Source organism: Allobosea sp. R86505, from assembly GCF_042466375.1.
Lineage (GTDB): Bacteria > Pseudomonadota > Alphaproteobacteria > Rhizobiales > Beijerinckiaceae > Allobosea.
In genome coordinates this window covers 2,235,261-2,289,450 of the sequence record NZ_JAXHPY010000001.1, presented here as the reverse complement: position 1 = coordinate 2,289,450, position 54,190 = coordinate 2,235,261, and the positions used below count along the sequence as shown (strand labels likewise).

General features: G+C 68.1%; 54 protein-coding genes and 1 other RNA gene (2 of these 55 only partly in view). 25 read left to right on the top strand and 30 right to left on the bottom strand.

Annotated features, from left to right (window positions below):
- A protein-coding gene (locus SJY11_RS11055; protein ID WP_376986648.1) for an aspartate/glutamate racemase family protein crosses the window boundary here: on the bottom strand, nucleotides 1–386 show its 5' portion. Its footprint begins 322 nt before the window's first position; the window shows 386 of its 708 coding nt (coding positions 1–386); the start codon lies at nucleotides 384–386; its stop codon lies off the left edge, out of view.
- Between the two features lie 148 nt (nucleotides 387–534).
- Complete coding sequence (locus tag SJY11_RS11050; protein WP_376986647.1) at nucleotides 535–2,298, bottom strand: acetolactate synthase 3 large subunit; 1,764 nt, start codon at nucleotides 2,296–2,298, stop codon at nucleotides 535–537.
- Nucleotides 2,299–2,629: 331 nt separating this feature from the next.
- Here SJY11_RS11050 and SJY11_RS11045 point away from each other — a divergent pair, with 331 nt between their 5' ends.
- Nucleotides 2,630–4,090, top strand: a complete 1,461-nt coding sequence (locus SJY11_RS11045) for a GGDEF domain-containing protein (RefSeq protein WP_376986646.1) — start codon at nucleotides 2,630–2,632, stop codon at nucleotides 4,088–4,090.
- 4 nt (nucleotides 4,091–4,094) lie between these two features.
- Here the strand turns inward: SJY11_RS11045 and miaA are convergent, their stop codons facing one another.
- Nucleotides 4,095–5,030, bottom strand: a complete 936-nt coding sequence (miaA, locus tag SJY11_RS11040) for a tRNA (adenosine(37)-N6)-dimethylallyltransferase MiaA (RefSeq protein ID WP_376986645.1) — start codon at nucleotides 5,028–5,030, stop codon at nucleotides 4,095–4,097.
- 17 nt (nucleotides 5,031–5,047) lie between these two features.
- On the opposite strand from miaA, the gene serB reads away from it, so the two are divergent.
- Entirely contained in the window at nucleotides 5,048–5,932 is an 885-nt protein-coding gene (gene serB, locus SJY11_RS11035) for a phosphoserine phosphatase SerB (RefSeq protein WP_376986644.1), read from the top strand.
- On the opposite strand, the gene SJY11_RS11030 is transcribed toward serB, so the two are convergent.
- The 8 genes from SJY11_RS11030 to SJY11_RS10995 all read right to left on the bottom strand — a co-directional run bounded on the left by SJY11_RS11030 (nucleotide 5,929) and on the right by SJY11_RS10995 (nucleotide 12,379).
- Nucleotides 5,929–6,270: a DHCW motif cupin fold protein gene (locus tag SJY11_RS11030; RefSeq protein WP_376986643.1), complete on the bottom strand. Its 342-nt coding sequence runs from the start codon at nucleotides 6,268–6,270 to the stop codon at nucleotides 5,929–5,931. The two genes, serB and SJY11_RS11030, sit on opposite strands and share 4 nt — an antisense overlap.
- 163 nt (nucleotides 6,271–6,433) lie before the next feature.
- Nucleotides 6,434–7,972, bottom strand: a complete 1,539-nt coding sequence (locus tag SJY11_RS11025; protein WP_376986642.1) for a Do family serine endopeptidase — start codon at nucleotides 7,970–7,972, stop codon at nucleotides 6,434–6,436.
- A 144-nt stretch (nucleotides 7,973–8,116) separates the two neighbouring features.
- Entirely contained in the window at nucleotides 8,117–8,302 is a 186-nt protein-coding gene (locus SJY11_RS11020) for a DUF2065 domain-containing protein (RefSeq protein WP_376986641.1), read from the bottom strand.
- Nucleotides 8,303–8,320: 18 nt separating this feature from the next.
- Entirely contained in the window at nucleotides 8,321–9,250 is a 930-nt protein-coding gene (hflC, locus tag SJY11_RS11015) for a protease modulator HflC (RefSeq protein ID WP_376986640.1), read from the bottom strand.
- Nucleotides 9,247–10,434, bottom strand: a complete 1,188-nt coding sequence (gene hflK / locus SJY11_RS11010; protein ID WP_376986639.1) for an FtsH protease activity modulator HflK — start codon at nucleotides 10,432–10,434, stop codon at nucleotides 9,247–9,249. Before hflK ends, hflC begins: the two co-directional genes overlap by 4 nt.
- A gap of 152 nt (nucleotides 10,435–10,586) precedes the next feature.
- On the bottom strand, nucleotides 10,587–11,102 hold the full coding sequence (locus SJY11_RS11005; protein WP_376986638.1) for a dihydrofolate reductase: 516 nt from the start codon (nucleotides 11,100–11,102) through the stop codon (nucleotides 10,587–10,589).
- Nucleotides 11,103–11,105: 3 nt separating this feature from the next.
- Nucleotides 11,106–11,588 carry a GNAT family N-acetyltransferase gene (locus SJY11_RS11000; RefSeq protein WP_376986637.1) on the bottom strand — a complete coding sequence of 161 codons (483 nt, stop codon included), beginning with the start codon at nucleotides 11,586–11,588 and terminating at the stop codon, nucleotides 11,106–11,108.
- Nucleotides 11,585–12,379 (bottom strand): thymidylate synthase, encoded by a 795-nt coding sequence (locus tag SJY11_RS10995; protein ID WP_376986636.1) that lies wholly within the window; start codon nucleotides 12,377–12,379, stop codon nucleotides 11,585–11,587. The genes SJY11_RS11000 and SJY11_RS10995 overlap by 4 nt, the downstream gene beginning before the upstream one ends.
- A 244-nt stretch (nucleotides 12,380–12,623) precedes the next feature.
- Between SJY11_RS10995 and SJY11_RS10990 the strand changes: the two genes are divergently transcribed.
- From SJY11_RS10990 to SJY11_RS10965, 6 genes are all read left to right on the top strand, one after another.
- On the top strand, nucleotides 12,624–12,962 hold the full coding sequence (locus tag SJY11_RS10990) for a hypothetical protein (RefSeq protein WP_376986635.1): 339 nt from the start codon (nucleotides 12,624–12,626) through the stop codon (nucleotides 12,960–12,962).
- Nucleotides 12,963–12,980: 18 nt separating this feature from the next.
- Nucleotides 12,981–13,392: a transfer-messenger RNA gene (gene ssrA / locus SJY11_RS10985) on the top strand.
- A 58-nt stretch (nucleotides 13,393–13,450) separates the two neighbouring features.
- On the top strand, nucleotides 13,451–14,089 hold the full coding sequence (locus SJY11_RS10980) for an SspB family protein (protein ID WP_376986633.1): 639 nt from the start codon (nucleotides 13,451–13,453) through the stop codon (nucleotides 14,087–14,089).
- 88 nt (nucleotides 14,090–14,177) lie between these two features.
- Nucleotides 14,178–15,572, top strand: coding sequence for a class II fumarate hydratase (fumC, locus tag SJY11_RS10975; protein ID WP_376986632.1), 1,395 nt, complete (start codon nucleotides 14,178–14,180; stop codon nucleotides 15,570–15,572).
- 13 nt (nucleotides 15,573–15,585) lie between these two features.
- A complete protein-coding gene (locus SJY11_RS10970; RefSeq protein ID WP_376986631.1) occupies nucleotides 15,586–15,783 on the top strand; it encodes a DUF4169 family protein in 198 nt (65 codons plus the stop codon).
- The gene (locus SJY11_RS10965) at nucleotides 15,780–16,010 is read left to right on the top strand and encodes a ribbon-helix-helix domain-containing protein (protein WP_376986630.1); all 231 of its coding nucleotides are present in this window, start codon (nucleotides 15,780–15,782) and stop codon (nucleotides 16,008–16,010) included. The genes SJY11_RS10970 and SJY11_RS10965 overlap by 4 nt, the downstream gene beginning before the upstream one ends.
- A 121-nt stretch (nucleotides 16,011–16,131) precedes the next feature.
- Here SJY11_RS10965 and SJY11_RS10960 read toward each other — a convergent pair whose 3' ends face one another.
- Together SJY11_RS10960 and SJY11_RS10955 are read right to left on the bottom strand one after the other, a co-directional pair.
- The gene (locus SJY11_RS10960; protein ID WP_376986629.1) at nucleotides 16,132–19,746 is read right to left on the bottom strand and encodes an AsmA family protein; all 3,615 of its coding nucleotides are present in this window, start codon (nucleotides 19,744–19,746) and stop codon (nucleotides 16,132–16,134) included.
- Nucleotides 19,747–19,881: 135 nt separating this feature from the next.
- Complete coding sequence (locus SJY11_RS10955; RefSeq protein ID WP_376986627.1) at nucleotides 19,882–21,327, bottom strand: FAD-binding oxidoreductase; 1,446 nt, start codon at nucleotides 21,325–21,327, stop codon at nucleotides 19,882–19,884.
- A 258-nt stretch (nucleotides 21,328–21,585) separates the two neighbouring features.
- Between SJY11_RS10955 and SJY11_RS10950 the strand changes: the two genes are divergently transcribed.
- Nucleotides 21,586–22,146: a thioesterase family protein gene (locus tag SJY11_RS10950; RefSeq protein WP_376986625.1), complete on the top strand. Its 561-nt coding sequence runs from the start codon at nucleotides 21,586–21,588 to the stop codon at nucleotides 22,144–22,146.
- A 37-nt stretch (nucleotides 22,147–22,183) separates the two neighbouring features.
- Here SJY11_RS10950 and SJY11_RS10945 read toward each other — a convergent pair whose 3' ends face one another.
- Entirely contained in the window at nucleotides 22,184–22,978 is a 795-nt protein-coding gene (locus SJY11_RS10945; protein WP_376986624.1) for an ion channel, read from the bottom strand.
- Between the two features lie 112 nt (nucleotides 22,979–23,090).
- Here SJY11_RS10945 and SJY11_RS10940 point away from each other — a divergent pair, with 112 nt between their 5' ends.
- The gene (locus SJY11_RS10940) at nucleotides 23,091–23,372 is read left to right on the top strand and encodes a DUF427 domain-containing protein (protein WP_376986622.1); all 282 of its coding nucleotides are present in this window, start codon (nucleotides 23,091–23,093) and stop codon (nucleotides 23,370–23,372) included.
- 7 nt (nucleotides 23,373–23,379) lie between these two features.
- Here SJY11_RS10940 and SJY11_RS10935 read toward each other — a convergent pair whose 3' ends face one another.
- From SJY11_RS10935 to SJY11_RS10920, 4 genes are all read right to left on the bottom strand, one after another.
- On the bottom strand, nucleotides 23,380–24,045 hold the full coding sequence (locus tag SJY11_RS10935; protein ID WP_376986621.1) for a class I SAM-dependent methyltransferase: 666 nt from the start codon (nucleotides 24,043–24,045) through the stop codon (nucleotides 23,380–23,382).
- Nucleotides 24,042–25,256 (bottom strand): BtaA family protein, encoded by a 1,215-nt coding sequence (locus SJY11_RS10930; RefSeq protein WP_376989302.1) that lies wholly within the window; start codon nucleotides 25,254–25,256, stop codon nucleotides 24,042–24,044. Before SJY11_RS10930 ends, SJY11_RS10935 begins: the two co-directional genes overlap by 4 nt.
- A gap of 132 nt (nucleotides 25,257–25,388) precedes the next feature.
- Complete coding sequence (locus SJY11_RS10925; RefSeq protein WP_376986620.1) at nucleotides 25,389–26,357, bottom strand: tripartite tricarboxylate transporter substrate-binding protein; 969 nt, start codon at nucleotides 26,355–26,357, stop codon at nucleotides 25,389–25,391.
- A 64-nt stretch (nucleotides 26,358–26,421) separates the two neighbouring features.
- Complete coding sequence (locus SJY11_RS10920; RefSeq protein ID WP_376986619.1) at nucleotides 26,422–27,126, bottom strand: GntR family transcriptional regulator; 705 nt, start codon at nucleotides 27,124–27,126, stop codon at nucleotides 26,422–26,424.
- Between the two features lie 116 nt (nucleotides 27,127–27,242).
- Between SJY11_RS10920 and SJY11_RS10915 the strand changes: the two genes are divergently transcribed.
- The 3 genes from SJY11_RS10915 to msrA all read left to right on the top strand — a co-directional run bounded on the left by SJY11_RS10915 (nucleotide 27,243) and on the right by msrA (nucleotide 29,521).
- Nucleotides 27,243–28,319 carry a tartrate dehydrogenase gene (locus tag SJY11_RS10915; RefSeq protein WP_376986617.1) on the top strand — a complete coding sequence of 359 codons (1,077 nt, stop codon included), beginning with the start codon at nucleotides 27,243–27,245 and terminating at the stop codon, nucleotides 28,317–28,319.
- 124 nt (nucleotides 28,320–28,443) lie between these two features.
- Nucleotides 28,444–28,884, top strand: coding sequence for a peptide-methionine (R)-S-oxide reductase MsrB (msrB, locus tag SJY11_RS10910; protein WP_376989301.1), 441 nt, complete (start codon nucleotides 28,444–28,446; stop codon nucleotides 28,882–28,884).
- Between the two features lies 1 nt (nucleotide 28,885).
- The gene (gene msrA / locus SJY11_RS10905) at nucleotides 28,886–29,521 is read left to right on the top strand and encodes a peptide-methionine (S)-S-oxide reductase MsrA (protein ID WP_376986616.1); all 636 of its coding nucleotides are present in this window, start codon (nucleotides 28,886–28,888) and stop codon (nucleotides 29,519–29,521) included.
- A gap of 21 nt (nucleotides 29,522–29,542) precedes the next feature.
- Here the strand turns inward: msrA and SJY11_RS10900 are convergent, their stop codons facing one another.
- On the bottom strand, nucleotides 29,543–29,893 hold the full coding sequence (locus SJY11_RS10900) for a hypothetical protein (protein ID WP_376986614.1): 351 nt from the start codon (nucleotides 29,891–29,893) through the stop codon (nucleotides 29,543–29,545).
- A gap of 165 nt (nucleotides 29,894–30,058) precedes the next feature.
- Here SJY11_RS10900 and SJY11_RS10895 point away from each other — a divergent pair, with 165 nt between their 5' ends.
- From SJY11_RS10895 to SJY11_RS10875, 5 genes are all read left to right on the top strand, one after another.
- Entirely contained in the window at nucleotides 30,059–32,428 is a 2,370-nt protein-coding gene (locus tag SJY11_RS10895) for an ATP-dependent helicase (RefSeq protein WP_376986613.1), read from the top strand.
- A 418-nt stretch (nucleotides 32,429–32,846) separates the two neighbouring features.
- Nucleotides 32,847–34,199, top strand: coding sequence for an IS1380 family transposase (locus SJY11_RS10890; protein ID WP_376986612.1), 1,353 nt, complete (start codon nucleotides 32,847–32,849; stop codon nucleotides 34,197–34,199).
- Nucleotides 34,193–34,810, top strand: coding sequence for a PQQ-binding-like beta-propeller repeat protein (locus SJY11_RS10885; RefSeq protein WP_376986611.1), 618 nt, complete (start codon nucleotides 34,193–34,195; stop codon nucleotides 34,808–34,810). Before SJY11_RS10890 ends, SJY11_RS10885 begins: the two co-directional genes overlap by 7 nt.
- Before the next feature lie 339 nt (nucleotides 34,811–35,149).
- Nucleotides 35,150–35,347, top strand: coding sequence for a type II toxin-antitoxin system HicA family toxin (locus SJY11_RS10880; RefSeq protein WP_376986610.1), 198 nt, complete (start codon nucleotides 35,150–35,152; stop codon nucleotides 35,345–35,347).
- 1 nt (nucleotide 35,348) lies between these two features.
- Nucleotides 35,349–35,645 carry a type II toxin-antitoxin system HicB family antitoxin gene (locus tag SJY11_RS10875; RefSeq protein ID WP_376986609.1) on the top strand — a complete coding sequence of 99 codons (297 nt, stop codon included), beginning with the start codon at nucleotides 35,349–35,351 and terminating at the stop codon, nucleotides 35,643–35,645.
- 160 nt (nucleotides 35,646–35,805) lie between these two features.
- Here the strand turns inward: SJY11_RS10875 and SJY11_RS10870 are convergent, their stop codons facing one another.
- Nucleotides 35,806–36,219 (bottom strand): winged helix-turn-helix transcriptional regulator, encoded by a 414-nt coding sequence (locus SJY11_RS10870; RefSeq protein ID WP_376989300.1) that lies wholly within the window; start codon nucleotides 36,217–36,219, stop codon nucleotides 35,806–35,808.
- A gap of 109 nt (nucleotides 36,220–36,328) precedes the next feature.
- On the opposite strand from SJY11_RS10870, the gene SJY11_RS10865 reads away from it, so the two are divergent.
- Together SJY11_RS10865 and SJY11_RS10860 are read left to right on the top strand one after the other, a co-directional pair.
- Nucleotides 36,329–37,075 (top strand): SDR family oxidoreductase, encoded by a 747-nt coding sequence (locus SJY11_RS10865; protein WP_376986608.1) that lies wholly within the window; start codon nucleotides 36,329–36,331, stop codon nucleotides 37,073–37,075.
- Between the two features lie 61 nt (nucleotides 37,076–37,136).
- Nucleotides 37,137–38,084 carry a 50S ribosomal protein L11 methyltransferase gene (locus SJY11_RS10860; protein ID WP_376989299.1) on the top strand — a complete coding sequence of 316 codons (948 nt, stop codon included), beginning with the start codon at nucleotides 37,137–37,139 and terminating at the stop codon, nucleotides 38,082–38,084.
- 165 nt (nucleotides 38,085–38,249) lie between these two features.
- Here the strand turns inward: SJY11_RS10860 and SJY11_RS10855 are convergent, their stop codons facing one another.
- Together SJY11_RS10855 and SJY11_RS10850 are read right to left on the bottom strand one after the other, a co-directional pair.
- Nucleotides 38,250–38,378: a hypothetical protein gene (locus tag SJY11_RS10855; protein ID WP_257785728.1), complete on the bottom strand. Its 129-nt coding sequence runs from the start codon at nucleotides 38,376–38,378 to the stop codon at nucleotides 38,250–38,252.
- 83 nt (nucleotides 38,379–38,461) lie between these two features.
- On the bottom strand, nucleotides 38,462–38,704 hold the full coding sequence (locus tag SJY11_RS10850) for a hypothetical protein (RefSeq protein WP_069055833.1): 243 nt from the start codon (nucleotides 38,702–38,704) through the stop codon (nucleotides 38,462–38,464).
- Nucleotides 38,705–39,005: 301 nt separating this feature from the next.
- On the opposite strand from SJY11_RS10850, the gene SJY11_RS10845 reads away from it, so the two are divergent.
- Both SJY11_RS10845 and SJY11_RS10840 read left to right on the top strand, forming a co-directional pair.
- Complete coding sequence (locus SJY11_RS10845; protein ID WP_376986607.1) at nucleotides 39,006–40,844, top strand: aminopeptidase P family protein; 1,839 nt, start codon at nucleotides 39,006–39,008, stop codon at nucleotides 40,842–40,844.
- A gap of 68 nt (nucleotides 40,845–40,912) precedes the next feature.
- Entirely contained in the window at nucleotides 40,913–41,590 is a 678-nt protein-coding gene (locus SJY11_RS10840; protein WP_376986606.1) for a hypothetical protein, read from the top strand.
- A 1-nt stretch (nucleotide 41,591) separates the two neighbouring features.
- Here SJY11_RS10840 and SJY11_RS10835 read toward each other — a convergent pair whose 3' ends face one another.
- The 4 genes from SJY11_RS10835 to ligA all read right to left on the bottom strand — a co-directional run bounded on the left by SJY11_RS10835 (nucleotide 41,592) and on the right by ligA (nucleotide 45,736).
- Nucleotides 41,592–41,891 carry an AzlD family protein gene (locus tag SJY11_RS10835; protein ID WP_376986605.1) on the bottom strand — a complete coding sequence of 100 codons (300 nt, stop codon included), beginning with the start codon at nucleotides 41,889–41,891 and terminating at the stop codon, nucleotides 41,592–41,594.
- Nucleotides 41,888–42,604 (bottom strand): AzlC family ABC transporter permease, encoded by a 717-nt coding sequence (locus SJY11_RS10830; protein WP_376986604.1) that lies wholly within the window; start codon nucleotides 42,602–42,604, stop codon nucleotides 41,888–41,890. The genes SJY11_RS10835 and SJY11_RS10830 overlap by 4 nt, the downstream gene beginning before the upstream one ends.
- Before the next feature lie 12 nt (nucleotides 42,605–42,616).
- Nucleotides 42,617–43,480, bottom strand: coding sequence for an AraC family transcriptional regulator (locus SJY11_RS10825; protein WP_376986603.1), 864 nt, complete (start codon nucleotides 43,478–43,480; stop codon nucleotides 42,617–42,619).
- A 99-nt stretch (nucleotides 43,481–43,579) separates the two neighbouring features.
- Complete coding sequence (ligA, locus tag SJY11_RS10820; protein WP_376986602.1) at nucleotides 43,580–45,736, bottom strand: NAD-dependent DNA ligase LigA; 2,157 nt, start codon at nucleotides 45,734–45,736, stop codon at nucleotides 43,580–43,582.
- Between the two features lie 210 nt (nucleotides 45,737–45,946).
- On the opposite strand from ligA, the gene SJY11_RS10815 reads away from it, so the two are divergent.
- A complete protein-coding gene (locus tag SJY11_RS10815) occupies nucleotides 45,947–46,750 on the top strand; it encodes a DUF2189 domain-containing protein (RefSeq protein WP_376986601.1) in 804 nt (267 codons plus the stop codon).
- 249 nt (nucleotides 46,751–46,999) lie between these two features.
- Here the strand turns inward: SJY11_RS10815 and SJY11_RS10810 are convergent, their stop codons facing one another.
- On the bottom strand, nucleotides 47,000–49,195 hold the full coding sequence (locus SJY11_RS10810) for a DEAD/DEAH box helicase (protein WP_376986600.1): 2,196 nt from the start codon (nucleotides 49,193–49,195) through the stop codon (nucleotides 47,000–47,002).
- A gap of 356 nt (nucleotides 49,196–49,551) precedes the next feature.
- Here SJY11_RS10810 and SJY11_RS10805 point away from each other — a divergent pair, with 356 nt between their 5' ends.
- Together SJY11_RS10805 and aidB are read left to right on the top strand one after the other, a co-directional pair.
- Entirely contained in the window at nucleotides 49,552–49,935 is a 384-nt protein-coding gene (locus SJY11_RS10805; RefSeq protein ID WP_376986599.1) for a hypothetical protein, read from the top strand.
- An 88-nt stretch (nucleotides 49,936–50,023) separates the two neighbouring features.
- Entirely contained in the window at nucleotides 50,024–50,851 is an 828-nt protein-coding gene (gene aidB, locus SJY11_RS10800) for an AidB family quorum-quenching N-acyl homoserine lactonase (protein ID WP_376986598.1), read from the top strand.
- Between the two features lie 8 nt (nucleotides 50,852–50,859).
- On the opposite strand, the gene recN is transcribed toward aidB, so the two are convergent.
- The 3 genes from recN to lpxC all read right to left on the bottom strand — a co-directional run.
- Nucleotides 50,860–52,545, bottom strand: a complete 1,686-nt coding sequence (recN, locus tag SJY11_RS10795; protein ID WP_376986597.1) for a DNA repair protein RecN — start codon at nucleotides 52,543–52,545, stop codon at nucleotides 50,860–50,862.
- A 60-nt stretch (nucleotides 52,546–52,605) separates the two neighbouring features.
- Complete coding sequence (locus SJY11_RS10790) at nucleotides 52,606–53,523, bottom strand: outer membrane protein assembly factor BamD (RefSeq protein ID WP_376989298.1); 918 nt, start codon at nucleotides 53,521–53,523, stop codon at nucleotides 52,606–52,608.
- Between the two features lie 166 nt (nucleotides 53,524–53,689).
- Nucleotides 53,690–54,190 carry the 3' portion of a UDP-3-O-acyl-N-acetylglucosamine deacetylase gene (gene lpxC / locus SJY11_RS10785; RefSeq protein ID WP_376986595.1) on the bottom strand. The gene runs 447 nt beyond the window's last position, so only the last 501 of its 948 coding nucleotides appear in the window; its start codon lies off the right edge, out of view; it ends in the stop codon at nucleotides 53,690–53,692.

Genomic DNA, 54,190 nt, shown 5'->3' with positions numbered 1-54,190 from the left:
ATCGTGAAGCGCGTCGCCAGCAGCAGCGGCCGGCGGACGCCCCGGCGCTTCACAGCCTTGGCGGTGACGTCGGCGAGATGCAGGAAGGGGACGCGCGTCGCGGCGGTGATGCGGTCGGCCACCTTGTGCATGGTGTTGGTGCACAGGACGAGGCACCCGGCCCCTGCCCGCTCCAGCCGCAGCGCGCTCTCCGCCAGAACGTCGCCGGCGGCATCCCAGTCGCCCTTCGCCTGCATCTCCGCGATCTCGGAAAAGTCGAGCGAGTGCAGCAGGATGTCGGCCGAGTGCAGGCCGCCCCGGCGTGCCCGCACGCCCTCGTTCAGCAGCCGGTAATAGACGGCCGTCGATTCCCAGCTCATTCCGCCGATCAGGCCGATCGTGGTCATGGTCATATCCCCTCAGCCCTCATCCTGAGGAGCGGGCGCAAGCCCGCGTCTCGAAGGATGATCCAGATGTCTCCCGAGCCTCGTGAAGCATCCTTCGAGACGCGCCTGCGGCGCTCCTCAGGATGAGGTCTGAGAGAAACTAGCCCCGTCACACCAGCTGCTTGCCCTTGGCGTCGATGATCTCGCCGGTGTCGCCCTCGAAATCAGGCAGGATCATCTCGTTATGCGCCTTGCCCGACGGGATCATCGGGAAGCAGTTCTCCTGCTTGGCGACGAGGCAGTCGAAGATCACGGGCTTCGGCGTCTCGATCATCTCCATGATCGCGTCGTCGAGCGAGGCCGGGTCCGAGCAGCGGATGCCGTGGCCACCATAGGCCTCGGCCAGCTTCACGAAATCGGGCAGGGATTCCGAATAGCTCTCGGAATAGCGCCCGCCATGCAGGAGTTCCTGCCACTGGCGCACCATGCCCATGTATTCGTTGTTCAGGATGAAGATCTTGACCGGCAGCCGGTACTGCACCGCCGTCGACATCTCCTGCATGTTCATCAGGATCGACGCCTCGCCGGCGATGTCGATCACCAGCGCCTTGGGATGCTTCATCTGCACGCCGATGGCGGCCGGCAGGCCGTAGCCCATCGTACCCAGGCCGCCCGAGGTCATCCAGCGGTTGGGCTCCTCGAAGCGGTAATACTGCGCCGCCCACATCTGGTGCTGGCCGACCTCGGTCGTGATGTAGGTGTCGCGGTTCTTGGTCAGCTCATAGAGCCGCTCGATCGCGTATTGCGGCTTGATAACCGATCCGGACTGCTTGTAGGCGAGGCTCTGGCGGGCCCGCCAGCCGTCGATCTGTGTCCACCAGGCGGTCAACGCGGTCTTGTCGATCTGCGGGCTGGTCTCGCGCCAGACGCGGACCATGTCCTCGAGCACATGGGCGCAGTCGCCGACGATGCCGATGTCGACCTTGACCGTCTTGTTGATCGAGGATGGATCGATGTCGACATGGATCTTCCGCGAGCGCGGCGAGAAGCCGTCGAGACGGCCGGTGATCCGGTCATCGAAGCGCGCGCCGATGTTGATCATGACGTCGCAGTCATGCATCGCGAGATTGGCCTCGTAGGTCCCGTGCATGCCGAGCATGCCGAGCCACTGCTTGTCGGCGGCAGGATAAGCGCCAAGCCCCATCAACGTCGAGGTCACCGGGAAACCGGTCAGCCGCACGAGTTCCCGCAGCAGCGCCGAAGCGTGCGGGCCGGCATTGATGACGCCGCCGCCGGTGTAGAACACCGGCTTCTTCGCGCTCGCCATCAGCGCGACGGCCGCCTTGATCTTGTTCAGGTCGCCCTTGACGGTCGGACGGTAGGTCTTGTGCTGGTTGTCGCGCGGGCGGCTGTAGAGCCCACTCGCGAACTGGATGTCCTTGGGAATGTCGATGACGACGGGGCCGGGGCGGCCATTCGCCGCGACATAGAACGCCTCGTGCAGGATCCGCGGCAAATCCGCGATGCTCTTCACCAGGTAGTTGTGCTTGGTGCAGGAGCGCGTGATGCCGACCGTGTCGCATTCCTGGAACGCGTCTGACCCGATCAGATGCGTCGGCACCTGGCCGGTGATGACGACGAGCGGGATCGAATCCAGCAGCGCGTCGGTCAGCCCGGTGACCGCGTTGGTCGCGCCGGGGCCGGAGGTGACAAGGACGCAGCCGACCTTGCCGGCCGTCGAGCGCGCATAGCCCTCGGCCGCGTGGACGGCGCCCTGCTCGTGGCGGACGAGGACATGCTTGACCTTGTCCTGCTGGAACAGCGCGTCATAGATCGGCAGCACGGCGCCTCCGGGATAGCCGAACAGATGTTCGACACCCTGATCCTGAAGCGCGCGGACGACCATTTCGGCACCGGTCATCATCTCGCTCATAACGGTCTCCTGCGGCAGTTCGGTGGACAACGAGGTCGGAAAGCGGGCAATAAAAAAGGCCCGCGAGGGGCCTGGACGTGCGCTGGCGTCGGGAAGACGCGGCTCTTGCGAGAACCGGCCCCTACCAGCGCACCCCTACGATAATAAGCTTGCGCATGGCGCCTCGACCCTTTGCAGATGTTGCGGGACGCTAGACGAGGCGGGCCGCCGGGTCAAGCGTCCTGCGGTGCCGTATCGGCAGGCCTCGGCGCTGCGAAAAAGACGATGGCATCCCGGAACACTTTCTCAACCCGCGGTTGGTAGCGTTCGGTCAGGCGGTCCGAGAGAGGCCATGTACCAAGAAGTCCATACCGACCATATCGCCGCGAGAGCGAACGCGCCCGAGATCGGCCAGCTGCTGCAGCGCTTCGAAGCCTGCGCGCGCGGCCCTTCGGGCGTCTCGTTCGAGCAGTTCCGCGACGAGGTCATGCCGCGCTTCGGCGACGACCTGATGGTGCTGACGCCGACCGGAGACGGCGACTACGCCTTCAGCCATTACGGGCGCGAGATCGTCCGCTATGTCGGCGCGAGCCGTCTGCGCGAGCGCGTCTCGGCGATGACCGGGCAGGTCGCGGCCTTCACCATCACCTGCTGCGACCGCACACTCGCCGAGGGCCGCGCCACCTACACCGTGCACCGGTCGCTCGCGAGCGTGCGCGTGTGCCTCTGGGAGCGGCTGCTGATGCCGGCGACCGCAGCGGACGGCAGCGCCCGCCTCATCGTCTTCTCTCGTCCGCTGCAATTCCACGAGGAACTGCTCACGGCCGTTCTCGACACCTCGCCCTCGGGCATCGTCGCCCTGCGCGCTTTCCGAGACCCGGCGGGCCAACTCGAGCGCCTGGCCGTCATCACCGCCAATCGCCAGGCAGCTGCAATGGCCGGACATCCGGACGCCGAGCTGCTGGACCTCGACGCCAGGCTCGCCCTGCCCTTCCTCGCAGATCCACAGGTCTGGCAGCGCTGCCTCTTCGCGCTCGACCTGCGACGGCCCGACCGGATCGAGACCTCATGGAGCGCCGATGGCCGGACCGTCTGGCTGCAGATCGCCGTCGCGCCGCTGGGCGACGGGCTGGTCATGACCATCAGCGACATCTCGGAACTCGTCGTCGCGAACCAGACGCTGCAGAGCCGTGCCGCGACGCTCGCCCTCGAGGTCAGCCGCGAACGCGCGACGCGCCGCGCCCTCTCGGAGGAGATGGGGCACCGCGACGAGCGCGAGGAGGAACTGCGCCGGCTGGCCGAGACCGACCCGCTGACGGCACTGCTCAACCGCCGCTCCTTCACCGAAAAGGCCGTACGAGCCATCCAGGCCAGCGACGACGGCGGCGCGGACGTCTCGCTGATCATCGTCGACATCGACCATTTCAAGGCCGTGAACGACTGCCATGGCCATCTCGCGGGCGATGCGGTGATCCGCGCCTTCGCCGATCTGCTGCTCGGCCAGGTCCGGATGGAGCGCGATCTGGTTGGGCGCTTCGGCGGCGAGGAGTTCGCCATGCTGCTGCCCAGTGCCGATCTCGAAGCGGCGCTGCGCGTTGCGCTGCGCATTCAGGAGGTGTTGGCCTCCCGTCTCCTGCCCGTCTCGGAAACGCTGGCACTGCCCGTCACCGCGAGCCTCGGCGTCGCCTGCCGCCAGCGCGGCGAGACCCTGTCCGACCTGATCGCCCGCGCCGACAAGGCGCTCTACCGCGCCAAGCATGACGGACGCCGCTGCATCCGCCTCGCCGACCCCGATCTCGTGGTCGCCGCCTGAGCCCTCAGGCGGCGGGAGCGAGTTCGCGCAGGGCCCGTTCCAGCGCGGCCTCCGGCGCCACCGCATGCCAGTCCGCCATCTGGTGCCGGAACCAGGTGACCTGCCGCTTGGCATAGGCCCGCGTATCGGCCTGGCCCCGTGCGACCGCCTCATCAAGCCCGATCGCACCGTCGAGATGGGCGATCAGCCCGGGCACGCCATGAGCCCGCATCACCGGCAGCAGCGGGTTGAGCCGGCGCGCCCGCAGCGCCGCCACCTCCTCCAGCGCGCCTTGCGCCATCATCGCCTCGAAGCGCGCATCGATCCGGCGGCGGACCTCCTCGCGCTCGGGGCTGACGAAGAGCTTCAGCAGGGGCCGTCCGTCGAGCGGCCCCGGCCGGCGCTCGCCCTGGAAGCTCGCCAGCGAGCGCCCGGTCGCGATCTTCACCTCCAGCGCCCGCATGATCCGCATCCGGTCGCTGGGGCGCAGCCGCTCCCCCATCACGGGGTTGAGCGAGCAGAGTTCGGCATGCAGGCAGCCGGTCTCCTGCCCGGCCACACGTTCGCGGAAAGCGGTGCGGACGGCCTCGGGGACAGGGGGAATGGCGGAGAACCCCTCGGTCAGCGCCTTGAAATAGAGCCCCGTGCCGCCGACGATGACCGGCAGCGAGCCGCTCTGTGCCAACTCGGCCAGCACCGCGGCGACATCGGCCGCGTAGCGCATCGCCGAATGGTTCACGGCACCGTCGACATGGCCATAGAGCCGGTGCGGCACCACCGCTTCCTCCTCCGCCGTCGGGCGGGCGGACAGCGTCCGCAGATCGGCATAGACCTGCATCGAGTCGGCGTTGACGACGGTACCGCCGCACTGGCGCGCGATCGCGACCGCCAGCGCCGACTTGCCGCTCGCGGTCGGACCTGCGATGAGCACGGCCCTGATCCCCTCCGCTGCTCCGTTCACCTGATCCGGCCCTTCACATGCTCGTCGCGACACTGGTTTCCGCCCATGGACAGGCCCTGCTCGACGACGCCCTGCTGAAGCGCATCGCCGCCCTGCCCGGCGCGCAGCGCACGCAGCGCCTCGACGGCGAGATCGCGGCCGACCTCTTCGCGGAAGCCGGCGATGCGCGCAAGCTCGAAGCCGATCTGCGGCCGCTCCTCGACGGCGCGCCGGTCGACATCGTCGTGCAGCCGGCCGCGACGCGCCGCAAGGCGCTGTTCCTCGCCGACATGGATTCGACCATGATCGGGCAGGAATGCATCGACGAACTCGCCGCCTATGTCGGGCTGAAGGAGAAGGTCTCGGGCATCACCGAGCGCGCCATGCGCGGCGAGATCGCCTTCGAGCCGGCACTGCGCGAACGCGTCGCGCTGCTCAAGGGCGTGCCGCTCTCGGTCGTGGCCGAGATCATCCGTGAGCGCATTACGCTGACGCCGGGCGGGCGCGAACTCGTCATGACCATGCGCCGCCAGGGCGGCTACACCGCGCTGGTCTCGGGCGGCTTCACCGTCTTCACCGGCCCGATCAGCGCGACCATCGGCTTCGACGAGCACCGCTCGAACACCCTGCTCGCGCAGGACGGGGTCCTGATCGGCGAGGTCTCCGAGCCGATCCTCGGCAAGCAGGCCAAGCTCGACGCGCTGGTCGAACTGCGCACGCAGCACGCACTTTCGCCCGCGCAAACGCTGGCCGTCGGCGACGGCGCCAACGACCTCGCCATGCTCGGAGAGGCCGGTCTCGGCGTCGCCTTCCGCGCCAAGCCGGCGGTCGCGGCCGCCGCCCATGCGCGGCTCGACCATGCCGATCTGACCGCGCTGCTCTATGCGCAGGGCTATACGGGCACCGAGATCGTCCGGACCTAATCCACGATGAACAGCTTCGCGCCCGTCCGGGTCCGCGAGCGATGCGCCTCGGCGCCGTCGGCGACCTGGTAGGTCATGCCGGCCTTGAGCGGCATCACCCGCCCATCCGCCAGCGTCGTTTCCATCTCGCCCTCGAGGCAGAGGATGATGTGACCCTTGGAGCACCAGTGGTCGGCCTCGTAGCCGGGGCTGTACTCGACCATCCGCACCCGGATCCGGTTCTCGGCCGGGCCGAAGAACTGCACGCGCCAGATCGCCTCGCCGACATCGCCGGCATGACGCTCGGTCGGCACCGTCGACCAGTCGGTGGTGACGAAGGGAATGTCGCTCAGTTTCATCGCAGGCTCTCCGGAGGCGTGCCGCCACCCTGCCAGCGCGCACGGGCCGGCACCAATGCCGATCGGTCATCCCCACCATCACGGCGACGCCGGCCCATGAAACCGGCCCACGAAAAAGGGCGGCCTCGCGGCCGCCCCGGCATCAGATCGACGAAAGCGTCGCTCAGTTCATCGCCACGGCGACGAAGCGGACCTCGCCTTGGGGGTTGGAGACCAGCAGAAGGGCCGACTTTTTGCCCTCCTTCTTCAGCGCGTCGAGGCGCTTGGTCACGTCTTCCGGCGAGTTCACCGGCTCCTGGCCGATCTCGACGATCAGCTCGCCGACCTGCACGCGCTTGTCGGCGGCGTTGGAGTTCGGGTCGACCTTGGTGACCACGACGCCCTTGACGCCCTCCTTGATCGAGTAGCGCTTGCGCAACTCCTCGGTCTGCGGCGAGAACTCGAGGCCGAGCGCGGTGGTGACGGCGGGCTTGGCGGGCTCGGACGGCGTGCGCGCCGAAGCCGCCTGGACCTTCTCGCCATCCTCGAGGCGGCCGAGCTTGACCGTCTTCACCTCTTCCTTGCCCTTGCGCATGATCGTGACCGGCACGTCCTTGCCGACCGGGGTCGCGGCAACGATGCGCGGCAGGTCGCGCGAATCCTTGACCTCCTTGCCGTCGAACTTGGTGATCACGTCGCCGACATCGAGGCCGGCCGGCTTGCCGGGGCCCTTCTCGTCGACGCCGGCGACGAGCGCGCCGCGCGCCGAGCCCAGGCCGAGAGCCTCGGCGGTGGCGTCGTCGACGCTCTGGATGCGGACGCCGAGCCAGCCGCGGCGGGTCTCGCCGAACTCCTTGAGCTGGTCGACGATCGACGTCGCCAGCGAGGACGGCACGGCAAAGCCGATGCCGACCGAGCCGCCCGTCGGCGACAGGATCGCCGTGTTGATGCCGATGACCTCGCCGGCCATGTTGAACAGCGGCCCGCCCGAATTGCCCTTGTTGATGGCCGCGTCGGTCTGGATGTAGGTGTCGTAGGGACCCTGCTGGATGTCGCGGTTGCGCGCCGAGACGATGCCCGACGAGACCGAACCGCCGAGCCCGAACGGATTGCCGATCGCCATCACGGGATCGCCGATGCGCATCTTGTCGGAATCGCCGAACTTCACCGCCGGCAGCGGCTTGTCGTGCTTCACGCGCAGGACCGCGAGATCGACCTTGGCGTCCTTGCCGACGACCTCGGCCTTGAGCCGCAGGCCGCTGTTGAAGATCACTGTGATCTCATTGGCGTCGCCGATGACGTGGTTGTTGGTGACGACGAGGCCCGAACCGTCGATCACGAAGCCCGATCCGGCGGATTGCGAACGTCGCTGCTGCGGTGCCTGACCCTGGCCCTGCCCCTGCTGGCCCTGGCCGCGGCGGTTGAAGAACTCCTCGAACAGGTCGCCGAAGGGCGTGTCCGGGCCGAGTTGCGGAATCTGCGGCAGCGTGCGCCCGCGGGTTTCGCTGGTCGTCACGGCAGCGATGTTGACCACCGCCGGCATGACCCGCTCGGCGAGATCCGCCAGCGACACCTGACCCTGCAGGATTGGCGCAGAGGCGGTTTGTGCCGGAGCCAGCACGGGCGACATCAGCAGCGAAAACACGCCCACACCGGCGGCGAGCGCGATGCGCCGCGAGGCGGGCACAAGGGGTGCGGAAGCCGAGAGGGGTTTGGTTGCCATCAGTGTCCTCGTGAAGAAAATCCGGCCGAGTCGCCCGGCACGGGAGCCATATCTTCAATTGAACCGCGAAATGCGGCGGAAGGTCGACACACGATCATGCGACCGGCAGCAATGCTCTCAGGTCGGCGCCGCGTCAGGCTTAATTCAACCGCGGACGAACCAGACCAGCAAGACCCCGACCACGGCCGAGCCGATGCCGATCAGCCGCATGGTCTCCGGCGGCGTCTCGGAGGCGCTTCGCAGCGCCTCCTTGGCGAGGTGGGGCACCGCTGCGAACAGGATGCCCTCGATCGCGAAAACGAGGCCCAGCGCCGCAACGAAATCCCACATGCGCGGCGCCGGACGGGATCAGGGACGGGCCGGGGCCGGCGTCGCTGGCGGCAGCGTCGGCTGGGCGTCGTTGCGGGGCGCGTTCGGACCATTGAAGAACCGGAAGAACGGCGAATCCGGAGACAGGACCATGCGCGTGTCACCCGCCTTGATGCTGGCTTCATAGGCCTGCATCGAGCGATAGAACGCGAAGAACTCCTGATCCTTCCCGAAGGCCTCGGCGAAGACGCGGTTGCGTTCGCCTTCGCCCTGGCCGCGGATCTCGTCGGACTGACGCTGGGCTTCGGCCACGATCACGGTGGAATCCCTGTCCGCACGGGCCCGGATCTCCTGGGCCTGCTGGGCACCGAGAGCGCGCGCTTCCGCCGCCTCGCGCTGACGCTCCGTCTGCATCCGCTGGAACACCGCAGCCGAGTTGGCGGCCGGCAGATCGACCCGGCGCAGCCGGACATCGACCACCGTCATGCCGAAGCGTGCGGCCTCGCGGTTCACCTCGTCGCGGATACGGATCATCAGCCGCGCCCGGTCGTTGCGGACCATCGAGATGAAGCTGGCCTCGGCCAGCACCGACCGGACGGTACCGTTCACGATCGAGGCGAGCTGCGAATTCGCCCGCGGGATGTTGTTGACCGCCTGGTAGAAGCGCAGCGGATCGGAGATGCGATAGCGCGTGAAGGCATCGACCACGAGACGCTTCTGGTCCGAGGCGATGATTTCCTGCGCCGGCAGGTCGAGATCGAGGATTCGGTTGTCGAGCAGGGTGACCTGCTCGAACGGCGCCGGCAGCTTGAAGTAGAGGCCGGGCGCGGTGACGACGCTGCGGACCGCGCCGAAGCGCAGCACGAGGGCCGATTGCGTCTGCTGGACCACGAAGGTCATGGCGTAGAAGACGACCGCCGCGATGCCGAGGACGACGAGAAGGCCGATGCGGATGATGCCACTGTTCATCGGACCGCTCCCGTCTGGGGGGCGCCCGGAGCGGGGCGCCTCTGCTGCAACTGGTCGAGCGGCAGATAGGGCACGACGCCCTGCCCGCTCGCCGTGCCGTCGAGGATGATCTTGTCGGTGCCGCCGAGAACGCGCTCCATCGTTTCGAGGAAGAGGCGCTCGCGGGTCACCGCCGGCGCCAGCTTGTACTGCTCGTAGACCGCGTTGAAGCGGCTCGCCTGGCCGAGCGCCTCGGCCACGGTCTGCTCCTTGAAGGCTTCCGCCGACTGGAGGAGCTGGGCCGCACGACCGCGCGATTCCGGCACGACCCGGTTGGCATAGGTCTCCGCCTCGTTGCGCAGACGCTCCTGGTCGGCGCGCGCCGCCTGGACGTCGCGGAACGCGTCGATGACCTGCTGCGGCGGATCGACCTTCTGCAGCTGCACGAGGCGAATCTGCACGCCGGCATTGTAGCCGTTCAACGTCTCCTGCATGAGCTGGCGCACTTCGGTCTCGATCGCGGCGCGGTCGGTCGTCAGCACGGGCTGGATGTTGCGCCGGCCGATGACCTCGCGCATGGCGCTCTCGGCGACGGCCTTCACGGTGCCCGGCGGGTCCTGGATGTTGAAGACGTAGTTCTCGGGCGCGGCCGGGTCGATCTGCCACTGCACGATCACGTCGATGTCGACGATGTTCTCGTCGCCGGTGAGCATCAGGCTCTCTTCGATCACGTCCGACTGGCGCGAGGCGCGCACGGACTCGACGGTGCGGAAGCCGACCTCGGTCGTGATGACATTGGTCACCTGCGGCTTGATCACGCTGCCGATCGGATAGGGCCAGTTGTAGTTGAGGCCTTCGCCGGTCTTGCCGATGAACTGGCCGAAGCGCAGATTCAGGCCGACCTCGTTCGGGCGGACGATGTACCAGCCCGTGAGGAGCCAGATCACCACCAGCGCGAGCAGGCCGAAGATCAGGCCGCGCCCGCCGAGATTGCCACCCGGCATCATGTTGCGCAGGCGCTCCTGGCTGCGGCGCAGGATATCCTCGAGATCGGGCGGGCCGCTATTGCTGCCGCCACCGGAGCCACCGCCCCAGGGGCCGCCGCCGCCACCGCCGCCGCCGCCACCGCCGCCGCCGCTACCCCCGCGCTGGCCCCAGGGTCCGCCCCCGTTATTGCCACCGCCGCTCTGGTTGCTCCAAGGCATACTCGCGCCGTTCCCTTCCTATGCCGCTCGCTCGCCATAGGCGATCGGCGGTCACTTGTCAGCGCTCCCCAGCCGGAGCGTTCTGCGCTGACTTGGGCATGGGCCATGGATTCGTCAACGACGCAAGGTCTTCATCGTGAACGGAAAGCGGCTCAGGCCCGGCGGCGAAAGGTCGCGAAAGTGAAGGGTTGCTCGTCATCGGGGCTGGCCGGATGGCTTTCGCGTCCATCCGCGGCGAAGGCGGAACGGTCCCACTCGGGAAACACGGCATCGCCCGCCGGCGCCGCGTGGACGAAGGTGAGCTCTAGCCGGTCGGCCAGCGGCAGCACCTGCCGATAGACCTCCGCCCCGCCGGCGACCGTGACGCTGTCGGCTCCCATCTCTGCCCCCACCTGCTGTGCCAGAGCCAGCGCAGCATCGAGATCGGCAGCGGTGCGGACGCCCTCGGGGCGGAAGGCGGGATCGCGGGTCAGGACGATCGTTTCGCGTCCGGGCAACGGCTTGCCGATGGAGAGGAAGGTCTTGCGGCCCATCAGCACGGGGCGGCCGAGCGTCAGGCTGCGGAAGCGTCGCAGATCGGTCTTCAGCCGCCAGATCAGGCGGTTGTCGTCGCCGATGACGCCATTATCGGCCACGGCCGCGACGAGCACGACGGGAAGCGAAGCCATCGCTCAGCCCTGCCCCGCCAGCCGCACCAGCGCCTCGCCGTCGAGCCGCTTCACCGTCCATTCGTCCTGCGCCTTGGCGCCCAGCGAGCGATAGAACACGCGCGAGGGTTCGTTCCAGTTCAGCACCCACCAAGCGAGCCGCGGCAGGCCTTCGTCGATGCAGCGCTTCGCCAGCCCCGCCATCAGCGCCTTGCCGATGCCGTGGCCGCGAAACTGCGGGTGCACGAAGAGATCCTCGAGCCAGATGCCGTGGCGGCCCGAAAAGGTTGAGTAGGTGTAGAACCAGACGGAAAAGCCCGCCGGCTCGCCGTTCCATTCGGCGATGTCGCAGAAGGCTCTTGGGTTCTCGCCGAAGAGCGCAGCCGCGATCTCGGCCTGCGTCGCGACGACATGGTCGGCGAGCTTCTCGTATTCGGCGAGCGCCCTGATGAAATCGAGCACGAGGCCGGCCTCGTCGGGCCGGGCGGGGCGGATGGTGAGGGTCATACAGCGATCGGAGCCTTGATGCCGGGATGCGGGTCGTAGCCCTCGATGGTGATGTCGGCGAACTGGAAATCCTCCAGCCGCGTCACGGCCGGGTTGAGCGCGAGCTTCGGCAGCGGCCTGAACTCCCGCGTCAGCTGCAGCTTCGCCTGGTCGAGATGATTCACATAGAGATGCGTGTCGCCGAAGGAATGCACGAACTCCCCGACGCCCAGACCCGTCACCTGCGCCACCATATGTGTCAGCAGCGCATAGCTCGCGATGTTGAAGGGCACGCCGAGGAAGACGTCGGCCGAGCGCTGGTAGAGCTGGCAGGACAGTTTTCCATCGGCCACGAAGAACTGGAACAGGCAGTGGCAGGGCGCCAGCGCCATCTTGGGAATGTCGGCGGGGTTCCAGGCCGAGACGATCAGCCGGCGCGAATCCGGATTGCGCCGGATCTCGTTCACTAGCCAGGCGATCTGGTCGATCGTCGTCCCATCCGGCGCCGGCCATGAGCGCCATTGCCGGCCATAGACCGGGCCGAGATCGCCCTTCTCGTCGGCCCATTCGTCCCAGATCGTGACGCCGTTCTCCTGCAGGTAGCGCACATTGGTGTCGCCGCGCAGGAACCAGATCAGCTCGTGGATGATCGACTTCAGGTGCAGCTTCTTGGTCGTGACGAGCGGGAAGCCCTCGCTCAGATCGAAGCGCATCTGGTGGCCGAACACGGCCAGCGTGCCGGTGCCGGTGCGGTCGTCCTTGCGGACGCCCTCGTCCAGGACGCGTCGGAGCAGGTCGTGATACTGGTGCATGAGCGAATCTCGATCGAAACGGCGCCACCATAGCCGCAGGCCGCGGCGCTGGCGCGGTCGGCCCGGCCGCCTTCCCCTGTTTTCTCGCGCTCGATCATCGCAACCCACCGCGCCAGCCGATGACAGGGGCCGAAGCCGAGCTGAGCCCGCTCACGCGATTGCGAGGGGAGTTGAGCGGCGCAGCCCTTTGCCGCGCGCCGCCCGCCACCATCTCCTGCCCGAGAGCAGAAACGAGGAGATGACGATGATACGATCGCGCCGCGCCTGGCCGGCTCTGGTTCTCATGGCCTGTGTCGGCGTCTCGCTGTCGTGCCTCCCTGAAGGGGCGGGTGCCCTGCCCGCCGGGAGCGGCTCAGACCCCGCCGGTGTGGGCGCGCACACCGGACAGGAGACGGGAAAGATCTCGGAGGCCTCGGCCCGGCGGATCGCCTGGGGCTCGGGCATCGACCATATCGAGGATGTCATCCTCGCCGATGGCCGCTGGCAGGTCGCGGGCCGGGACCGCAGCGGCACCGAAATCACCGTCGACATCCATGTCCGCGACGGCCGCGTGCTGGACCAGACCGGGCTTCTCGCAAATTAAGCCTCCTGGCGTGCATCGGCTCTTTCCCCCGCCCTCTGCAGTCCCTATATTGAGCTTGCCGGTCGCAAGTCCGGCTATGGCGATAAACGAGCGTCGGAATAAGCTTTTCGGACCCGGGGGCGGTACCCGGCGCCTCCACCACAGCCCTGCGGCGCGAGCCATGGGGCGGCCTGCGGGATCTTGGACCGCGGGCTTGCCAGGCCACCGAGTGGCAGGGTTGCGGCGGGGGCGAAATAGGATCGACGAGAGTGTAAAGGCCGTTCTTTTGCCCGGTATGGTTCCGCCGTTATAGGGCTAACGCATAGTTGCCAACGACAACAATGCTCGGGTTGCTGTCGCCGCGTAAGCGGTGCTGGTTCCCAAACCTAAGTCCTTCCGTTTAGCGACGTAAGGCGGGGCCCGGAGGCGCCTGGCAACAGAAGCCTCCACTTCATTCGATGCCTGGCCGGCTGCTGCCGCGGGATGCTGGAAGCGGAAACCTCGACCCGATGTCCAAGGACGTTCTTCGCTACGATCTGATGGTGCAGGACGCGCTGAAGGGCGTGGTGCGCAAGATTCTATCGGAGGCGGGGCGCGACGGTCTGCCCGGCGACCACCATTTCTACGTGACCTTCCGCACCGGCGCGCCCGGCGTACGCGTCTCGCAGCGCCTGCGCGACAAGCATCCCGACGAGATGACGATCGTCCTCCAGCACCAGTTCTGGGATCTGAGCGTCAGCGAGCATGCCTTCGAGGTCGGCCTGTCCTTCTCGAACGTGCCCGAGCGGCTGCTGATCCCCTTCGACGCGATCACCACCTTCTTCGACCCCTCCGTCCAGTTCGGCCTGAAATTCGAGACCCAGGACACCGAGGGCGCCTCCGCCAATGATGCCGCCGCCACGCCGCGGCCGCGCGGGGCGGGCTCGGAGCCGAGCGAATCGCCACCCGCGACCCTCGCCCTCCCCGCCAAGGCGACGCCGGCTGGCGTCCCCGCGATCAAGGCGCGCGGCGAGGCTCCGGCCAAGGGCGGATCGAAGATCGCCAAGCCTCAGGCCGAGGAACCCGCCGCCGAGGCGACGGAAGCCGCGCCCGATGACGGCGGCGGCGCCCAGGTCGTGAGCCTCGACGCCTTCCGCAAGAAAACCTGATCGGCCCCGCGAGCCCACCCCGACCACAGCAACGGGCTCGTCCTTCGGCGCATCGCCGCCCCGGCAGCCCTCGCAGAGCAGGCTGCCCATGTCCGACACCCGCACCGAAACCGATTCCTTCGGCCCGATCGCCGTCCCCGCGGACCGCTACTGGGGCGCGCAGACGCAGCGCTCGCTCGAGAATTTCCGCATCGGCGGCGAGCGCGAGCGCATGCCCCTGCCGCTCGTCCACGCCCTGGTGCTGGTCAAGAAGACCGCCGCCCATGTCAACGCCCGCCTCGGGCTGATCGACCAGCGCGTCGCCGGCGCCATCGGCCAGGCGGCCGACGAGGCGCTGTCGGGCCAGTTCGACGGCCATTTCCCGCTGGTGATTTGGCAGACCGGGTCCGGCACGCAGACCAACATGAACGTCAACGAGGTGCTGGCGAACCGGGCCAACGAGCTTCTCGGCGTGGGGCTCGGCGCCAAGAGCCCGGTCCACCCCAACGACCACGTCAATCGCGGCCAGTCCTCCAACGATTGCTTCCCCACCGCGATGCACATCGCGGCCGCGCTCGAGATCACGCGCTCGCTGCTGCCGGCCCTGCGCGCGCTCGAAAAGGCGCTGGCGAACAAGGCGGCGGCCTTCAAGGATCTGGTCAAGATCGGGCGCACCCATCTCCAGGATGCGACGCCCGTCACGCTCGGCCAGGAATTCTCCGGCTATGCGATGCAGCTCCATCTCGGCATAAGTCGGATCGAGGCGTCGCTCGGCGGGCTCCATGCGCTGGCCCAGGGCGGCACCGCCGTCGGCACCGGCCTCAACACGCATCCCGATTTCGCCGCCCTCTTCGCCCGCGAGGTCGCGGCCCTGACCGGCGTGCCCTTCCGCAGCGCCGAGAACAAGTTCGAGGCGCTGGCGAGCCATGGCGCGCTCGCCGCCGCCCATGGTGCGCTCGCGGCGCTCGCCGCCGACCTGTTCAAGATCGCCAACGACATCCGCCTGATGGGCTCAGGCCCGCGCTCGGGCCTCGGCGAGATCAGCCTCCCCGAGAACGAGCCCGGCTCCTCGATCATGCCCGGCAAGGTCAACCCGACCCAGGCCGAGGCGCTGACCATGGTCGCGGCGCAGGTCATGGGCAACCAGACCACGATCGGCTTCGCCGCCAGCCAGGGCCATTTCGAGCTGAACGTCTTCAAGCCGGTGATCGCCGCCGCCTTCCTGCAGTCGGTGAGGCTGTTGACCGACGCAGCCGACAGCTTCCGCACCAACTGCGTGGAGGGCATCGTCGCCAATGAGGACCAGCTCCGGGAACTGCTGTCGCGCTCGCTGATGCTGGTGACGGCACTGGCGCCTGCCATCGGCTATGACGGCGCAGCCGGCATCGCCAAGGCGGCCCATCACAACGGCACGACCCTGCGCGAGGAAGCGCTGCGCGCCGGTGTCGCCGCCGACCTGTTCGACGCCACCGTCAGGCCCGAGCTGATGCTCGGCCCGGCCTGAGCGGGCGCCCGCCATGGCCGAGATCGTCAATCTGCGCCGGGCCCGCAAGCAGCGCGCGCGGCAGGAGGCGGAGCAGCAGGCGCAGCAGAACCGCATCGCCTTCGGCCGGACCAAGGCGGAGCGAAGCCTGACGCAGGCCGAGCGCGACAAGGCCGGCCGCACGCTGGACGGGCACCGCCTCGCTCCACCCGATGACGAGCCGACGCCGTGAGCGCGGAGCGCAAGCGCTCGCTGACCGTCGCCGGCCACCGCACCAGCGTCTCGCTGGAAGAACCTTTCTGGGAGTCGCTGAAGGAGATCGCCGCCGCGCAGGGACTGACCGTGGCGGGCCTGATCGCCGCGATCGACCAAAGCCGCGAGGGCGTCAACCTCTCCTCGGCGCTGCGCCTGCACGTGCTCGCGCATTATCGCCGGCTCGCGGCTGGACCCGAGGCCTGAAGGCGCAAAGCCAGCGGCAAGCCACTGCAGGGTTCCCCGAAAACCTGTTTCCGCGCAGCAGCTTGCTGGCGTCGCCTGAATCGATGCCGCAATGCCCTGATTCAGTCTGCGAGGTCGGCGCTCAACCCGGCGGGACGCCGCGCGAGAGCGGCCGTGGCACGGACTGGATGTCCACCGGCGGCGCCAGCGGCGGCGCGGGCTGCAGCACGGGGTCGGGGAAATTGGCCCGCGGCGCCGTGGGCAGGATCAGCGGCCCGGGCTGCGTCTGCGGTGTCGCGGCACGCTCTGCAGCGGCCCGCTCGGCGGCGGCCCGCTCGGCAGCCGCACGCGCCCGCGCGGCCCGCTCCTCCGCCTCGATGCGACGGCGCATCTCCTGCTCCATCCGGGCCTGCTCGGCCCGGCGCAGCTCTTCCGCACGTCGCTCCTCGACGAGGCGGCGGGCCTCCTCGGCCCGGCGTTCCTCCTCGGCGCGCTTTTCCTCGGCCAGACGGCGCTCCTCCTCCGCCTTCAGGAACTCGGCGAGCTTGCGCGCATTTTCGCGCATCTCGCGCTCCGCCCGCAGACGCCGGGAATGGGCCGCGCGCTCGCGGGCATCGGCCTCGAACGCCTCGACGCGCTCGATCTCGCGCGCCAGCGCCCGCGCCGCCACCATGTTGGAGAGCGCATTCACATCCGTCTCCCGCCGCGGCGCGGCGAGCGGCCCGCGCCAGGCGACGCCGACCTGCGGCGCATCGGCTGGCCAGCCCTTGGGCAGCGCCCCCAGCGGCCTGAGGCCGAGGCGCAGATCGAGCGTCAGCGCCCGCAGATCGACGATGCCGCTCGCCTCCGTCCGCAGCCCGTCGCGCTCAAAGGTCAGCGGCTGCAGCCGCACCAGCCCGCCGGCCAGCGTAAACGGCACGGTGACGCTGCCGAGCGCCCAGCCGTCACGGTCGAGCGCCTCCGACAGGCGCTGCTGCAGCCGGGCCGCATCGCTTTCGGACGCATCCTCCCCCGTCGTCGCGATGATCCGCGCATAGGCCGCGGGGTCGAAACGGCTGAGGCGTGCCTCCGCGAAGGTCAGGGCGCCGGCTCCACCGAGTCCGGCGATCAGCCGCGCCGGGCTCTCGCCCGAGCCGCCCGCCTCAACCTGGCCGGACACCTTGCCGCCGAGGCCGCCGCCCGTGAGCGGCGCGAGATCGACGCCTTCGAGCGTCACGCGGCCCGACAGCTGCGCCAACCCGCCCTCGCGCCGGGTCGTGAACCGGCCGCCGACACGGCCGCCGCCATAATCGGCGGTGAAATCGTCAAGCCGCAGACCGTCCTGATCCGCACGCAGAGAAAACCGCGCGTCACGCAGGATGACGCCGTCCGTCGCGGTCACCGCGCCGGCCTCGATCGCGAGATCGAATTCGGGCAGGCTCGCCGGCGGGCCGAAGCGCGCCGTCGACCAGGTCGAAGGCCCCGACGGGCCGGCCCCCAGCGCCGCGCCCAGCAACCCGCGCAGATCGACCGTCGGCAGGGCGAGGCGGCCGGAAAGCCCGCCGCCCTCGCGCGCCAGGACGAGTGTGCCCTTGGCCGTGGCGCCGGCCAGGTTGAACACCGCCTCGTCGAACGTAACCGCTTCCGGCGTGACGGCGAGGCGGGCATGGGCATCGACGAGCCCGTCCGGCAGCAAACGCGCGGCGCCGTCGGGCAGGATCTGGCCCGGCCCTTCGGCCTGGAGCGTCAGCCGCGAGCCGGCCGAACCGTCCCGCTCCAGCACCATGGACAGGCCCGGGCCGGCCAGCGTGGCGGCAAGCCTCGCGGCATTCTGCTCCAGCACCAGCTCGCCCGGGCCGGTCTGGCGCGGCGCTGGCAGCCCGAACGCCTGGAAGGCCTGACGACGGTCGGCCAGGTCGAAACGCAGGCGGGCACCGGTCCAGCGGCCGCCGCCGTCGAGCCGCCCGGTCAGGGAGAGCCGCCCGGCCTGCGCCGAACCATCAAGGACGAGGCCGGTCTCTCCACTCGGCGCCCGGGTCAGGCGAAAGCCCGCATCGAGCCGCGACAGCCCGTCGCCGACGCGGCCGAGCACAGGCCGCGCCGCCTCGGGGACAAGGGGACCGGCCAGGGCCGCGAGCGTCTCGAAGCGCGGCGCCCGGATGCGACCCGCGATCTCGCCGCCCTCTGCGAGCAGCGCGCCAGAGCCTGAGACATTGACGCCGCCGAAACCGTCGATCGCCAGGCGGCTGAGGCGCCAGACAGCCCCCTCCCGGCGCAGATCGAGACTGGCCGAACCCGGCGGCGCATTGCGGAAGCGGGCCTGCGTCAGGCTGAGGTCGAGCGCGAGATCACGCGTGCCGATCAGCCTGGCGAAGCTCGTCCCCGGTGGCAGCGTGTTGAGGTCGAACCCGTTCAGCACCGCCTTCGCGGCGAGCCGCTGCGGCGTGACGTCGCCCGAGAGGTCGAGCCGCACGCCGGAGGAGCCCGTCACCATGAGCCGCTGCAGGCCGACGCGCCCGCCATCCCAGGCGCCGACCGCCTCGGCGTCGATCTGGCCGAGCGCCGCGACGAGATCGGCCAGCGCCGGGTCGAGCCCGGCCCGGGCGAGAACGAGCGCGATCCGCCGCGAATCGTCGGCCTTGAGATTGAGCCGCCCGGCCACGCCGTCGCGATCGGCCGCCCCGCTCGCCCCCAGCAGGGCGCCCGCGACGCGCACCGATGCGGTGGCCTCGGAGAGACCATGGCCGTCCAGCCGGCCGCGCAGGCCAAGAGCAGAGAAATCCTCGCCCCGCCAGATCAACTGGTCGAGGTCGAGCGAGAAGTCGAGACGTCCCGGCAGCGTCTGCAGCACGCGCTCGAAGCCGGACCGCGCGGCCAGCGCCTCGGCCAGGGCATCCGCATCCAGCCGCCGCGCCCGCAGGGCGAGCGAGCCCGTCCCCGTCGCCGGCAGGAACTGCCCCTCGCCCTCCAGCCGCGCCGCACCACCGGCGATGTCGATGACCAGGCCGGCGACATCGAGCTGGCGAGCGCCGCCCGTGACCTTGCCGGACAGCGCCATGGCGCCCCCGGGCGACAGCGTGAAGGCTCCGTCGAGACCAGGCGCCGCCCCGCCCCCCGGCAGCAGGAAGCTGCCGTCGAAGCTCAGCTGGATGTCCTGCCCCGTCACGAAGGCCTTGGCCCGCAGCCTCCCGTCGGGCTCCATCGCGCCGGTGGTGACGCGCACGGACGCACCGGCGGCCTCGCCCTCGATCCGCCAGGGACCCGCCAGCGTCACCGCCGAGATGTCCGCGGCGATCGGCCCGATGGCGATGGGTTCGCGGTCCGCCTCGCGCCAGATCAGTACCGAACGGCCGACGGAGAGGCGGTCGAGGCTGGTCTGTGTCGGCAGGCCGGAGCCCGTGCGGGCCGGCAGGCGCAGCGCGCCGGCCTCGTCGAGCGCCACGACCACCGTCGCACCCTCGGCCCGCGCATCGGCGATGCGGAATTCGCCGCGCATCAGGGCCGACAGCGCGAGCTCGACGGTCAGCGTCTCGACCACGGCCCGGCTCGCCTGCGCGTCTTCACCACCGAAGCGGACGTCCTGGATCGTCAGCCGCGGCGAGGGCAGCAACCGCAGGCCGATGCCGCCGCCGATCCGGGTCTCGACGCCCAGCGCGCTCGCCAGCCGCTCCTCGAAATGCGGCCGGTAGCCACGCCAGTCGACGAAGCCGGGCCCCACCAGCGCGGCGAGCAGCGCCAGCACCAGCAGGCCGGCCAGAACTGTCAGGGTCTCACGCAACGTCCGGCATTGTCCTCGTCGTGGGAGAGCGCACCGCGATGATGCAGGCAAGGATCATGCAGGCAAGTCGCGGCGAGATCACGACAATTCGGGCGCACCCGCGTGATTGTCGCAGCCTTGTCCGATGCCGGGCCCTCAGAGCAGGACGATCTTGCCGGGGTTGAGGATGTTCTGCGGATCGAGCGCACGCTTCAGCGTGCGCATGACGGCCAAGGCCGGCGCGCCATGCTCGGCTTCGAGATACTTGATCTTCTTCTGGCCGACGCCGTGCTCGCCGGTGCAGGTGCCGCCCATGGCCAGCGCGCGCTTGACCAGCCGGTCGAGGAAGCCCTGGACGCGGGCCACCTCGTCGGGATCGGCCAGATCGAGCAGCGGTTGGGTGTGGAAATTGCCGTCGCCGACATGGCCGGCGATCGGCGCGATCAGCCCGGTCGCCTCGATGTCGCGCTTGGTCTCCTCGACGCACTCGGCCAGCTGCGAGATCGGCACGCAGACATCGGTCGCCAGCGTGTCGGCGCCCGGTCGAAGCGCGCGTCCCGCCCAGTAGCCGTTGTGCCGGGCTTCCCAGAGCCGCGTCCGATCCTCGGCCTTGGTCGCCCAGTCGAAGGCGCCGCCGCCATTCTCGGCCGAGATCTCGCCGAAGCGTTCCGACTGCTCCTTCACCCAGGCCTCGGTGCCGTGGAACTCGACGAACAGCATCGGCGTCTCCGGCAGGCCGAGCTTGGAATGCAGGTTGAAGCCCTTGATCATGACCTCGTCGAGCAGCTCGATGCGCGCCACCGGAATGCCGGTCTGGATCGTCATGATGGCGGTGTCACAGGCCGCCTTGATCGACGGGAACGGGCAGACGCCCGCCGCGATCGCCTCGGGGATGCCGTGCAGCTTCAGCGTGATCTCGGTGATGATGCCGAGCGTGCCTTCGGAGCCGACCAGCAGGCGGGTCAGGTCATAGCCGGCCGAGGTCTTGCGGGCCCGCGTCGAGGTCTTGACGATCGAGCCGTCCGCCATCACCGCCGTCAGGGCCAGGACATTGTCCTTCATCGTGCCGTAGCGGACCGCATTGGTGCCCGAGGCCCGCGTCGCCGCCATGCCGCCGATCGAGGCGTCGGCGCCGGGATCGATCGGGAACATCAGCCCCATGTCGCGCAGATGCTCGTTCAGCTCCTTGCGGGTGACGCCGGCTTCGACGAGGCAGTCGAGATCCTCGGCATGCACCGCGATGATGCGCTTCATCTGGCTCAGATCGACGCAGACGCCGCCATAGGGCGCGTTGACATGGCCCTCCAGCGAGGTGCCGGTGCCGAAGGCGATGACCGGAACCCCGTGTCGCGCGCAGAGCGTCACGATCTCGGAGACCTCCTGCGTGTCGTGGGGATACACAACCGCATCCGGCGGCTGGTTGGGGATCCAGGTCAGCGTGTGCCCGTGCTGCTGGCGCACGGCGAGGCTGGTCACCAGCCGGTTGCCGAAGGACGCCGCCAGAGCCTGCGTCACGGCCGTAATGGCATCCGCCGACGGCGGCAGCGTCGCAACGGGTGCGAATGCGGGTGCTTCTTGGAGGGCTGTGGCGGGAAAGCTCATTGTCAACATCCAACGCTGGAGTTTACATTTGAAACAAGTCGGCATCGCAGATCGTTACGATGTCGTCAGGCATCCGGACCGATCATCCGCCATCCCGAACCGGGCCGGCGGAAAGGTCCTGATGCAGTAGGATAGACCATCGCCGCAGGCAACGGGCTGGCCCGATCCTGCGCTGCCGGTGCGGCCACCATGCGCCCGCCGCGGGATGAGGCCGGCCATGCCTGCGGGAGACGCGGTTTTGAAGGAAGGGAGGCGGCCATGAAACACGACATCCGCGCTCCGGCGCTGTTCTTTGCGCCCTTCGTCTCCTCGGCGATGCGGGTCGAGCCGCAATGGATCGATTATAACGGCCATCTCAACATGGCCTATTATCACGTGCTCTTCGACCGTGCGGTCGACGAGGTGTTCTCCCTCGTCGGCCTCAACCGCGACTATGTCGATAGCCGCCACGCCTCGACCTTCACCGCCGAGTGCCACATCCTCTACAAGCGCGAGCTGACCGAGAGCGATCAGGTCCGCGTCACCGCCCAGCTCATCGCCTTCGACGACAAGCGGCTGCATTATTATCTCGAGATGCGGCACGCGACCGAAGGCTGGCTCGCAGCAACCAGCGAGAACCTCTCGCTCCATGTCGACCTGACGAGCCGCAAGGTCTGCCCATTCCCCGCCGACATCCTCGCCAACATCGCCCTGATGAAGGCCTCCCACAGCATGATGCCGCTGCCGGCCACCATCGGCCGCATCATCGGCATGCCCGAGAAGACCGCCATCACGGTCGAGAGCATGACCGGCGAACGCGAGACCGAGACGCGGCACTGAGGCGCGCAAGCCGCAGCGAGGGGCGATAGTTCCGCGCTCAGTCGGGATCGGGAATGCACAGGATCTGCCCGCAGGCCTTGCAATGCACCGCATCGGGCTCGTGGCGCTGCAGGCCGCAGCGCGGGCAGGGATAGGTTACCTTCGCGGGCCGGAAGATTGCCTGCGCGAGGCGCACGAACAGCGAGATGCCGATGATCATCACGGCGATCGAGGTGAGCTTGCCGGCCGTTCCTGGCAGGGTGATGTCGCCGAAGCCGGTCGTGGTCATCGTGGTCACGGTGAAATAGAAGGCGTCGACATAGCCTTCGATCCCCGGCCGCCCGGTGAAGAAGAAGCTGTAGATGAAGCCGGTGACGACGAAGAGGAAGGTCGTCAGGTTGATCACAGCCCGCGCCGCGTCTTCACGGTCACGGAAGCGGGTGCGCCGCCATTGCTGCCAGATCACGCCGCGCTTCGACAGCGTCCAGAGCCGCAGGATCCGCAGAAAGCCGAAATTGTCGAGCCAGGTCGGAACCAGCAGCGTCGCGAGGATGACGAGGTCTAGCAGCATCGTCGGCTGCCGCAGCAGCCGCGGGATATTCGAGGCCGCCAGCATCCGCGTCACGATCTCCGCGGCGAGGATCGCCGCCACGGAATAGTCGATCCAGAGAAAAGCCGGCCGATCGCGGATCAGCGGTGTCGCGATGAAGAAGGCGATGATGACGATGTCGATGACCGTCGTCGCGAGTTGGAAGCGCAAGGCGGCCGGCGAGCGCCCGTGATAGAGCTGCCGGAGCCGGTCGCGCAGGCCGCCGGGGGCGTCGGGCGCATCGCAGGGAGGCATTCCGCTCATGAGGCCGCGCTATCACGCGACTGTCAGGGCGTCCAGCGCAAGCGTGATTGGCGACGAGGCACACTCCGTTCTAGTTTGCCGGCAAGGACAAGAAAACAGGGGAGCGGACGCCATGGTCAGGGCGATCTGGAACGACACCGTCATTGCCGAGTCGGACGACACCATCGTCATCGAGGGCAACCACTACTTCCCGGAATTCGCTCTCCGCGACGCCTTCTTCAAGCCGAGCGAGACGACCAGCGTCTGCGGCTGGAAGGGGCTGGCGAACTACCGCTCGATCGTGGTGGACGGAAAAGAGAACCGCGACGCCGCCTGGTACTACGCCGATCCCAAGCCCGCCGCCGCCGATATCCGCGGCCGCGTCGCCTTCTGGAAGGGCGTTCAGGTCGCCTGAGCCGGGTTCAGGCGGCCCGCCTGAGCACCGCGAGCGCGGCATAGCCGCCATGGAGCGAGGTCGCGCGCAGCGTCGCGCCGGACTCGACCGCGGCGTCAGCGAGCACCTGTGCCAGCTCGCGGCGCGGCGTGACGTGGAACAGCGCCAGCCAGCGGTTCAGCACCGCGCTGAACGGGCGCGGCAGCTCGCGCTGGTCACCGAAATCGACGATGTGCAGTTCGCCGCCCGGCGCGAGACGCCGCAGCGCCTCCTCGACCACGCCCTGCCAGGGCGGGATCATCGACAGTGCGTAGGAAATCACGATCCGGTCGAAACCGGCCCGGCCGAACAGCGCCTGCGGCTCGAAATCCGTGGCATCGGCCTGGGCGAGCCCGATCCGATCCGTCAGGCCGGCGCGCGCAACCGAGCGCCGCGCCGTCTCCAGCATCGCAGAGGAAACATCCAGGCCGAAGCAGGCCCGTCCGGGATAGGCCTGCGCGATCCGCACCAGGTTGCGGCCGGTGCCGCAGCCGATCTCCAGCACGCTGCCCGCCTCCGGCGGCGCGAGGTCGGTGATCAGCCGGTCGCGCCCGAGCAGGTAGAATTTGCGGCTGGCGTCGTAGATGTGCCGCTGATGGCGGTAGATCGCGTCCATCAGGCCGGCCGCATCACCGGCGGGCGCGAGCGAGCTCACGCCACTGCCTCCGGCCGCACATAGAGGTGGAAGCCGCCATAGATTGCCGAGCGGTCGCGGGCACACAGCGCCCGGCTCGTTTCCTCCTCATAGCGCCATTGCTCGAGGATTTCGGCCGGCACGCGCCCCGGCAGCAGACGCTCGTCGGCGGCGGTGCGGAAGATCACCCGCGCACCCGGCCGGGCCGTCCGGGTGATCTGCGTCCACAGCGCCGTCAGATCGGCGTCGCTCATCCAGTCCTGCGCGTCGAGCAGGACATAGGCGTCGCAGCTCTTGGCGGGCTGCGCCTCGAGGAAGGCAGTGATCGCGCTCTGGTGATAGGAAACGCGGCTCGCCCGCGCCCTGACGCGCTCGAAATGCGTCCGCTGCAGATAGGGCGGCAGCGCCGCATCCTCCGCCGGCTCGTAGCCGCGCCCGAACGCCTGGCGGGCGAAGTAGTTGGTCTTCAGGTCGAAGCCGCAGGCCAGCCGCTCGAGCCGGTCGCGCAGCGCGCCGCGGATGCCGTCGGCCCCGTCGGCGGCGAGCGCCTTGTACTGGGCCGGCGGAATGCCGAGCCCGTAGAGCGAGGCCGGCTGGCGGATCAGCCAGCGCACGAAGGGCTTGTCGAAGACCGGCGCCAGATGCCGCTCGAACAGCACGCGCTGCTCGGCGAGATCGCGCGCCTCCAGCATCCTGCGGGGATCGCAGCCGAGCGCCCGCCCGAGCAGATGGCCGGCCCCGATGAAGCGGCCGAGCAGCCCGAAGCGATAGACGTTGCGCGCGAACATGCCGATGCGGCGTCGCCCGTCGAGCCCCCGGCCCTCCCAGTAGCTGCGCGAGGTCGCATCGAGATGCGGCGCGATCTCGCGGTCGTAGAGGGTCACGTTCTCCCGCGACTGCGCCTGCCCGAAGAAGCGCAGGAACGCGTCATGCCGCGTCATCCGCGCCAGCGCCTCAAGCTTGAGCTTGCCGAGCGCGATATGGGCGCCGTTGAGGTCGATCGCGCTGATCTTCGTCGGGTCCGCCGTCAGATAGGACAGCACGTTGCACGAACCGGACGCGATGGCGACGACATGATCGTCGGGCTTCAGCGCCAGCGCCTCCATGTCGACGACCGGGTCCTCCCAGATCTGGGGATAGACCAGACCCGAAAAGGCGAGCGTGAACATCCGTTCCAGCAGGCCCGCCTTGGAGAGAGGCTTGTTGCGGTGAACCGCCGTCGTCAGCCCCATGCTGGTCGTGCGCCGCACCGCACGGGCCGTCTGTGTCGCCTGATCCGTCACCGGCCCCTCGCTCGCCATCCCTCGATGGCGAGCCGACTAGTGGAGTCGCATGACGCTTGGGTGACGCTGCGAACAGACGCGTTACTGCGCCGTGACGCCGGCCGCCTTGATCACCGGCGTCCATTTGTCGACCTCGGCGCGGACATGGGCGCCGAGCGCCGCCGAACTCTGGCCGGCATCGTCGGGGATGATGCAGCCGAGCTCCAGCAGCCTCGTCCGGACGCCTGCATCTGCGAGCGCCGCACGCCCGGCGGCATTGAGCCGGTCGACGATCTCCTTCGGCGTATCCTTGGGCGCGAAGATCGCGTTCCAGCCGACAGCCTGGAACTCGGGCAGGCCCCCCTCGGTGCTGGTCGGCACGTCCTTGGCGACGGCGAGCCGGTTCGGCGTCGCGACGACATAGGTCTTGAGCTGGGTGAGCTGCGGAACGATGCCGACGGTCTGGTCGCAGACATAGTCGAGTTGCTTGGCGAGCAGCGCGTTCATCGCGGGGCCGGAGCCACGGAACGGCACATGCTGGACCGGCGCCTTGATCAGATGGTGGAAGAACACGCAGGTCAGATGCGAGGTCGAGCCGACGCCGCCATGGCCGTAATTATACTTGGACGGGTTGGCCTTCAGCAGCGCGATGAACTCCGGCAGCGTATTGGCCGGAAAGTCCTTATGGGCCGAGATCAGCATCGGCGTGCCCGCCGTGTTGATGATGGGGGCGAAATCGGTGCGCGGGTCATAGGCCAGGTTCGGATAGAGCCCGACAGAAGCCGAGTGGGTCCCGAGATTGCCCATCATGATCGTGTAGCCGTCCGGCGTCGCCCGGGCGACGCGCAGCGAGCCGGTGGTGCCCCCGGCGCCGGCGACGTTCTCGACCACGATCGACTGGCCGAGCGTGCGGCTCATATGGTCGGAGACGATCCGCGCGATGACGTCGGTCGGCCCGCCCGCGGCGAAGGGCACGACCAGCGTGATCGACCGTGCGGGATAGGTCTGCGCGGCCGCGGGGGCAGCGGCCATGGCGAAAGCGGCCCCGAGGGCCAGGATCAGGCGACGCATCATTTCCTCCGTGAGTTGAAGCCGCGTTGGCCGCGGTCTGGGCTGGGTTTGGACGGGATAGGTCTCACATGTGCCGCAGGCCGACACTCTCGATCAGCGGCAGCAATTCGTCGCGCGCGCGGATACGGTGCCGGCGCGCCGCCTCGCGGGCGAGGCCCGGCAGGCCGCGCCGGATCGCGTCGCTGGTGTCGCGATGCTCGGCCTCGGAAGCCGGCAGACGCGGCCGCAGACGCAGGGTCAGCATCCGCGCGCGGTGCGACTGGTCGTTGACCGTCTGGATGATCCGCGCGAAGCGGCCATTGCCGCAGCGTTCGACCAAGAGCCGGTGGAAGGCCTCGTCGGCATGCCCCCAGCCGGCGAGGTCGCCGGCGGCGAGAGCCCGCCCCATGTCGCCGGTGGCCCGGTCGAGATCCTCGGCCAGCGCGAGGCGCGCCGCCTCCGGCAGCCGCGCCGACAGCTCGGCCGCGCCGGCCTCGATCGCGATCAGCACCTCGTAGATCTCGGCGATGTCGTGCGGGGCGAGCGCGCAGATCAGGATGCCGCGCTTGGGCAGGATGCGGACGAGCCCCTCCTCCTGCAGCCGCAGCGCCGCCTCGTGCACAGGCGTACGGCTCATGCCGAGCCGCAGCGCCAGCTCGCCGGCCGAGGCCTGGTAGCCGGGCGCGAACACGCTTTCGCGGATCGCATGCTTCAGCGCGCCATAAGCGGCGTCGACGAGGCTCGCACCCCGCTCCCCCGCTGGCTCGACCGGCTTGCCGCGCAGCACCATCCCACATCCTCCGTCGGTATGACTAACAGCTTCCATGGAAGCTGCAATGGATTCTTGACTTGCAGCGACTTCGTTCGCAAAGACGGTGCGGAACAGGTTCCGAGGAGAGACGCGTCATGAAGACCCATCGCATCGCCGCCATCCCGGGAGACGGCATCGGCGTCGAGGTCATTGCGGCCGGCATCGAGGTGCTGGAAGCCCTGGCGCGCCGCGACGGCTCGTTCGGCTTCGCCTTCGATCATTTCGACTGGGGCTCGGACTACTACAAGCGCACCGGGCTGATGATGCCGGCCGACGGGCGCGACCAGATCAAGGACCATGACGCGATCTTCTTCGGCGCGGTCGGCGCGCCCGACGTGCCCGACCATGTCACGCTCTGGGGCCTGCGCCTGGCGATCTGCCAGCCTTTCGACCAATACGCCAATGTCCGCCCGACCCGGGTCCTGCCCGGCATCACCTCGCCTTTGCGCCACGTCTCCGGCCCGGAGCTCGACTGGGTGATCGTGCGCGAGAACTCGGAAGGCGAATATGCCGGTGTCGGCGGGCGCGTTCACAAGGGTTTCCCCGAGGAGGTCGCCACCGATGTCTCGATGATGACGCGCACCGGCGTCGCCCGCATCATGCGCTACGCCTTCAGGCTGGCGCAGGCGCGGCCGCGCAAGCTGCTCACCGTTGTCACCAAGTCGAATGCCCAGCGCCACGCCATGGTGATGTGGGACGAGATCGCCGCCAAGGTCGCAACGGAGTTTCCCGATGTGACCTGGGACAAGATGCTGGTCGACGCCATGACCATGCGCATGGTGATCAAGCCCGGCAGCCTCGACACCATCGTCGCGACCAACCTCCATGCCGACATCCTGTCGGACCTCGCCGCCGCGCTCGCCGGCTCGCTCGGCATCGCGCCGACGGCCAATCTCAACCCCGAACGCGTGTTCCCCTCGATGTTCGAGCCGATCCATGGCTCGGCCTTCGACATCGCGGGCAAGGGCATCGCCAACCCGATCGGCACCTTCTGGACGGCGACGATGATGCTCGATCATCTCGGCGAGGCCGGAGCTTCGGCCCGGCTGATGCGGGCGATCGAGCGGGTGACGGCCGACCCGGCCTTCCACACGCCCGATCTCGGCGGCAAGGCGACGACGCGGGCAGTCACGGACGCGGTCATCGCCGCGATCGCCGGCGACAACGCCTGAGCCGTCAACGGCATCGTGACCCTGCCGGGCGCCCGGCGCTGCTGACAACCGGGCTCCTACTCCCCATATCCTTCGCGAACGGATGACACTGGAACACGCGAAAGGGAGAGCGGGAATGGGACTGATGAGCATCTTCGGCGGCAGCCAGGCGCCCCAGGAGCACTTCCCCTACGAGCTGAGCGACGCCGAATGGCGGGCCAAGCTGACGTCCGAGCAGTACCACGTGCTGCGCGGCCACGGCACGGAGCGCCCCGGATCCTGCGCCCTGAACCACGAGAAGCGCCCCGGCACCTTCTCTTGCGCCGGCTGCGACCAGCCGCTCTTCCGCAACCTCACCAAGTTCGAGAGCGGCACCGGCTGGCCGAGCTTCAACGAGCCGCTGGAGGGCGCCGTCGGCACCACCGAGGATCGCAAGTTCGGCATGCTCCGCACCGAGGTCCACTGCGCCAATTGCGGCGGCCATCTCGGCCATGTCTTTCCCGACGGCCCCCCGCCCACAGGCCTGCGCTACTGCATCAACGGCGTCGCGATGAACTTCGAACCCGCCGACGGCTCGCAGGTCTGAGATGGGGACGCGCCGCACCCTCCTCGCCGGACTCGCCGTGGCTGCAGGGCTCGGCCTGTCATCACCCGGCCTCGCCCAGCAGCCCGCCAGTCCCGCGACCGCCACGGCGATCTTCGCCGGCGGCTGCTTCTGGTGCATGGAGCCGCCCTTCGACGCGCTGCCCGGCGTGATCTCCACGACCTCCGGCTACACCAGCGGCCACACCGTCGACCCGACCTACAAGGAGGTCTCGGCCGGCAAGACCGGGCACACCGAGGCGGTGAAGATCGTCTACGACCCGGCGAAGGTCTCCTACGGCAAGCTGCTGCAGGTCTTCTGGCGCAACCACGATCCGCTGACCGCCAATGCCCAGTTTTGCGACAGGGGCAGCCAGTATCGCGCGGGCATCTATTACGGCTCGGAGCAGGAAAAGGCGCAGGCCGAGGCCTCGAAGGCCGAACTCGAGAAGTCGGGCCGGTTCAAATCCAGGATCACGACCGAGATCGTCGCGCAGACGAGCTTCTATCCGGCCGAAGACTATCATCAGGATTATTATCTGAACAACCCGATCCGCTACAAGATCTACCGCGGCGGTTGCGGCCGCGACAGCCGTCTCAGGGAGCTCTGGGGTGCGGAGGCCGGCGGCGGGCAGTCCTGACGACGCAGCTCAGGGCGGGGTTCAGCGCCCGGTCGGCACCTCGACAAAATAGACCGCCCGGTTGGCCGGCGTGCCCGCATGCAGGCAGACCACCCGCGCCCGGCGCTTGCCCCCTCCATCCTCGATCGCCGCGAAGGCGATGTATTCGGTCGCGACATGCTGCCCGCCGATCTTCTTGTCGAAGCGGTTCTCGATCAGGCTGTCGCCGCGCTCGATCCGCACCGCTTTCAGCGTGCCGCCGTCGCGCTTCGACTCGGCCAAGGCGAAGCGCTCGCAATCGGCCAGCGGATCGGGGGCCGGGCGCGTCTGGGCACCGGCCGCCAGCGGCGCAGCCAGCAGGACAAGGGCGGCGAGGCTCAGCAGTTTTGTCATGGAACGGCGCATGGGGTCCTCGTTTGGCTCAGTCCGACTGATGCCGCAGGCCGGCCCACGCGCCAAGCCGGCTCGCCATGGCCGAATGTCGCGGCGCGAGGGCGCAATCGCGACCGCCTGCCCCTATATTGACCGTGAACGAATCACGCACGAGCAGCGCCGATCTTGTCAGACCACAGCATCACCTCCGCCCCCCTGCCCCGCCCCGGCGGCCTCGCCGCGCGCGCCCAGGCCGCGCCGGCGGCTGGCTATCTCGCCGGGCTGAACCCGGAGCAGCGCCAGGCGGTCGAGGCGACCGACGGCCCCGTGCTGGTGCTGGCCGGTGCCGGCACCGGCAAGACCCGCGTGCTGACAACCCGCATCGCCCATCTGATCGCGACCAACCGCGCCTTCCCCTCGCAGATCCTCTCGGTGACCTTCACCAACAAGGCCGCGCGCGAGATGAAGGAGCGCATCGGCCATCTCGTCGGGGCGGTCGCCGAGGGCATGCCCTGGCTCGGCACCTTCCACTCGATCTCGGCCAAGATCCTGCGCCGCCACGCCGAGCTGCTCGATCTGCGCAGCGACTTCACCATCCTCGACACCGACGATCAGATCCGCCTGATGAAGCAGGTGATCCAGGCCGAGGGCATCGACGAGAAGCGCTGGCCGGCGCGCATGCTTTCCGGCTTCATCGATTCCTGGAAGAACCGCGGGCTCGCGCCCAAGGACGTCGCGCCGGGCGAGGCTGCCGTCTTCGCCAATGGCAAGGGCGGCAAGCTCTACGCCGCTTATCAGGACCGGCTGAAGACGCTGAATGCCGTCGATTTCGGCGATCTGCTGCTGCACTGCCTGACGCTGTTCCGCGAGCATGCCGATGTGCTCAGCCTCTATCACGAGCGCTTCCGCTACATCCTCGTCGACGAGTATCAGGACACCAACACGGCGCAGTATCTCTGGCTGCGCCTGCTCGCCCAGGGCCGCCGCAACATCGCCTGCGTCGGTGACGACGACCAGTCGATCTATGGCTGGCGCGGCGCCGAGGTCGACAACATCCTGCGCTTCGAGCACGATTTTCCCGGCGCGACCGTCATCCGGCTGGAGCGCAACTACCGCTCGACCGGCCACATCCTCGCCACCGCCTCCAAGTTGATCGCCCGCAACGAGACGCGGCTGGGCAAGACGCTGCGCACCGAAGACGAACTCGGCGAGAAGGTCACCATCACCGGCGCCTGGGACAGCCAGGAAGAGGCGAGGCTGATCACCGACGAGATCGAGGCGATGCAGTCGAAAGGCGACAACCTCGCCGAGATCGCCGTGCTGGTCCGCATCTCCGCCCAGATGCGCGAACTGGAGGAACGCTTCGTCCAGACCGGCGTGCCCTATCGCGTCATCGGCGGCCCGCGCTTCTACGAGCGCGCCGAGATCCGCGACGCCATGGCCTATCTGCGCTGCGTGGTGTCGCCGACCGACGATCTCGCCTTCGAGCGCATCGTCAACCAGCCCAAGCGCGGCCTGGGCGACGCCACCATCCAGATCCTGCACAACCACGCCCGCGCCAGCCAGCTCTCGCTGCTGCAATCGGCCCGCGCCATCGTCGAGAGCGACGAGCTCAAGCCGAAGGCGCGCACGAGCCTGCGCGAACTGGTCGAGGCCTTCGGCCGCTGGTCGAAGCGCGCCGAGCACATGCCGCAGGGCGAGCTCGCCGAACTCGTGCTGGAGGAGAGCGGCTATACCGAGATGTGGCAGAAGGACCGCTCGGCCGATGCTGCCGGCCGTCTCGAAAACCTCAAGGAGCTCGTCCGCTACCTCGACGAATTCCCCGATTTGCCTGCCTTTCTGGAATATGTCGCGTTGGTGATGGATACAGACCGAGGTGACGATACGGGTCGCGTCTCGATCATGACGCTGCACGGCGCCAAGGGGCTGGAGTTCGACACGGTCTTCCTGCCCGGCTGGGAGGAAGGGCTGTTCCCTAACCAGCGCGCCCTCGACGAGAGCGGCCGCGCCGGGCTGGAGGAAGAACGCCGCCTCGCCCATGTCGGCCTGACGCGCGCCCGCAAGCGGCTGAAACTCTATTTCGCCTCGAACCGCCGTATCCATGGCCTCTGGCAGTCGAGCCTGCCCTCGCGCTTCATCGACGAACTGCCCGAGGAGCATGTCGAAGTCGTCCAGGCGGCGTCGAACTACTCGCAGGGCGGCTATGGCGCCTCGCGCTTCGACCGGATGGAGAGCTTCGGCTCCTCCTACAACACGCCGGGCTGGCAGCGCGCCCAGGAGAACAAGGCGCGCGGCGGCTCGGGCTTCTCGGAAAGCGGCAGCGGCTTCGGCGGCAGCAGCTTCGGCAACAACCGCCAGCGCGGCCCCCTGCTGATCGAGGGCGAACTCACCGCCAAATCCTCGGGGACATCGGCCTACGACACCGGCGCCCGCGTCTTCCACGTCAAGTTCGGCCCCGGCTCGGTGGCCTCCGTCGACGGCAACAAGCTGACGGTCGATTTCGACAAGGCCGGGCGGAAGATGGTGCTTGACTCGTTCGTACAATCAACATCCTGAAGCTTCTGGATCAGCTTTTTATACAGCGCAGCGAATTTCTATAATTTTCATTCGGTTAGCGACCAAAGGAACGCGAAACAGCGAATCAATTCAAGAACTACCAATATCAACGATTTAAAAAAGCACGCATTTACAGCACGTTAGAAGAATTCCGTGGACACGTCCGCTCGTTTTGAGCGAAGCAATACAAATGCATGTAAATAGTTGGGTGCTTCTCCGTTAACCCGAGGCACCCATGCTCAACAATAGCAGCGACATCATTCGCCGCCTCGAACGCGAAGGCTGGCGGTGCGTGCGCACTACGGACTCGCACCACGTCTTTAACCCGCATTTCCCAGATAGCCGCGCCAATTCATGACGAAGACCGAAGATTATGATATAAGAATCAATGTGTTGTAGGTGTTTGGAGCGGCTGGTCATGGAGGTTGTGACGGGTGAACTGGAAACGGGCAATCTGCGGGTCGCTTTCGACCGCCGCCTCAAGCTGGAGTTCCATGGATCACGGGTCACGTCGGATGCCGGGTTGCTCGCCTTCCGGGAACTGGACGATGCCCTTGGCTTGACCGAGATAGCTGGGCAAGTGCTGGCCGACTTGAGGACCGGCAAGAACAATCGCCACACCCTGACGGCGCAATTCCGGCAATCGGTGTTCGGCCGCCTTGCCGGGTACGAGGATGTCAATGACGCCGACCGCCTGGGCCATGACCCGGCGATGCGCTGGATCGTTGGCGGCAGGGCAGAGACCAAGGAGGCAGCGTCGACTAGCCAGATGGGGCGCTTCGAGACCGAGGTGCTGACCGGCAAGGCCAACCTAGCCGCCCTGGCGGACCTGTCGGGGACGTGGATTGACGCCGTTCATGCCCGCCGCCCGACGAATGTCGTGGTGCTCGACATGGACTCGAGCGTCAGCCCAACCTACGGCAAGCAGGAAGGCGCCGCTTACAACGGCCACTTTGGCTGCACCTGCTACCACCCGCTGTTCGTCTTCAACCAGTTCGGCGATCTGGAGCGGGCCAAGCTGCGTTCCGGCAACGTCCACAGCGCCGACGACTTGCGTTCGGTGCTGGAACCCGTGGTGGCGCGCTATCGGGACAGGACCAAGCGGCGGTTCTTCCGCGGCGATGCCGCCTTCGCCCTGCCCGACCTGTACGACTACCTGGAAGCCGAAGGCTACAAATACACCATCCGCCTCAAGGCCAATGCCGTTCTTCAGGGCCACATCGCCTACCTGCTAAAGCGCCCCATCGGACGCCCGCCCATGCATGTCCAGCGGTTCCATGCCAGCTTCAGCTATCGGGCCGGATCGTGGAGCCGGAAACGGCGCGTGGTCGCCAAGGTGGAATGGCATCCCGGCGAACTCTATCCCCGTGTCGGGTTCATCGTCACCAACCTGACCCGGCCCGCGAACCGCATCGTCGCCTTCTACAACCAGCGCGGCACGGCGGAGCAGTGGATCAAAGAAGGCAAGAACGCGGTGAAGTGGACGCGGCTGTCCTGCGGCACGATGAAGGCCAACGCCGTGCGGCTCCAGCTTCACGCCCTGGCCTACAACCTGTGCAACTTCCTGCGCACGCTCGCACTGCCGGAGGAGATGGAATGCTGGTCGCTGACCACGATCCGCGAGAAGGTGGTGAAGATCGGCGCGAAGGTGATTGCCCACGCGCGCTACGCCGTCTTCCAGATGGCCGAAGTGGCTGCGCCCCGTCACTTGTTCCGGCGCATCCTCGACATGATCGACGATTTGCGGCGAAGAGAACCAACGCCATGCTGACGGCTGGAAGCGGTCGTACGACGCAGGCGACAGGTGAAGTCCGCCCTCACTGTGGCAAAATCAGCAAGAAACGCACAACTGGGGCGTGGTATCGCGGTCTGAACGCGATTCTGCTGCGACGGACGTTGTCGTTACGCGCTTCCCGCTTCAAAGAGGACCAAAGCTGGGCTATTCTGCCGTCAATCGGAGCCGGAAGGGCCGCCTATCTGGGAAATATCGGCTATATCGTCCGACTCGATACCGGCGAATTCGTCGCTAAGTTCAAGTCCGGCAACATTTGCTACACCACGCCGCTGATCAGCCATGGTCGGGTCTTCTGCGGCTCGGGCGACAAGTACCTCTACGTCATTGATCTCGATAGCTTGTCGCTCGTCGAAAAGCTCTATTGCGGCTCGCGTCTCTATAGCTCGCCGCGTTTGAATAACGGCGTCGTCGGATTGGGCAGCAATGGCGGGATCTATCGCGAGATCGATCCGCTGACGCTCGCGCCGCAAACCTATCTGCAGGTGCCGGATGCAATCACGAATGCGGTCAGCATGACTCAGGATAGGGAAATTGTATATGTGCCAACATATAGGGGCGATGTATTTGCGTTCAGACAAACAATTTGAACTCGAGCTCAGCTAAAATATTAGCTCAAAGATTGCGATATTTGGGACAACATGAAATGCGAGTTACAAAAATATTAGATTATATTTTTTTTATTGATGTAGTTATTTTCGTTATTACTAATTTAGTCCTCGCATATTCGCTTCGCAATCTGGATAGAGGTAGGAGGAATCTTTTTGTTTATATGGGCGAGTGTTTTTCAGCTACTGTAGTTAGTAAAGATTATGATGCGCCTGTACGCTCGGCAATTTTTAAGTCAAGGGCTATAAGTTTCACCTTGTTTGCATGTATTGTCGTGTCACAAATCGCTCCGATTATTTGGCTCAATATGAGGTGATCAGATGTCTGATGATCGTGTAATGGGTAGTGGAATCACGGTCTCGGGCGGTTTCATTGTTGGAGGCTCGTTCGAATTTGGGACATTTAGCTTTAAAAAGCCGGGCGTCCGTGACATCATCACTGTGCCGCATCCGAAGAAGAATTTCGGTCCCGGCCTCGTGTTGACGATCTACAAGCAGGCAGGCTGGCCCCGCGACTGACATGACCCACTACGTCGCCATCATCGAGGACGCAGGGCCCGACTTCGCCGTCGGCGTCTGGTTTCCCGATCTGCCAGGCTGTTTCTCTGCCGGAGACACCCTCGATGAGGCGCTGGCGAATGCGCCGGAGGCGGTCGCGCTGTGGTTTGAAGACATCGAGGAAGAAGGCCGCGCCATTCCCCGCGCCCGCACCCCGAGCGAACTCAAGGCCGATCCGGAAATAGCGGCCGACATCGCGAAACATGTCATCGCGCTGATTCCCGCACCGGATGTCGCGTTACAACCAGCCGCCAAATAGCACGCAGGAACCTCCCGTCATCCCGGATAAGCCGCGAAAGCGGCGCCGATCCGGGATCCATTCCGGAGCCTTTCCGAGAAAAGTTCCGGCATGGATCCCGGGTCTTCGCTTCGCTGCGCCCAGGATGACGTGGCATTTTCTCTTTGAAGGCTCAGCCCCCTCACCGCCCCTCTCGCGCCTTGAACGCCGCCCGCGCCGCCTCGACCTGCGCGTGATAGGTCTCCGCCCAGACCCAGACCCCGCAGAAGGCCGCCGTCAGTTCGCGGCCGATCTCCGTCATCGTGTAGTCGACATGCGGCGGGATCACCGGGTGGACCTTGCGGGTGATCAGCCCGTCGCACTCCATCTGCCGCAGCGTCTTGGTCAGCATCTTCTGGCTGATGCCGCCGACGATCCGGCCGAGCTGGCGGAAGCGCAGCGTGCCATGCTCCTCCAGCGCCTCCAGGATCAGCATGGTCCATTTGTCGGCGACCTGACCGATCACGTCCCGCACCAGCGCCTCGACCTGCGGACTGACCTCCGGATGGATCAGCCGGCCCTGCTCGCGCATCGCCTCCACGGCCTCGCGGATCATCTGCATGCGACGCTCTCCTTTGGGTGCCTATGGCACTTTCAGGTGCCTTCTTTCGATTGGAGAGCATCGGCCCTAGCTGTGTCGGACGCAACCGAGAAAGGGCCTTGCGATGAACATCACCGGAAACACCATCCTCATCACCGGCGGCGGCAGCGGCATCGGCCGCGCCCTGGCCGAAGCGCTGCATGCGAAGGGCAACACCGTCATCATCGCCGGCCGCCGCGAGCGCGTGCTCGACGAAGTCACCCAGGCCAATCCCGGCATGGCATCGATGCTGCTCGACATTCAGGACAAGGCCGACATCGCAGCCTTCGCCCGTGAGGCCGTCACGCGCTTTCCGGGCCTGAATGTCGTCATCAACAATGCCGGCATCATGCGGCCGGAAACACAGATCGACATCGCCATCGCCGAGGAGACGATCGCGACCAATCTGCTCGGCCCGATCCGGCTCACGGCGGCACTGCTGCCGCATTTGCTGGCACAGCCGCGAGCCTCCGTCGTCACCGTCTCCTCGGGCCTCGCCTTCGTGCCGCTGGCGGCGACCCCGACCTATTCCGCCACCAAGGCGGCGATCCATTCCTGGTCGATGGCGCTGCGCCATCAGCTTAAGGACACCTCGGTCGAGGTCGTCGAGATCGCCCCGCCCTATGTCCAGACCGAGCTGCTCGGCCCGCAGCAGGCGACCGACCCCGACGCCATGCCGCTCGCCGACTTCACCGCCGAGGTGATGGCGCTGCTCGAAGCCGCGCCTGCGGATGGCGAGATCATCGTCGAGCGTTGCAAGCCGCTGCGCTTCGCCGAGCGGGACGGGCAGACGCAGACACTGTTCCGCGCCCTGGCCGCGCGCGACCACTGAAGACGGACGAGACCTTGTGGACGCGCATGACAACCGCGCCCACGCCTGCTATCCCGCCGCCATGCGCGAAGGCCTCCTCCCCTCCACGGTCGCGACCGTCCTCGAACTCTCGACCAGCGGCGAGAAGGCGCGCGCGCTGACCGAGCTGCTCGGCGAGGTCTTCGACCCCACCGAAACCGCGATCTCGGCTTTCGAGATCGAGACCGGCGTTACCACGCTGTCGCTGAACGCGCCGTGGAAGGTTGAGATCTACTTTGCGGTTCATCCCGACGAGGAGGCCGTGCGCGACATGCTGCGGCCGATCGTCGGCGATGTCATCGACACCACGCCCTTCGAGACGGTCAATCAGCAGGACTGGGTCGCCGCCAGCCTGGATGGGCTGAAGCCCGTCCGCGCCGGCCGCGTCCTCGTCCATGGCGATCATGACCGCGACGCGGTGCGGATCAACGATATCGGCATCGAGATCCCCGCCGCGCTCGCCTTCGGCACGGGCCATCACGGCACCACGGCCGGCTGCCTGCTCGCGCTCGACGCCGAACTGAAGCGCCGCCGCCCGCGAAACGCGATCGATGTCGGAACTGGCACCGGAATCCTGGCGCTGGCACTCGCCAAGCAGACCAAGCGCAAGGTCGTCGCCGGCGATATCGACGCCATCGCGGTCGAGGTCGCCGCGCACAACGCCCGCGTCAACCACGCGCCCCATGCGCTGGATCTCTATGTCGCGCCGGGCTTGCGCCATGCCAGGGCGAACCGGCCGGGCCATTTCGACCTCGTCTTCGCCAACATCCTGGCGGGTCCCCTGAAGCGCCTCGCCCCCTCAATCGCGCGGGTGCTGTCGGATGACGGCACGGTGATCCTCTCGGGCCTGCTCGCCATGGACGTCGCCGGCGTCGTCTCGACCTACCGGCACCAGGGGCTCTATCTCGCCCGCCAGTCGCTGCGCGAAGGCTGGGCGACGCTGGTCATGAAAAAAGGCGGCGCAGCCCCGAGGCCACGCCACCTTCGATAATCCTCCAGCCGCGCGACCTTGTGTCGGGTCGCGGACTGCCGATCCTTCGCCAGGCTGAGCCGAATGGCGCGGCGTTCGAGAACCGGAGCGGAGCGGACATATCGTCCGTGAGCACCGGAAGCGCAGAACGTCGCGTCAGGCGGCCAGCATCGCGAAGGATCGCGATCAGAAGCCGATATGGCCGTACTTGGCCTCGGCTTCCGCCTGCATGGAGCGGGCGTCGTGCCAGACGGCGGAGGCGAACTTCACGGCGTCGACGATGCTCTCGTAGACATGCTTGATGATGGCGATCATGGTTTGCGTCCTTGAAAGGCGCCGGGTGACCGGCGCAGAAATCGGGAAGGCTCCGGCGCGTCATGCGCCGGACGGGGCGCGGCTCACCGGTTGAACGGCAGGGCCTCATCGGTCGCCAGCGAGGTGGCGGACACGCCGCCGAGCATCAGGCCGGCCTCGTTGATGCGGAAGCTGTGGGCACGCAGCTCACGCAGGGCGGAGCGGCGGCGGCTCTCGATCATCGCGGCGTAGAAACGCTGCCAGAATCCGGGGCCTTCCGAGGCCGCCGCGGTCTTCTTGACCTCGGTGGCGGGCAGGACGGCGGTGTTGTTCAGCACATAGGTCATAGGGATCCATCTCCTCAATCGAAACGAAGGACAGTCCCGGTCGCTTCCTCGTTCTCTTATGCGACCAAAGTGGTACGTCTTCGCATCTGCGAAAAGAGGATTTCGCAGATGCGAGATATGCGCCCAACGCATACGAGGGGCGGGTTTTCGTTAATGATTGACGAATTCGCATAGCGAAGTGGCAGACGCCTGCTTTTGCGGCGGCTTTTTTAGACGGCGTCGCGCATCGCGCAGCGCCATTTCGACTCGCCATCGCCGCCGGCACCCGCAACGATGACGCAAAGCCAACCGGACCCCGCCGATGCCCGAATCGCCTGCCCTGCTCACCTGCCGCTTCCAGAACTTCTCCGAGCCGACCGACCCCTCCCAGGTCGCGCCGCGCGTAGCGGCGCTGCGGCAGGAACTCGCAAGGCAGGGCTTAACGGGCTTCATCGTGCCGCGCGCCGACGAGCACCAGGGCGAGTATGTCCCCGCCCATATGGCCCGCCTGGCCTGGCTGACCGGCTTCACCGGCTCGGCCGGCAACGCGATCATCCTCGCCGACCGGGCAGCGCTGGTCGTCGACGGCCGCTACACCATCCAGTCCCAGGAGCAGACCGATACCGCCATCGTCACCCCGACCCGCATGGAGGAGATGCCGCTCAACCGCTGGATCGAGCAGAACCTGCCCGTCGGCGGACGGCTCGGCTACGATCCCTGGCTGCACACGGTCGACGGCGTCGCGAAGCTGGAGAAGGCAACGGCCATGGCCGGCGGCAGCCTCGTTGCGGTCTCGCAGAACCCGGTCGACGCGATCTGGAGCGACAGGCCGGCGCCCCCCGCCGCGCCCGTGAAGGCGCATCGCGCCGATTTCGCCGGGGAGGACGCCGCCGGCAAGCTCGCCCGCATCCAGGAGGCGCTGGCGAAGGCAAAGGTCGATGCGCTCGTCGTCTCGGACCCGCATGCGCTGGCCTGGACCTTCAACATCCGCGGCGGCGATGTCGAGCACACGCCGCTGCCGCTTGGCTATGCCATCGTCCAGCGCGAGGGCCGGCCGACCGTTTTCCTGGCGCCGGAGAAGATCACCAACGAGGCGGGAGACGCCATCGGCGCCGTCGGCGAGACCGCGCCGCCCGCTGCTCTCACGACACAGCTCGCGGCGCTGGGCGCGGCCGGCGCGAAGGTCAGGCTGGACGCGACGACGGCCGCCGCGGCACTCGCTACGCTGATCCGCGATTCAGGCGGCACGCCCGATGCCGGCACGGACCCGATCGCGCTGATGAAGGCCCGCAAGAACGAGGCTGAACTCGCCGGCGCCCGCGCCGCCCACCTCCGCGACGGCGCCGCGATGGTGCGCTTCCTGTCATGGCTGGCGCGCGAGGCGCCCAAGGGCGGGCTGACCGAGATCGACGCGGTCGCGGCGCTCGAGGCCGAGCGGCTGAAGACCGGGCTGCTCAAGGACGTGTCCTTCACCACCATTGCCGGGGCCGGCCCCAACGCGGCCCTGCCGCATTACCGCGTCACGGAAGCGAGCAACCGGCGCATCGAGCCCGGCATCCTGCTGGTCGATTCCGGCGGGCAATATGAGGACGGCACCACCGACATCACCCGCACCATGGCGATCGGCGAGCCCAGCGCCGAAATGCGGGACCGCTACACCCGCGTGCTGAAGGGCCATATCGCGATCTCGCGCGCGGTTTTCGTCAAGGGCACCTCGGGCGCCCAGCTCGATGCGCTGGCGCGGCTGCCGCTCTGGCAGGCGGGGTTCGATTTCGACCATGGCACCGGCCACGGCGTCGGCAGCTATCTCTCGGTGCATGAGGGGCCGCAGCGCATCTCCAAGCTCGGCACGACGCCGCTGGAGCCCGGCATGATCCTTTCCAACGAACCCGGCTACTACAAGGAAGGCCATTACGGCATCCGCATCGAGAACCTCATCGTTGTCGAGCAGCGGGCCATCCCGGGCGGCGAGCGCACCATCTACGGCTTCGAGACCATCACCTGGTGCCCCTATGAGCGCGCGCTGATCGACCGCGCCCTGCTCGACGCCGGCGAGATCGCCTGGATCGACGCCTATCACGCTCAGGTCTGGGGTAAGCTCGCGGATCTGGTCGAGGGCGAGGCGAAGGCGTGGCTGGAAAGGGCCTGCCTGCCGCTGTGAGCGAAGATCGGAATTGACACAACCTTAGGTAGTATTATCGTCCCTGTCATTCTCGGGCGGGGGCGACCATGACCAGGCATTTCCTATCGATCGCATGCGGACTTCTGGCGGCAGGTTGCGCGACACCGCCGCAACCGGATCTCCCAGGAGGAACAGGCGGGCGCGAGCTTCGACCCGCCCGCGCGGGCATCAATGTCGGCTCGCTCTATTTCGCCCGCGAGAAGGCGACCGAGGACCGGTCCCGCCCGGTCAACCTGGAGCGTCTCTGCGAGGTCGATCTGGCGCGATATGCCGTGCTGCCTGTCGACGCCAGACAGTCGGACGTCGATCTGAGCTTCAAGCTCGAGGCCAGCGGCGCTGTCAGCGGCATCAAGAACATCTTCGTCAATCTCGGCCTCAGCGGCAATTTCAGCGACCATTTCGAGTACAAGCTGACCAATGTCGTCGATCGCAGCATCAGCTATCAGGAGGCCGAGACGCTCTTCGCAGACCGGGCCTTCAAGCGCGATTGCAGCCACTGGCGCCAGAACATCTCGCGCGAGAACTGGGCGCGCTACCAGGTCCTCTCGCTCAAGACCGGCGACATCGTGCTGCGGCAGAAGACGGACAGCGGCTCCTCCGCCGACATCAAGGCCAAGATCGCCGTCGCGGAGCCGCAGCTCAAGGCCGCCCTGTCGCGCAGCTACAACCTCGCCGTGAGTGGACAGGGCATGGTGATCGCGGTCAACACCATCATCCGCGACTGAGTCAGGCCAGCGCCCGCAACGCCACCACCGCCGCGACACCGACCGCCACCACGCCGAGCAGCGGCAGGCGCGTGGCGGCGAGCGCGGCCAGCAGCGCGGCGACCGTCTCCGGCCAGCCAGTGGCGAGCGCGCTCGGCGCGATGACGGCGACGAGCACGGCCGGCGGGATCGCATCGAAGGCGGCCTGGGCGCGCGGCGAAAGCTGGAGCCGTCCGGCAAGCGCGAGCCCGGCCAGGCGGGTCGCATAGGTCGCGATCGCCATGCCGAGGATGGCGAGCAGATTGTGCGGGTCGAGCGTCATGGGCGGGCCTCCGGCGCGGGCTCGGCGTCCACGCCCGAGCCAGCCGCGAACCACGCGGCGGCGAGCCCGCACAACGCGCCCGCCAGCACATGCCAGGGCGGCCCGATCAGCCCGTAGGTCAGCGCCGAGGCGAACCCTGCCGCAGCAACCGTCCAGAACGTCACCCGCCCCTTCCAGAAGGCGGCGACCAGCGCAATGAACAGCGCCGTGAAGGCGAAATCGGCCCCGAAGCGGCGCGGATCGCCCAGCGCGGCACCAACCACGGCGCCGAGCGTCGAGGTCGCGCACCAGCAGGCGACGAAGGGCACCACCATCCCGAACCAGTAGGCCGGCGTCAGTTTGTGGGTGCGCGCCCGCTTCTCGGCCAGCGCCCAGTTCTCGTCGGCCATGTAATAGAGCCCGAGCGCCGTCTGCCCGCGCGAGAAGCCCGCGAGCTTCGGCACCAGCGAGGCGCTCATCAGCACATGGCGGGCATTGATCAGCAGCGTCGAGAACACGATCGCACCGATCGGCGCCGGCGTCGCCCAGAGCTCGACCGCCGCGAATTGCGCCCCGCCGGCGAAGACCAGCGCGCCCATCACCAGCGTCTCCAGCGGAGACAGGCCCTTGCCGGCCGCAAGCGCCCCGAAGAGCAGCGCGATCGGCACCGCCGCGAGCATGGCGGGCGCGATGTCGCGCAGGCCCCGACGGGCATCGTCGCGCAAGGTGGACATCGTGATGGGCCTTCAGGAGAGATGGGCGGCGCGGAAGGCGCCGGGCGTCACGCCGAGCCGCGCCTTGAAGGCGCGGGTGAGATGGGCCTGGTCGCAGAAGCCGGTGGCGACCGCGACCGCGCCGGGCGCCTCGCCCCGCCGCAGCCGCTCGCGCGCCCGCCTGACCCGGACATCGACGAGGAAGGCATGCGGCGTCAGTCCGGTCTCAGCCCGGAAGGCGCGGATCAGGTGATGCCGCGGCAGGCCGGCCACGGCGCCGATCTCGGCGAGCGAGAGGTCCTCGTCATGCCGGGCCTCGATCAGCGCCCGCGCGCGATCGACCGGGCCGGGTTCGCGCCCGATCGGGCGCGGGCCGAGATCGGCATGGCGCACCAGCATCGCGGCATAGGCCCGCAGCAGCGCCTCCTCGCCAGCGAGCGCATCCGCCCCCTCCTCCAGCAGCCGGTGCGCGGCGGCGAACTGCGCCGCTCCCTCGGGGTCGTGCACCACCGGCTCGCGGAAGAAGGGGGTGCCGGCGCTCTCGCGCCCGGTCAGCGAAGCCGCCAGCTCCTGCATCAGATCGAGCCCGGGATAGCTCATCCGGTAGCGATAGCCGCCCTCGCTCGGCGCCCCGTCATGGACGTCGAGCGGCTGGTTCATCACGAGATCGCCGGGCCCGGCATAGAGCCTCCGGCCGCGCGCATGCCAGATTTCGCAGCCGGTCAGGATCGTCCCGATCGCATAGGTGTCATGGGCATGGGGGGCATAGGCATGGGTGCGGAAGGTCGCCGCCAGGAACTCCAGTCCGTCGAAGCGGCGCGCGGCGAAGAGATGCGCCCGCTCGCCGGTCTTCAGCGGCGTCTCGGCCAGCGCCTGTTCCTGCGTGATCAGATCCATGGCGCGAGGTTAAACCCGATCGCGCCGGGGCCGTCTTGAAGAAAAGTGATCGGGCGCATCAGCCTGGGCGATCGGCCGGACGGGCCGATGGCGAAGGCCTCAGCCACCGACGAGCTCGAACCAGCCGGCCTCGTCGATCACTTCGACGCCATGCTTTTGCGCATCCTTCAGCTTCGAGCCCGCGCCCGGCCCCGCCACCAGCAGGTCGGTCTTGGAGGACACCGAGCCCGCCACCTTGGCCCCGAGCCGCTCGGCCATCGCCTTGGCCTCGTCACGCGTCATGCGCTCGAGCGCGCCGGTGAAGACCACGATCTTGCCGGCGACAGGACTGGCGGACGCGACGGCCTCGAGTGGCTGTGGCGTCACCTGCGCCAGCAGCCGGTCGAGCAACTCCTCATTGTGCGGCTCGCCGAAGAAATCGGTCAGCGCCTCGACCACGGTGGGCCCGACGCCATCGATCGCGTCGAGCTCCTGCCGTTCCGGCGAGGCCGGGTCGGCCGCCGCCAGCCCGGCCGCCCGCAGCGCCTCGAAGGAGCCGTAATGGCGTGCCAGCAGGCGGGCATTGGTTTCGCCGATATGACGGATGCCGAGCCCGAAGATGAAGCGGTTGAGCGGCGGCGTCCGGCGCTCCTCGATCGCGGCGAAGAGCTTGGCGACGCTCTGGGCGCCGAAGCCTTCCTTGTCCTTGAGCTTCTTGAGATTGGCAGCGTCGCGCGCAGCGAGCGTGAAGATGTCGGCCGGTTCCTTCACCGGCAGGTCGGGGTCGCCGTGGAAGAACTCGATCTGCTTGTCGCCGAGCCCGTCGATGTCGAGCGCGTCGCGCGAGACGAAATGCTTCAGCCGCTCGACCGCCTGCGCCGGGCAGATCAGCCCGCCGGTGCAGCGGCGCACCGCATCCTCCTTGCCCGAGCGCGGATTGATCTCCCGCGTCGCATGGCTGCCGCAGGCCGGGCAGAGCGTCGGAAAGGCGTAAGACTTGGCATCCGCCGGCCGCTTGCTCAGATCGACCGCCGCCACGCGCGGGATCACGTCGCCGGCGCGCTTCACCGTCACCGTGTCGCCGACGCGGATGTCGGGCGGCTCGCCGTCGCGGATCCGCTCGCCCTTGGAGTCGTAGCCGCGGATATAGTCCTCATTGTGCAGCGTCGCATTGGTGACGACGACGCCGCCGACCGTCACCGGCCGCAGGCGCGCCACCGGCGACAGCGCGCCCGTGCGCCCGACCTGGATCTCGATCGCCTCCAGCACGGTCGTGGCCAACTCGGCCGGGAATTTGTGCGCGATCGCCCAGCGCGGCGCCCGCGAGACGAAGCCGAGCCGCGCCTGCAAGCCGAGATCGTCGACCTTGTAGACCACGCCGTCGATGTCGTAGCCGAGCGAAGCGCGCTGGCTCTCGATCAGCCGGTAATGCGCGAGCAGCGCCTCGACGCTCTCGCAGCGCTTCATCAGCGGATTGGTGCGGAAGCCCCAGCGCCCGAAGGCCTCGACGACGCCCGATTGCGTCGGCGCCGGCAGCTCCGGCATCTCGCCCCAGGCATAGGCGAAGAAGCGCAGCGGCCGCGAGGCGGTGATCGTGGCGTCGAGCTGGCGCAGCGAGCCAGCCGCCGCATTGCGCGGATTGGCGAATTCGGGAAGCCCCTTCTCGCGCTGGCGCTCGTTGATGCCGGCGAAATCGGCATGGCCCAGATAGACCTCGCCGCGCACCTCGGCGATTTCCGGAAGGTCAGGCCCGGCCAGAACCTGCGGGATCTCGCCGATCGTGCGGGCGTTGACCGTGACGTCCTCGCCCTCCTCGCCATCGCCGCGCGTCGCGGCATGCACGAGCGCGCCCTTCTCATAGCGCAGCGAGAGCGACAGCCCGTCGATCTTGGGCTCGGCGGTGAAGGCGATCGGCTCTTCGTCCTTGCGGCCGAGGAAGCGGTGCACCCGCTGCACGAACTCGGCCACCGCCTCGTCGGTGAAGGCGTTGTCGAGCGAGAGCATCGGCACGCGGTGGCGAATCTTGGCGAACTTGCCTGACGCCTTGGCGCCGACCTGGACGCTGGCCGACGAGGCCGCCTTCAGCGCCGGAAACGCCGCCTCGATCGCCTCCAGCCGTCGCCGCATTGCATCGAAGGTCGCGTCGTCCATCTCCGGCGCGTCGTTCTGGTGATAGGCGATGTTGGCCGCCTCCACCGCCTCAGCCAGCCGCCTGTGCTCGGCGCGGGCCTGGCGGGAGGTCAGTTCGGCGACGGGGATGGGTTCGGGCGCGCTCATGGTCCCTCATTAGGCGAGAAGCCGGCGTCGTGGGAAGGCAGGATGAAAGCCGCCGTTCCCGCATTCGTGTTCGCGCCGCCTGCGACAGGGCTGACCTTTTCGGCTATCCTTCCTCAGCTGGGAATTGGAAGCTCGACGCCTTCAGGCCGTTGACCCAAGCTCGCGTCAAAGGGCTGCAAGGCGAACCGGGCCACAACCGGGAGACACGCCATGGCCAATCTCGACACCCATCTGCACAGCGTCCCACGCGAGGGTGCGCCTGTCCTGCCGCGCGTCAACACCATCACCACCCGCGACCTGCGTGAGGCGTTGAGGCTGGGCTGGGAGGATTTCAAGGCGCAGCCGAGCCACCTCGCCTTCGTCGCCCTGATGTATCCCATCATCGGCGTGCTGCTGGCGCAGGCGACGGTGAGCTTCAACGTCTTTCCGCTGCTCTTCCCGCTGCTCGGCGGTTTCGCCTTGCTCGGGCCCTTCGCGGCGATCGCGCTCTATGAGATCAGCCGGCGGCGCGAGCGCCATCTCGATTCGGGCTGGGAGCACGCCTTCGCCCTGCTGCGCTCGCCGGCGATCGGCCAGATCCTGCTTTTGGGCGCGATGCTGACCGGGCTGTTCCTCGCCTGGCTGGCCTGTGCCTGGTTCATCTACAAGGGTCTGCTCGGCCTGCCGGCGGACGTCTCGACGCTGGACTTCCTGCGCGCCGTCTTCACCACCGGCGGCGGCTGGACGATGATCGTCGTCGGCAATGCGGTCGGGCTGCTCTTCGCGATCGTCGCCTTCTCGATCTCGGTGGTGTCCTTCCCGCACATCATCGACCGGCGGGTCGACGTCGCCACGGCGGTGCGCACCTCGCTCGCCGCGGTCGAGCGCAACCCGCGCGTGATGACGGTCTGGGGTCTGATGGTCACGGGGCTGCTGGTGCTCGGCTGCCTGCCGCTGCTCGTGGGCCTGATCGTGGTCATGCCGGTCCTCGGCCATGCCAGTTGGCATCTCTACCGCAAGGTCGTGGAGGGCTGACAGCCTGCCCCGGCTGACGCTGCGGTCGCCACCCGTCGCGCGAAAGCGGGAACTTTCGCGCGAAGACGCGGTTCACTGCCCATCATCGACCTGGCGGCGGGCGCAGCGCCCTGCCGCCCTACCGGGGGCAGTTCCATGAACAGCATCATCTACATCATCGGCCTGATCGTCGTCGTCCTGGCTATCCTGTCCTTCCTCGGCCTGCGCTAAGGAAGTCAGGAGGCGCCGGGCGAGCCGGCGCCGGCCGCCTCAGCGCGGCTTCTTGCCCTTGAACGGCGCCTTGCCCGCAAAGGACTTGCCGGCGCCCGACTTGCCGGCGCCAAAGGGCTTCGGCGCATAGGGCTTCTTCTCGCCATAGGGCTTGTCGCCGGCCGGCTTGTCGAAGCGGGGCTTCGGCCCCGAACGGAACGAAACGTTCGGGTCCGACAGGGCGTCGCGGTCGCTGCGCACCGGGTCATAGGTCTTGGCGGCGCCGAAGGGCTTGGATTTGCCCTCATAGGCCTTCTTCTTGCCCTCATAGGGCTTCTTTTCGCCGCCCTCGTAGGGCTTGGCCTCGGGCCTGGCCTCGTAGGGCTTCGGCTCGTAGGTCTTCTTGGCGTAGGGCTTCTTGTCCCCGCCCTCATAGGGCTTCTTCTCGTACGGCTTCTTTTCGTAGGGCTTCTTCTCGTAAGCCCGGGGCGGACGCGCATCGCCGTCGCGCTCGGGCTTGGCATAGGGCGCGGGCGCATGGCTCGCCTTCTCGGCGAAGGGCTTGGCCGGGCGGCGCTCGTCCTCGCCGGTCACCGGCTCGATCACGATCTTGTCGCGGTCGACGGCCTTCGCCAGCTCGTAGAAGCGCTCGGCGACATCGGCGTCGATCTCGACCTTGGTTTCCTTGTCGAAGATGCGGATCGCGCCGACCTCGTCGCGGGTGATCTTGCCGCGTCGGCAGATCATCGGAAGCAGCTGGCGCGGATCGGCGCCATCCTTGCGGCCGACGCTCAGGCGGAACCAGACGGTGTCGCCGCGCGGCCCCGATTTGAGGCGCGGTGCGTCCGAACGCGGGCTGTCCTCGCGGTTCTCGCCGAAACGAGCCCCCTCGCGCGGCGCATAATCCTCACGCGCCCGGGCCGGACGACGCTCGTCGCGGGCGAAGTTCGGGTCCCCGACCTCCTCGGAGGCCGGCAGGCGGGCGCGATAAATCCGCACCAGCGCGGCCGCGATCTCGTTGACCGAGCGGCCGGCGATCAGGGCCTCGACCATCGCGGCGTCGACCTCGCCGGGCTCGCCGGTCAGGATCGGGTCGTTGAGCAGCCGCTCCTTGTCGAGGACACGGATTTCGTCCTGCGTCGGCGGGCCGGCCCAGACGGCCTCGACCTTGGCCTCGGCCAGCAGCATCTCCGCCTTGCGGCGGCGCGACGGCGGCACCAGCAGCACGCTCGTGCCCTTGTTGCCGGCGCGCCCTGTGCGGCCAGAGCGGTGCTGCATCACCTCGGGGTCGTTGGGCAGTTCGGCATGGATGACCAGCGTCAGCCCCGGCAGATCGATGCCGCGCGCGGCGACGTCGGTGGCGACGCAGACGCGCGCCCGGCCGTCGCGCAGCGCCTGCAGCGCCGAATTGCGCTCGCTCTGCGAGAGTTCGCCCGAGAGGGCCACGGCCGAGAAGCCGCGCTCCAGCAGGATCGCCTCGAGATGGCGCACCGCATTGCGGGTGTTGCAGAACACCAGCGAGCATGGCGAATCATGGAAGCGCAGCAGGTTGACCACCGCGAGCTCGGCTTCCTTCGGATAGACCCGGATCGCGCGATACTCGATGTCGGCATGGCCGCCGGGCGTGGCCGCGACCTCGATGCGCAGCGCATCGTTCTGGTAGCTCTTGGCGAGCTGGATGATCGCCTTGGGCAGCGTCGCCGAGAACAGCAGGCTCTGGCGCTCGGCCGGCGTGGTCTTCAGGATGAATTCGAGATCGTCCCGGAAGCCGAGATCGAGCATCTCGTCGGCCTCGTCGAGCACGACGGCCTTCAGCGCCGAGACATCGAGGCGATGGCGCTCGATATGGTCGCGCAGGCGGCCGGGCGTGCCGACGACGACATGGGCGCCCTCGTCGAGCAGCGCGGCCTCGCGGCGCGGGTCCATGCCGCCGACGCAGGCGATGATACGGGCATTGGCGTGCTTGTAGAGCCAAGCGAGTTCGCGCTGGACCTGCAACGCGAGTTCGCGCGTCGGCGCGATGATCAGGGCGAGCGGCTTGGCCGCACGGCCGAAGGCCTCGGCCTCGCCGAGCAGGGTCGCGCCGATGGCGAGCCCATAGGCAACGGTCTTGCCCGAGCCGGTCTGCGACGAGACCAGAAGGTCGCGCCCGGCGGCGGACGGCTCCAGCACGGCGCTCTGCACCGGCGTCGGTTCGGAATAGTTGCGTTCGGCGAGCGCGCGCGCGAGCGGCGCACTCGAGGTCAGAAAGGACATGGGACAGAGGGCCTAGGGTTACGGCGCGGAATCGGAATGACGGCGCAGGATGTCGGCGACGGGCGCAGGGCGCAGCCATCGATTGCGGGGCTCATAGCGCAAATGGCGACGGAAAGAAACCGGGATGGCAATCGCAGCCTTAAAGGATACGCCCCACACTCCAAATGCGCCGTCATTCCGGACAAGCCGCGCCAGCGGCACCGCTCCGGAATCCATCGAAGAGCGCAGCGACCGACGATGGATTCCGGGCCTTCGCTTCGCTCGCCCGGAATGACGGAGCGGGGTTGATCGGCTTGCCCTTGACGACTCAGGCCCGTCGCGCGATCCCGCCGCCGCTTGCGGAGAGAACGATGCGGATGCGGTGGGCGATTGTGGCGGGGATCTGGATGGCGAGCGCGCAGGCTCACGCCCAGGACGGCGCGCAGATGATGACGCTGGCCGAGGTCAAGCAGCGCCGCGCCGAACTCGCGGGGCTCTTCATCCGCGTCGAGAACGTCACCGTCTCCGGCTTCGGCATGGCCCGCGGCGGCCTCGCCCAGGACGCCAGCGGCACGGTGCGCCTGGACGATGCCGGCATGCCGCAGGACACCATCACCTATCTCGAACGCCATTGCGCCAGGCCCGGCGCGAAGGCCAGCGCCGCCGCGCCGGCCGGGTGCCGCGGCGCACTGGAGTTCACGGTCGCCTCAGTGCAGGGCGCCTTCACCATCAGCGACGCGCAGTTCATCCCGCAGAACTGAGGCACATGGCGACCGTCCGGCGTCGCGCCTTGCCAAGGCGCGACGCCCTGCGCTGTGATCGGGGTCCCACGGAACAGGGACGGCTCTCATGGATCAGCAGACACGGCGCTTCGGTCTCTACGATGTCTCGATCCTGCACGACGGCTTCTACGAGGCCCCGATCGACGTGCTGACGCACGCCTCCGGCACCGCCGCGCGCGACGGCGCCATCGCCGCATGGGGCCGGCCGACATTGCGGATTGTCGTGAACTGCTTCGTCCTGCGCGGGCCAGGCGGCATCATCCTCGTCGATGCGGGGACCGGCACCTCCTGGGGCGAGGCCTATGGCCATGCCCGCACCGGCCTCGAGGCGCTCGGCGTGACGCGCGAGAGCGTCGATCGCGTGCTGATCACCCATCTCCATGGCGACCACGCGCTCGGCCTGTTCGATGGCGAGGCGCCCTATTTCCCGAACGCACGCATCCTCGTTCCGGCCCCGGAGCTCGGCTTTTTCACCGACGCAGACAAGCGCCTGAGCACGCCCGAAAACCGCCGCGGCGGCTTCGCCATCGCCGAGACGCTGCTGCGTCTCTACCCCGACCGCGTCGACGCCATCAGCGACGTCGATGACGTCCTCCCGGGCGTGACCCTGATCCCGCTGCCCGGCCATACCCACGGCCAGAGCGGCTACCTGATCGAGAATGGCGGGCGCGACCTGCTGCTCTGGGGCGATGCGGTGCATCTCGAAACGCTGCAGGCGGCCGATCCCGAGGTCGGCCTCGTCTTCGATTTCGATGGCGCGGTCGCGGTCGCGACGCGTCGCGACATCCTCGGGCGGGCGAGCGACCTCGCCTGGATCGTCTCCGGAGGCCATGTCGAGGGCTTCAAGACGGTCAGGCGCGCCGGCAACGCCTTCGAACTGGTGCCCGCCGCCTGAACGGGGACTTAGCCCCTGACGCCTGCCGCCTCCAGAAGCCGCCCGGCGGCTGCCCTCGCCTCTTCGGTGATGCTCGCGCCGGCCAGCATGCGGGCGATCTCCTCGCGGCGCGCCTCGTCCGCGAGCCCCGTCACCCGTGTCACGGTGCGCGCGGCGGCATCACCCGGCAGCGCCGATTTGGCGATCAGGAAATGCTGGGCCGCCTTGGCGGCGACCTGCGGCGCATGCGTCACCGAGATCACCTGGACCTTGCCGGCGAGCCGCGCCAGCCGCTCGCCGATGGCGTCCGCGACCGCGCCGCCGACCCCGGTGTCGATCTCGTCGAAGACCAGCGTCGGGGCCGAGCCGCGCTCGGCCAGCACGACCTTCAGCGCCAGCATGAAGCGCGAGAGCTCGCCGCCCGACGCCACCTTCATCATCGGGCCGGGCCGCGTGCCGGGATTGGTTTCGACCCAGAACTCGACTCGGTCGAAGCCCTCCGGGCCCCGCGCCGTCTCGTCGCTGTCGATTCTCGTGATGAAGCGGGCGCGGTCCAGCTTCAGCGGCGGCAGTTCGGCCTTCACGGCCGCGTCGAGCTTCGCCGCCGCCTTCTGGCGCGCGGCGGAGAGCTTGCCCGCGAGCCCGACATAGGCTGCCTCGGCCCGGACGAGATCCTCTTCCAGCCGGCCGAGCGAAATCTCGCTGTCGTCGAGGGCGGTGAGATCGGCCGCCATGCTCTGCGCCAGCGGCACCAGCCCCTCGACCGGCACGTCGTATTTGCGCGCAGCCCCGCGCAGCGCGAAGAGCCGCTCCTCGACGCGCTCCTGCTCGCGCGGATCGTATTCGGCGGCACGCATCCCGGCGGCCAGCGCCTCGCCCGCCTCCTCCAGCGCGACGATCGCGGTGTTGAGCGCAGCCAGCGAGGGGTCGATCAGCGAAGGCGCCTGTCCGGCCCGGCGTTCGAGGCGACGCAGCACGGCCGAAAGGGCGGCGATGGGGGAGCCCTGCCCGGCGACCGCCTCATGCGCGTCGATCAGGTCGCGGGCGACCTTCTCGGCCTGCATCATGCCCTGGCGCTGCGCGGCGAGCGCCTCCTCCTCGCCGGGCTTCGGCGCGAGCTTGCCGAGTTCGGCGACGGCATGGCGCAGGAAATCCGCCTCCTTGCGCGCCGCCTCGACGCGCATGCGCTGCGCCTGCAGCGCTTGGCGCGCGCGCTTGAGCGTCTCGCTGGCGGTAATGACTGACTCCGCCTGCGCCTCCAGCCCGGCGAAACCGTCCAGGATCAGGCGATGCTGCGCCGGGTCGGTCAGCGCGCGGTCGTCATGCTGGCCATGAATCTCGACGATCGCGGCGCCGATCATCCTGAGAATCTGCACGCTGACGGGCTGGTCGTTGACGAAGGCGCGCGTGCGCCCATCGGCATATTGCACGCGGCGCAGGATCAGATCGCCGTCGGTGTCGATTTCCTGCGCCTGGGCCAGCTTGCGCGCTTGATGGCCGCCCGGCAGGTCGAAGACCGCGCTGACCTGGCCTTGCGTCTCGCCATGGCGCACGAGGCCGCCATCGCCGCGCCCACCCAGCGCCAGCGCGAACCCGTCGAGCAAAATCGACTTGCCGGCGCCGGTCTCGCCCGTGAGCACACTCAGGCCGTCACGAAACGTCAGGTCGAGACGGTCGATCAGGACGATGTCGCGTATCGACAGTTGGACCAGCATGGCACTCAGCGCAGGCTCAGGAAGCGGGGCATGCGCAGACGACCCTCATGGCCGGCGAAACTAGCTCCGCCCGCCGAGCCCGACGATACCGGTGACCGCGCGCGTGAAGCCCTGGAAGGCGCGGCTGATATAAGAGCCGCGATCCTCGCGCGGCTGCAGGCCGCCGCTCTCGAGCAGCACATAGGCGTCCTTGTACCAGGGGCTGTCCGGGAAATTGTGGCCCAGCACAGCAGCGGCGGTCTGCGCCTCGTTGGTGATTCCCAGCGCCATATAGGCTTCGGTGAGGCGCATCAGCGCCTCCTCGACATGCCGGGTGGTCTGGTACTTGATGATGACCTCGCGGAAGCGGTTCACCGCGCCGGTAAAATTGCGCTTCTCGAGATAGAAGCGCCCGACATTCATTTCCTTGCCGGCGAGCTGGTCGCGCGCGACCAGGAGCCTCTCCTTGGCGTCCAGAACGTATTCCGAGTTGGGATAGCGCTGGATGAGCTGTTCGAAAGCGGCGATGGCGAGTTGCGTCCGCTCCTGGTCGCGCGTCGCGTCCGGGATCTGGTTGTAGTAGGACATCGCCATCAGATACTGCGCATAGGCCGCATCGGGGCTGGCCGGGTTCTGGGCGATGAAGCGCTTGGAGGCGGTGATCGTCTCCTCCCACTTCGAGGCCTGGTAGTTCGTGTAGGCCGCGAGGATCAGCCCCTTGCGGGCATAGGGCGAGAACGGCGCGCTCTTGTCGATCTCGTCGAACTTCTTCGAGGCGCCCTCGCTGTCGCCGTTCTGCAGGCGCGCGAGCCCCTCGTTGTAGAGCCTGTCGGCGGGAACGATCTCCTTGACCTCGGGCTTGTAGACCTCGGGCCGATCAAAGGGATTGAGCGATGAGACGGTGTCGCAGCCGCCGAGCAGCAGGGCGGCGCCGAGCGCGAGGACCGGGCCCTTCGCCATCGATCCGGCGCGCTTGGATGTCGGGTTCTTCAGCCGCATGACGCTCACGTCGTCCGTCCTCTTGTCATCGTCCCCGCATCGCTGGGGATGCATGCCTTACCTCAGACGCCGATGGCGCGCCACTGCCGAAAGCAAGCGCCCACGGCGGCAGCGACGTCTATTCGACAGAAAACCGGCAACAGGAAGGCGCGCGAGCGCGAAAGGCTCAGTGCACGTCCGGCGCGAAGGCCGCAGGCGCAGCGGCGGCCATCTGAACGGCCCGCGGCGCGGCATAGACCGGCTCGGCCTCGACGATGGCGTAATTGGCGCGATCGGCGAAGAGCGCCTCCAGAATCCGCACATTCATGCGGTGACCGCCGCAATAGGAGCGGAACTCGCCGATGATCGGATAGCCCGCCAGCGCGAGGTCGCCGATGGCGTCCAGGACCTTGTGGCGAACGAATTCGTCGCCGTAACGCAGCCCCTCGGGATTGATGACCTTGTCGTCGCCGACGGCGACCGTGTTATCGAGCGAGGCGCCCAGCGCGAAGCCCGCCTTCCAGAGCTGCTCGACGTCGCGCATGAAGCCGAAGGTGCGGGCGCGGGAAATCTCCTGCGCATAAGCCGAGGCCTCGAGGTCGAACACCTTGCGCTGCCGACCGATCACCGTGGTGTCGAAGTCGATCTCGACATCGAGACGGAACCCGCTCTTGGCCGGCAACAGCTC

What these genes read in the sequence shown, in the direction of transcription:
- SJY11_RS11050 (WP_376986647.1), bottom strand. Translation starts at nt 2,298, where the DNA reads ATGAGCGAGATGATGACCGGTGCCGAAATGGTCGTCCGCGCGCTTCAG.
- SJY11_RS11045 (WP_376986646.1), top strand. Translation starts at nt 2,630, where the DNA reads ATGTACCAAGAAGTCCATACCGACCATATCGCCGCGAGAGCGAACGCG.
- serB (WP_376986644.1), top strand. Translation starts at nt 5,048, where the DNA reads ATGCTCGTCGCGACACTGGTTTCCGCCCATGGACAGGCCCTGCTCGAC.
- SJY11_RS11030 (WP_376986643.1), bottom strand. Translation starts at nt 6,270, where the DNA reads ATGAAACTGAGCGACATTCCCTTCGTCACCACCGACTGGTCGACGGTG.
- SJY11_RS11025 (WP_376986642.1), bottom strand. Translation starts at nt 7,972, where the DNA reads ATGGCAACCAAACCCCTCTCGGCTTCCGCACCCCTTGTGCCCGCCTCG.
- SJY11_RS11020 (WP_376986641.1), bottom strand. Translation starts at nt 8,302, where the DNA reads ATGTGGGATTTCGTTGCGGCGCTGGGCCTCGTTTTCGCGATCGAGGGC.
- hflC (WP_376986640.1), bottom strand. Translation starts at nt 9,250, where the DNA reads ATGAACAGTGGCATCATCCGCATCGGCCTTCTCGTCGTCCTCGGCATC.
- hflK (WP_376986639.1), bottom strand. Translation starts at nt 10,434, where the DNA reads ATGCCTTGGAGCAACCAGAGCGGCGGTGGCAATAACGGGGGCGGACCC.
- SJY11_RS11005 (WP_376986638.1), bottom strand. Translation starts at nt 11,102, where the DNA reads ATGGCTTCGCTTCCCGTCGTGCTCGTCGCGGCCGTGGCCGATAATGGC.
- SJY11_RS11000 (WP_376986637.1), bottom strand. Translation starts at nt 11,588, where the DNA reads ATGACCCTCACCATCCGCCCCGCCCGGCCCGACGAGGCCGGCCTCGTG.
- SJY11_RS10995 (WP_376986636.1), bottom strand. Translation starts at nt 12,379, where the DNA reads ATGCACCAGTATCACGACCTGCTCCGACGCGTCCTGGACGAGGGCGTC.
- SJY11_RS10990 (WP_376986635.1), top strand. Translation starts at nt 12,624, where the DNA reads ATGATACGATCGCGCCGCGCCTGGCCGGCTCTGGTTCTCATGGCCTGT.
- SJY11_RS10980 (WP_376986633.1), top strand. Translation starts at nt 13,451, where the DNA reads ATGTCCAAGGACGTTCTTCGCTACGATCTGATGGTGCAGGACGCGCTG.
- fumC (WP_376986632.1), top strand. Translation starts at nt 14,178, where the DNA reads ATGTCCGACACCCGCACCGAAACCGATTCCTTCGGCCCGATCGCCGTC.
- SJY11_RS10970 (WP_376986631.1), top strand. Translation starts at nt 15,586, where the DNA reads ATGGCCGAGATCGTCAATCTGCGCCGGGCCCGCAAGCAGCGCGCGCGG.
- SJY11_RS10955 (WP_376986627.1), bottom strand. Translation starts at nt 21,327, where the DNA reads ATGAGCTTTCCCGCCACAGCCCTCCAAGAAGCACCCGCATTCGCACCC.
- SJY11_RS10950 (WP_376986625.1), top strand. Translation starts at nt 21,586, where the DNA reads ATGAAACACGACATCCGCGCTCCGGCGCTGTTCTTTGCGCCCTTCGTC.
- SJY11_RS10945 (WP_376986624.1), bottom strand. Translation starts at nt 22,978, where the DNA reads ATGAGCGGAATGCCTCCCTGCGATGCGCCCGACGCCCCCGGCGGCCTG.
- SJY11_RS10940 (WP_376986622.1), top strand. Translation starts at nt 23,091, where the DNA reads ATGGTCAGGGCGATCTGGAACGACACCGTCATTGCCGAGTCGGACGAC.
- SJY11_RS10930 (WP_376989302.1), bottom strand. Translation starts at nt 25,256, where the DNA reads ATGGGGCTGACGACGGCGGTTCACCGCAACAAGCCTCTCTCCAAGGCG.
- SJY11_RS10925 (WP_376986620.1), bottom strand. Translation starts at nt 26,357, where the DNA reads ATGCGTCGCCTGATCCTGGCCCTCGGGGCCGCTTTCGCCATGGCCGCT.
- SJY11_RS10920 (WP_376986619.1), bottom strand. Translation starts at nt 27,126, where the DNA reads ATGGTGCTGCGCGGCAAGCCGGTCGAGCCAGCGGGGGAGCGGGGTGCG.
- SJY11_RS10915 (WP_376986617.1), top strand. Translation starts at nt 27,243, where the DNA reads ATGAAGACCCATCGCATCGCCGCCATCCCGGGAGACGGCATCGGCGTC.
- msrB (WP_376989301.1), top strand. Translation starts at nt 28,444, where the DNA reads ATGAGCATCTTCGGCGGCAGCCAGGCGCCCCAGGAGCACTTCCCCTAC.
- msrA (WP_376986616.1), top strand. Translation starts at nt 28,886, where the DNA reads ATGGGGACGCGCCGCACCCTCCTCGCCGGACTCGCCGTGGCTGCAGGG.
- SJY11_RS10900 (WP_376986614.1), bottom strand. Translation starts at nt 29,893, where the DNA reads ATGACAAAACTGCTGAGCCTCGCCGCCCTTGTCCTGCTGGCTGCGCCG.
- SJY11_RS10890 (WP_376986612.1), top strand. Translation starts at nt 32,847, where the DNA reads ATGGAGGTTGTGACGGGTGAACTGGAAACGGGCAATCTGCGGGTCGCT.
- SJY11_RS10885 (WP_376986611.1), top strand. Translation starts at nt 34,193, where the DNA reads ATGCTGACGGCTGGAAGCGGTCGTACGACGCAGGCGACAGGTGAAGTC.
- SJY11_RS10880 (WP_376986610.1), top strand. Translation starts at nt 35,150, where the DNA reads ATGTCTGATGATCGTGTAATGGGTAGTGGAATCACGGTCTCGGGCGGT.
- SJY11_RS10875 (WP_376986609.1), top strand. Translation starts at nt 35,349, where the DNA reads ATGACCCACTACGTCGCCATCATCGAGGACGCAGGGCCCGACTTCGCC.
- SJY11_RS10870 (WP_376989300.1), bottom strand. Translation starts at nt 36,219, where the DNA reads ATGATCCGCGAGGCCGTGGAGGCGATGCGCGAGCAGGGCCGGCTGATC.
- SJY11_RS10865 (WP_376986608.1), top strand. Translation starts at nt 36,329, where the DNA reads ATGAACATCACCGGAAACACCATCCTCATCACCGGCGGCGGCAGCGGC.
- SJY11_RS10860 (WP_376989299.1), top strand. Translation starts at nt 37,137, where the DNA reads ATGCGCGAAGGCCTCCTCCCCTCCACGGTCGCGACCGTCCTCGAACTC.
- SJY11_RS10855 (WP_257785728.1), bottom strand. Translation starts at nt 38,378, where the DNA reads ATGATCGCCATCATCAAGCATGTCTACGAGAGCATCGTCGACGCCGTG.
- SJY11_RS10850 (WP_069055833.1), bottom strand. Translation starts at nt 38,704, where the DNA reads ATGACCTATGTGCTGAACAACACCGCCGTCCTGCCCGCCACCGAGGTC.
- SJY11_RS10845 (WP_376986607.1), top strand. Translation starts at nt 39,006, where the DNA reads ATGCCCGAATCGCCTGCCCTGCTCACCTGCCGCTTCCAGAACTTCTCC.
- SJY11_RS10840 (WP_376986606.1), top strand. Translation starts at nt 40,913, where the DNA reads ATGACCAGGCATTTCCTATCGATCGCATGCGGACTTCTGGCGGCAGGT.
- SJY11_RS10835 (WP_376986605.1), bottom strand. Translation starts at nt 41,891, where the DNA reads ATGACGCTCGACCCGCACAATCTGCTCGCCATCCTCGGCATGGCGATC.
- SJY11_RS10830 (WP_376986604.1), bottom strand. Translation starts at nt 42,604, where the DNA reads ATGTCCACCTTGCGCGACGATGCCCGTCGGGGCCTGCGCGACATCGCG.
- SJY11_RS10825 (WP_376986603.1), bottom strand. Translation starts at nt 43,480, where the DNA reads ATGGATCTGATCACGCAGGAACAGGCGCTGGCCGAGACGCCGCTGAAG.
- ligA (WP_376986602.1), bottom strand. Translation starts at nt 45,736, where the DNA reads ATGAGCGCGCCCGAACCCATCCCCGTCGCCGAACTGACCTCCCGCCAG.
- SJY11_RS10815 (WP_376986601.1), top strand. Translation starts at nt 45,947, where the DNA reads ATGGCCAATCTCGACACCCATCTGCACAGCGTCCCACGCGAGGGTGCG.
- SJY11_RS10810 (WP_376986600.1), bottom strand. Translation starts at nt 49,195, where the DNA reads ATGTCCTTTCTGACCTCGAGTGCGCCGCTCGCGCGCGCGCTCGCCGAA.
- SJY11_RS10805 (WP_376986599.1), top strand. Translation starts at nt 49,552, where the DNA reads ATGCGGTGGGCGATTGTGGCGGGGATCTGGATGGCGAGCGCGCAGGCT.
- aidB (WP_376986598.1), top strand. Translation starts at nt 50,024, where the DNA reads ATGGATCAGCAGACACGGCGCTTCGGTCTCTACGATGTCTCGATCCTG.
- recN (WP_376986597.1), bottom strand. Translation starts at nt 52,545, where the DNA reads ATGCTGGTCCAACTGTCGATACGCGACATCGTCCTGATCGACCGTCTC.
- SJY11_RS10790 (WP_376989298.1), bottom strand. Translation starts at nt 53,523, where the DNA reads ATGCGGCTGAAGAACCCGACATCCAAGCGCGCCGGATCGATGGCGAAG.